Source organism: Flavobacterium sp. GW821-FHT11G01 (assembly GCF_058808175.1).
In genome coordinates this window covers 99194-156864 of record NZ_JBXARK010000012.1, presented here as the reverse complement: position 1 = coordinate 156864, position 57671 = coordinate 99194, and the positions used below count along the sequence as shown (strand labels likewise).

Sequence of the window (57671 nt, the reverse complement as noted above, 5' to 3'; positions counted from 1 at the left end):
GGAACTGGAGAAGATCCTGTTGTATCAATACAAATCCCTTTTACTAATGATGGATCAACTTTACTTTCTTTTATAACAGTTTGAATCGTAATTTCCAATCCTTCGATATGATCTAAAGGATGTTGACGAAACTGATTTATTGACGCGTCACAATATTGTTTGTTTTTCCATCTTTTGTAATGAGAAACATTCGATGCTAATTCCTGCCCATTTTCAGTATCTATCAGCACCGCTCGAACAGAATCTGTTCCGTAGTCCAATCCTATAACGTAATTTTTCATTCGAAATTCATTTTTTTAATGACGACAAATATAATTATAAATATTTTATAAGTGTATAAAAAACACTTAACAATAAATATGCTTTTTAATTTTTATAAATAATGCATTAAAACAAGCATTTAAGATCAAAACAAGAAATAAACGTTGGTTTTACATTTATTCTGTTGCGATTACTTCATCTTTATCTTTAAAACTGTAACCGAGTATGCCGGAAAATCATATTTAATTTTACTTCCATTCAACTTAAATTCGCTCTCTTTAGGACTAATTTTAGTTGGTGCTTCAAAAGAATTTTCATCATTTATTCCTTCACCTTTTAAGATTATTGCAGTTCCTTTTGCTGCTAATTTTGCTCCTTTTATATCAATTGAAACATTTTGAACTGCTGCAGCGGTGTTCACAATTTTCAAGATAACCTCTTTAGAATTCACATCTTTTACTGCCGATGCAAACAAATCATTTTGTCCTGTAACGGGTTTTTCATCATTTGTAATCGTGATTAAATCGGTTCCTTTATTGTTCGAAAATAATTTCTGAACATAATAATTTGGCGTTCCGTACGATTGTAAATTATTGAACCAAATCATATCCGGTGTCCATTGCCAGCCTTCTACGTGTGCCAACAAAGGCGCATAAGATGTCAAATGAACAACCTCAGCATTACGTTCCATTCCAGTCATAAAAGCGGCTTCCGAAAATGCACATTCCCAATTGTTTTTGTTTAACGGACTTGCGATCGCTACACTTTGAGCTGCATATTCTCCAGCAAAAATCTTTGGTCCTTTACGGTCATAATTGTCGTAACGCGTTACATTTTTTCTGAACCAGGCCGGATCTTTGTAATAATGTTCGTCTACGATTTCTGCATTTAGTTTTTTGAGTTCGGTCATGCCATAATCAAAGAAATCTCCATCAGGAAATGGTCCCGTTCCGGACACAATGGTAATATTTGGATATTTTGATTTGATGGCTTTTTGAAACACTTTGAAACGCTCGATATAATCTGGTCCCCATTGTTCATTTCCAACTCCTATGAATTTTAAATTGAAAGGTTTTGGATGTCCCATATCGGCTCTGACTTTTCCCCAAGCCGTATTTAAATCTCCGTTTGCGAATTCAATTAAATCCAAAGCATCCTGTACATAAGGATCGATTTGATCCATCGGAACTAATTCGCCTGTATTAAATTGGCACGCCATTCCACAGCTTAAAATAGGTAATGGAGAAGCTCCAATATCTTCTGAAAGTTGGAAATATTCATAGAATCCTAAACCAAAACTCTGGAAATAATCCGGAGCCAGTTTATGTGCAAATTCCGTGTTCCAACGGTTGATCATCGTTTCTCTGTCTTCTACATTTCCAATCGATTTTTTCCATTGGTAACGCAACGCCAATGTTTTTCCTTCAACAATACATCCTCCGGGAAAACGTAAAAATCCTGGCTTCAAATCATATAATAGTTGTACTAAATCACTACGAAGTCCGTTTTTTCTTCCTTTCCAGGTATTTTCCGGAAACAACGAAATAGCATCTAAATCAATTACTCCGCTACCTTCAAAAGTGATTCTGATTTTTGCTTTTGCCTCCGTTGTCGTTACGGTTAATTGTGCCGTATAATTTGACCAGTCTTTTGATGTTGGGATAATGGATGTTTCGCCCAAAACCTTTTTATCTTTATCTATAAACTGAATCTTGATTTTAGAAATATTTCCCGATTCTTGTAAAGCTTTTAAAGACAAATTATATTTGAGATCTTTTTTGATTCCCATTCCTCTGAAACCTTCATTAATCAATTCATAACCATTGGCATCATTTATTGAAATCCTGCAATAATTATGATTCGTTCCTTTTTGAGAATACTGAACGATTTTAGCAATTCCGGATTGTTCATTTAATTTGTGTCGGTTGCTATTTGGTTCGCTCCAGCCCATCATCGGCATTTCAAATTCAAACGATCTGTTTTTAATCATTTCAGCATACAAACCTCCATCAGCAGCAAAATTGATGTCTTCAAAAAATACTCCGTACATCGTTGGCTGAATTTTGGTTACTGTTTTGGCAGCATCAACCTGAAAATTATTTTTTTGTGCCGATACATAAAAACCGTTAAGCAATAAACCGCAAAGGGTAATTTTGGTAATTAAATTGGACTTCATTTTTATTTGTTTAATGTGTTTTATGGCACGCTGATAACGCGGATTAAAACGGATTTTATTTTTTTGTTTCTCGCAGATTTTACAGATCAAGCAGATTTATTTTTTAATCCTTTAATCTGTAACATTATCTTGCTTCTTTCTTCTTGACTCTATTTTCTATATTCTATGCTCTTAATTCTTATAATCCAGCCAAACTTTCATCTTTCCTATGCCTCGGTTAGACCATGAATAATAAGGAATTGCTTTAAATTTTGAATTTTCAATCACATTTACTCCATCCAACAAATTCGCTTCTTTTTTTACTTTGAAAGTATCTGAAGAGCTCACATTTATCTGATAAAAATTGTTTTTGTTGTCAATTTCTTCAACTGCATAAACGATTGGTCCGTATTCTAATGAAACTTTGTTTTTATTGGTATTAACTTTTGAATTAGTTTCCACTTCCTGAACTTCCATTGGAAAATTAAGATTGATTTTATCTCCTTTTTTCCAGTTTCTGGTAATAACGAAATAACCATCTTGAGGTTGAATTGCCAATGTTTCTCCGTTCAGATTAATTGTTGATTTTTGAGTTGAAGCTTTTTTATAAGAATATAAATCGCCCGGCAAAACTTCATTTCTTGCCCAACCCGGAACTCTAAGTTTGATTGTAAATTGACTTTCTTTTTTCGGGTTAACCGAAATGACTACTTTTCCATTCCAAGGATAATCTGTTTGCTGAGAAATTTGTAAATCGGTTTTACCAACCTTAAAAGAGGCATGGTTTGAAGCATATAAATTCACATACAAAACATCATTTGATTTGGAGTAAATCAATCCCGGAATTGATGGAATAAAGCGAATTAAATTTGTTGGACAACAAGAACAATCAAACCAGGCCTGACGTGTGCAAGAACCTCTGTTTGATTTAAAAACACCATCAGCTTCTAAGGCATTTGGGTAGAAAAACTCTTTTCCTGTCAATGAAATTCCGGAGATTAATCCGTTGTACATTGTTCTTTCAATGACATCAAAATACTCTGATTTTCCGTATAAATTATGGAGTCTGTGATTCCAATACACATCGCCAATTGCCGCGCAGGTTTCGTTATAAGCAGTTAAATTTGGTAATTCATAATTGGTTCCAAATGCTTCGCCGTCGTGTCTTGAACCAATTCCGCCTGTGATGTACATTTTTTTGTTTACCATATTATTCCATAAATTATTTACGGCATTTTCATATGATTTGTCTTTTGTCATGGCGGCAATATCTGTCATTCCTGCGTACATATAAACAGCTCTTACCGCATGACCAACTACTTCATTTTGTTGTACAACCGGCATATGATCTTGCGCATATTCGCCGTATAATTTATGATTGTTTGGATTTCCGCGATTGTCTAAAAAGTATTTCGCCAGTTTCAGATAATCTTCTTTTCCGGTAATTTGATACAATTTGATCAAACCCGTTTCTACAATCTGATGCCCGGGAACGCCTTTTACCTGACCCGGACCATCGCCAAAAGTTTTCACAAATAAATCGGCATTTTTGATGGCAATGTCCAGGAAATTTCTTTTTCCCGTGGCTTCATAATGTACCACAGCGGCTTCAATTAAATGTCCGGCGTTGTAACATTCATGACTGATTTGTAAAGATTCCCAACGTTTTCCTTCAATAACCGGAACCCAGGTACATGGCGGTTTTGCAGGATTAATTGTTCTCCAGGTTGTTAAGTAACCGTCTTTTTCCTGACCAATTTTTACAATGGCAATTAAGGAATCTAAAACTCTTTCTAATTTCGGATTTGGAGCAGAAATTAATGTATTCGAAGCGCCTTCAATAATTTTATAAACATCAGTATCGTCAAAAGGCATTTGCCCTCTTACTTCTCCGGTTTTTTGTTTTCCTGCTATTAAGAAATTCTCAAAACGACCTTCTTCATTACATTTTTGAATCGCATAAGCAATGGTAACTTCCTGCACTCGTTTAATGATCGGCAGCCAAAAAGAATCTGTCAATTTCACATTTTGAATGTTGATTGGTTCAATTTCATAACCTGTTTTCAAAACCGAAGTTTTATTGGATTGCACTACATCATTTTTGGTTTCTTTGCAGGAAATCAAAATCAGAAGCGATAAAAAAACGGGTATTGAAAAAGTGTATTTTTTCATTTTTCTATCTTTTATTTTCCTTCTAAAACCACAACAGAATAAGGAGGAATCGTAATTTCAAGTTTTCCTTTTTTGTTTTCGAAACCTTTAAAAACAGTCGGTACAATTTTATTTGGAGTATCAAATGAATTGTAATCTTGCAATTTAGCTGATGTTAGAACCGTAGCTGTAAAATTTTTAACGCCCAGATCTTTAACATCAATTTCAATTTTGTTTTTATTTTTTGCATCAACATTCACTAATGAAATATGGACTGCACCATTTTTATCTTTTGAAGCTGACGCTGAAACGGCAGGAAGTGTTTCTCCGTTAAACGCATAATTTGGAGAAGTAAAATTTAACGGCAATAATTTAGCATCCTGATGCACGCTGTACATTTTCATTACATGATAGGTAGGAGTGAGAATCATTTTGGTTTTATCAGTAAGAATTACCGCTTGCAAAACGTTTACACATTGCGCCAAATTTGCCATTCGCACTCTGTCTGCATGATTATTGAAAATATTTAATGTCGCTCCTGCTAAAACTGCATCTCTAATAGTATTCTGCTGATACAAAAATCCTGGATTTGTATCTTTTTCAACATTGTACCATCCTCCCCATTCATCTACAACCATGGCAACCTTTTTTTCAGGATCGTATTTATCCATAACGGCGGTATGTTTTGTAACTAATTCTTCCATTTTTAAAGCCTGTTTCATGGTTTTAAAATATTCTTCTTCAGAAAAATTAACCGCGTCTCCTTTTTTCTTCCAGTCAATTACTGAATAATGATGCACGCCAATTCCTCCCAACATATTGAGTGGAATATTTTTCATTAAAACTTCGGTCCAATTGTAGTCACTACTATTTGCTCCTGATGCGATACGATTTATACCACCGGTATTATTCCAATCGGCCATAAATGTGGCAAATTTTCGATATTCACCTGCATAATATTCTGCCGTCATATTACCGCCGCAACCCCAGGCTTCATTTCCAATTCCCCAAAATTTTACTTTCCATGGCTCCGTTCTTCCATTTTTTTTTCGCAAATCGCTCATTGGACTTTTACCTCCAAAATTGGCATACTGAATCCAATCAGCAAATTCCTGAACAGTTCCGCTTCCAACATTTCCTGACAAATAGGGTTCTGCACCTAGTACTTCGCAAAGATTTAAAAAATCATGTGTACCAAAGCTGTTATCCTCTGTTACACCTCCCCACCATTGATTTACAATTGTTGGTCTTTGTTCTTTGGGCCCAATTCCGTCTTTCCAATGATAAGTGTCCGCAAAACATCCTCCAGGCCATCTTAAATTTGGAATTTTTAAATCTTTTAAGGCCGTAATAATATCATTTCTAACACCAGCTGTATTTGGGATTTTTGATGTGTCGCCAACAAAAAATCCGCCATAAATACACCTGCCTAAATGTTCTGCAAAATGACCATAGATATTCTTATTAATAACAGGCGATGCCTCATCATTTTTTATCGTTATGATGGTTAAATCTTTTTGTGCCTGTATTGTATGTATACAAAATATAGCAATGAATATTAAAAGTGTTTTTTTCATGTGGTTGTGGTTATTTGATAGTAGTTTATAAAACTTATTTATGGAGATTTTAGCTCATCATTAATAAGTGTTTTTTTAACATTTGTAAATTTAAGTAAAAAAAAATCTTAAAAACAAATTAATTTCATTAAAACAACTGGTTGCAAAAAACATATTCCATAATTTTTTAATAAAAGTTTGTGTTTAGAAGTTTTATATGTGTGAACTCTTTATTTTTAAGTTCTATAAAAAACCTGGAAACGTTGAAATCATTTTAACGGCTTTTTATTAATAGTATAACAAATCTATATAAGTGTAAATACTACATTAATAAATTATGAAACCTAGTAAGAAGTTTATATATTTACCAATAAAATATTTAATATGCTAAACAGTTATAGCTCTGCTGATAAAGTCCTATTAGCAGTAGATTGTATCATTTTTGGATTCGACCATGAGGGGTTGAAAATACTATTAATTAAAAGGGATTTTGAACCTGAAAAAGGAAAATGGTCTTTAATTGGAGGATTTTTAAAGCGAGATGAAGTACTCGACAACGCTGCTATAAGAATATTGCATACCTATACCGGGTTACACGATATTTATATGGAGCAGTTATATGCCTATAGCGAAATTGACCGTGACCCTGTCGAAAGAACCATTTCGGTGTCCTACTATGCCCTGATTAATATTGAAAATCACAATACAGAACTTATTCAAAATTATCATGCACAATGGTTTAGTATAACTGATGCTCCAAACTTAATTTTTGACCACAACGAAATGGTAGATTATGCCATTAGAAGGTTACGTTACAGAACTTCAATAAAACCAATTGGGTTTGAATTATTGCCTGAAAAATTCACCATGCGTCAATTATTAGAATTATATGAGGCTATTTTGAGCAAAGAATTAGACAAACGAAACTTTATCAGCAAAATTAATTCATTAGAAATTTTGAATAAATTAGATGAAAAAGACATGCAGTCATCCCGAAAAGGTTCTTATTTGTATACTTTCAACAAAGAAAAATATGAAGAGAAACTACTAAATGACTTTGTGCTGAATTTATAAGTTAAAATTTCATGCAGATTTTATAGATTAAACTTGTATTTTTCTGCATTTCATAAAAAACAAAAAACCCTGAAAACTACAAACTTTCAGGGTTTTTACTTCAATAAAAACTACTATTAAAAAACTAAACAAATTTTCTTTTAAGATTCGATTCGTCCGCGGGTTTTACGGATTAAACGAGATAGCACAGATTTTTTTTATTTTGAAATGTTATAATTATTCTGCTCTAAATATTTCATAATTTCTTCGCAGGCATTTTTACTTGTAAACCCGAATTTCTGATCCAAAACAGAAGCCGGAGCTGAATATCCAAAATGATCCAATCCGAAAACTTTTCCTTTGCTTCCCACTAAATTTTCCAGATTAACCGGAAGTCCGGCTGTTAGTCCGAAAACCAGTTGATTATGCGGAATAACACTTTCCTGATACGCTTTAGGCTGTGATCTGAAAAGTCCTTCTGAAATTATCGAAGCAACATTTATTTTTATTTTGATGATGTGTTCCAACTCTTCTGCAGCGTCAATAAGCGTCGCAACTTCTGATCCATTAGCAACTAAAGTAATGGCAGGATCTTCACTTGATTTAACTAAATAACCTCCTTTTTTTGCTTTTAAAGCATCTTCAAATCTTGAATTTCCAGTTGCTGGAATAGCTGCAATTTCTTGTCTGGAAAGAATTAATCCAGTTGGTGTTTTCTTGTTTTCCAATGCCATTTGCCAGGCTACAGAAGTTTCAATAGCATCAGCCGGGCGAAGCGCCAACAAACTTTGATCACCCGAGTGATTTTTGATTTTTTCCAATAATCGAATTTGTGCTTCCTGTTCAATTGGCTGGTGCGTAGGCCCATCTTCACCAACGCGGAAAGAATCGTGCGTCCAGACATATTTTACCGGTAATTCCTGAATTGCTGCCAAACGAATCGCAGGTTTCATATAATCAGAAAAAACAAAAAAGGTCGCTACAACCGGAATTACACCACCGTGAAGCGCGATTCCGTTCGCGATCGCAACCATCGTTAATTCAGCAACACCAGCTTGTAAAAAGGCCCCACTGAAATCATTTTTCTTTAATACTGATGATTTTTTAAGGAAGCCATCTGTTTTATCACTGTTGGATAAATCTGCCGAAGAAACAATCATGTTTTCTAAATTTTCAGCCAAATATCCTAAAACAGCTGCCGAAGCATCTCTTGTTGCTGCATTTTCTTTTTGAGCGATTGAACTGAAATCTAAAGCTGGCAAATCTCCATTAAAAAACTGTTTTATCTTTTGAGCCGCTTCAGGATTCTGGCCTTCCCAAGTCAAAATTTTTGCTTTTTTCTCAGCCGATTCTGTCTTTTTTTGATTTAAAATAGTCGCATAATATTCTGCTACTTCTTTATAAATTGCAAATGAATCTTCAGGATTTGCACCTAAATTCAATACTGTTTTTTCAAAATTGGCTTTAGTTGCTCCAATTGGTTTTCCGTGAAGTTCAACTTGTCCTTCATAAGGTGTACCATCTGCGGTAACCGCACCTCTTCCCATTATGGTTTTTCCGATAATCAAAGTTGGTTTTTCTGATTCGTTATTGGCGTCTCTCAATGCTTTACGAATCTGATCGTGATCGTGTCCGTCAATTGTCACCACTTTCCAACCCCATGATTCGTATTTCATAGCGGTGTTTTCGTTAGTAACCTCATCGGTCATAGACGAAAGCTGCACATCATTTGAATCGTAAAACAAGATAAAATTGTTTAGTCCCAAATGTCCGGCAATACGTCCGGCACCTTGTGAAATTTCTTCCTGTACACCTCCGTCTGTAATATATCCGTATATTTTATGATCGAATAAATTCTCAAATCTTGCCGAAAGGAATTTGGCCGCAATTGCCGCGCCAACTCCCATCGTATGTCCTTGACCTAATGGTCCGGAAGTATTTTCTATTCCTCTTTTTACATCAACTTCAGGATGTCCGGGTGTTACAGAACCCCATTGCCTGAAATTTTGAAGGTCTGTTTTTTCGAAATTTCCCAACAAATAATATTGGGAATACATTAGTGCCGAAAGGTGACCGGCATCCATAAAAAAACGATCTCTAAAAATCCAATGCATATCGTCCGGATCGTATTTTAAATATTCTGAATATAAAATGTGAAGGTAATCTGCACCGCCCATAGCTCCTCCGGGATGGCCTGAATTCGCTTTTTCGACCATCGAAATGGCTAAAGCGCGAATGTTATTTGCGGCTAATTGGTCAATTTTGTGGTTCATTTTTAAGTAATCTAAGTGGTTTGTGGTTTAATAGCGGTTTTAAAATTTCTTTCGCAGCATTTATAAAAAGGAAATATATTCTCTTTATAAAAATCAAAACAAATAATAAGTGTAAAATTTACATTTGCAAATGTAAATAAAAAAGCTTGACGAAAACAAAAAATAGTATCCTTATTTTTTTTACAAATAATTTACATATTTAATAAACAAAAATAAGTTTAATTGTGATATAATGATCGTTTACTTTAGAAACAAAATGAAAAACTACAAAGAATTTCGTATAATAAGAGCCGATTTATTTTCGATTTGTACATTATTTCCTTTAATGACCATCTCGGCCAAAATTTTTCCCATCATTTCAAAATGAGTCGAAATGGTACTAATACCGTTGGCTACCACTTTTTTCAAAGGTGTTTCGTTATACGATATAATTCCAAAATCAGATCCTAATTTCAAGTTCTGATTTCTGGCATTTTCAATTACACGAACCAAATCCCGATCATTCGGAATTATATATAAATCTCCTGAAGTAATTTCGCGATCTGTAAATTCAGTTATAATTTCAGAGGCAAAATGATATTGGGTACAAAAAGCTTCAAACCCTAATTTCATTCCTAAAGGCTCTCTGAATCCGGGAAAAATCAAAATCAATTTCTTGTATTTGCTTAACCTCGTTTTTCCTTTTACCAATCCTTCAAAAATGTCTTTTTCATGATTTTGATAAATCGCCGGATACGATTCTAAATCAGGATTGGTCTGGTCCAAAATAATTACATCATTTACTGGTAGGGTTTTTATCAAACTGACTATATCGTTCAAATTAGTCGGCATGATAATGTATTTCGTATAATTTCCATTGCTGTCATTTATCAATTTTTGAAATACCTGCGCATTAAAATGATGAAAGAAAATATCCACCTGAACATTTTTTCCAATGTTTTTTAAAAACGAATTATAGATGTCTTCCTTAAAAATATTTAATTCGTCAAAAAGTAAAAATACCTTCTGTTTTATAGCAATTTCAACGCTTTTCACGTAATATCCTTTACCTGGAATGGCATAAATTATTCCTCGTTTTTTCAATTCATCATACCCCAACAAAACCGTATCTCTCGATAAAGAAAAAGCCAAACAAACTTTATTAACCGATGGAAGCCGGTCTCCTTTTACCAATTTCTCTTCTTCGATTGCCTTTTCAATTGAAAGAATAATCTGTTTATATTTTGGCAAGCCAAGGTTATTTTGAATTGAGATGATATTCATGAAAATTGATTTTTTTACGAATATACAAAAAACTGGTAGGTACTGGTATGCAAACATTCAGAATGTTTCTATTTTTGGATTTCACATTTGGTAAAAATAATATGAAAATAAAACACATATCTCATTTTCAAGATCAGTCTTCTAGTAAATTGTTTGGTTTAATGCCTGATAACGAAGAAATTCATTCTTTTGAATTGATCAATAAAAACGGGATGAAAGTTCAGCTTATTAATTATGGTGCAACGGTTACATCCTTGAAAGTTCCTGCATCAAACGGAAAACTGGTAGATGTTGTTTTAGGTTTTGATACTTTAGAATCTTATTTATCATCTTATAATTTACCAAGTGCTCCTTATTTCGGAACCACAATTGGGCGATATGCAGGAAGGATCAGTAAAGGAAATTTCACAATAAATAATGAAACATTTCAGCTTGTTGGTAATAACAACGGGAATACTTTACACGGCGGAAATTTTGGTTTTGGAAGAAGAGCCTGGAATGTAACTGATATTATTTCCGGAGAAAATCCATCGATAACTTTTGGACTTCTGAGTGAAGATTCAGATGAAAATTTCCCTGGGGAAATGCACGTTTATCTTACTTATACTTTGACAGAGGAAAACGAATTTAAACTGGAATACAAAGCCACAACTACAAAAGATACCGTTATAAACTTAACCCATCATAGTTATTTTAACCTTGACGGTCACGATACTTCAGTAATAAATCAGCAAATGTATATCGATGCTTCTAAAATGTTAGAAACGGATGCTGAAGGTATTCCAACAGGAAAATTCACCACTCTTTCTAATCATAATTTCGATTTCAGAACACCAAGAAATTGTCCTTCCTCTATCGATAATTCTTTTGTAATTGAATCTAAAGATAAAGTTGTTGCTCAATTGTTCAGTGAGAAAAACAACCTGAAAATGGACGTATACACAGATCAGCCAAGTGTACATATATATGTGGGTGGAAATTGTTTTGACATTCTTCAAGGAAAAGAAAACATAAAATATCATACAACAAGCGGGATTTGTTTTGAAACACAAAATTTTCCTGATGCACCAAATCAGGAACATTTCCCTAATTCAGTTTTGAATAAAGGCGAAGAATACCGTCAGACAACAGTTTACAAATTTGATCGTATCAATTAATTATTCTTAAAGCTTTTTCTCAATTTAAATGGAAGTCATTTCTAAAAAAATATTTTTCCTATTCTTATTAACTCTGATTTTTTCAGCTGAAAAAACTCAGGCACAATCGCGTATAAAAGTAAATTTTGGTGCTGATTGGGAATTCAAAAGAGAAGAAACTCCTGCAACTGATTGGGAAAAAATTACCATTCCGCATACTGCCAGACTTGAAAATTTAGTAGTAATAAAACAGTTTCAGGGCAATTCCTGGTATCAGAAAAAATTCAAAGTAAATACTTCAAAAGATCAAAAAACTTTCCTCTATTTTGAAGGCGTAATGCAGGAAGCTGATGTTTGGATCAACGACAAAAAAGTAACCAATCATAAAGGTGGTTATTTGCCTTTTACGGTGGATGTTACTACATATTTGAATTTAAATAATGAAAACACGATTAAAGTAAAAGTCAACAATGAAGACAATCCGGATTTTTTACCCGGAAAACCTTTGAAGGATTTAGACTTTAATTATTACGGAGGAATTTATAGAAATGTGTATTTAATTACCACTTCAAAATTACATATAACTGATGCTGTAAATGCGAATAAGGTGGCAAGCGGCGGAATTTATGTAAACTTCAAAAATAGTAATAAAACAGAAGCTTCAGGAACGGTTCAGGTACATTTAAAAAATGAATTTGAAAGTGACAAAACTGCTTCTTTGAAATTTATTCTGACGGATAATAAAGGCAAAAAAACCGAATTCAAATCGGAGAATTTTACGGTCAAGCCGAATTCAGATTTTACTTTAATGCAGAACATCTCTGTGAAGAACCCAAAGTTATGGTCAATTCATAATCCGAATTTATATCAACTGGAAGTTCAAATTGTATCGGATAAAAAGATTGTTGATTCTTATTCAGAAAAAATCGGAATCAGAAAATCAGAATTAAAAGCCGACGGTTATTATTTGAATGACGAAAAAATTTACATCACCGGAACAAATGAACATCAGGAATATCCTTATTTAGGTTATGCCATTTCAGATGAAGCGCAATATCGTGATGCTGTAAAAATTAAAAATGCTGGTTTTGATTTTGTTCGTTTATCTCATTATCCGCATGCCGAAGCTTTTTTAAATGCCTGCGACGAATTAGGGATTTTGGTCATGAACAGCTTAACGGGCTGGCAGTTTTTTGGTGGAGAAACATTCCAGAAAAATGCTTATCAGGATATTCGGGATATGGCCAGAAGAGATAGAAATCATCCGAGTATTATTTTTTGGGAACCTTCATTAAATGAAACCAATATGTCGGCTGCATTTATGGCAGCAGCAACAAAAACCTTAAAAGAAGAATTGCCTTTTGAAGATAATTACAGTGCCAGCTGGATTGATAACGAAAATTACGATTTATTTATCCCGGCGCGTCAGCATGCGAAAGCTCCGGATTACTGGACAAAATACAACAAAGGAAATCGTAAAATTTTTATTGCCGAATATGGTGATTGGGAATATTATGCTCAAAATGCAGGTTTCAATCAAACTGAATTTGCAAACTTAAAAGAAGAAGAAAGAACATCACGTCAATTAAGAAGCGCTGGCGAAAAAAGACTTTTACAGCAGGCTTACAATTTTCAGGAAGCATCCAATTCTAACCGAAAAGGCGCATCTACAATTGGAGAAGCCAACTGGGTTATGTTCGATTACAATCGTGGTTACAGCCCGGATTTAGAGAGCTCAGGAATCAGCGATATTTTCAGAATTCCGAAATTCGCTTATTATTTTTACCAAAGTCAGCGCAATGCCAATGTGGTTTTGGATAAAAAATTATTTTCCGGACCAATGGTAAATATTGCCAATTTCTGGACCGCAGAATCTCCTTTAAATGTTACCGTTTACAGCAATTGCGAAGAAGTGGCTTTGTACTTAAATGATGTTTTGGTTTCAAAAGAAAAACCAACAATCAATAGTAATAGCGACAAACTGGAACATGCTCCTTTTATTTTTAAGTTGCCAATATTCAAAGCCGGAACTTTGCGTGCTGAAGGATTTATTAATGGAAAAAAAGTCGCTTCCAACAGTGTGAAAACACCTGAAGGAGCTTCAAAAATTGAGTTGAGTTATGATCTTTCATCTAAAAAAATCAATCCTGATCTTCCGGATATGGTTTTTGTATATGCAAAAATCACAGATGCTAACGGAACCGTTATTCCAACAGCAACAGACGAAATAACTTTTGCTTTAAGCGAACGAAATGCTGAAATTATCGGTCAGAATCCAGTAAAAGCTGAAGCCGGAATTGCCACCATTATTCTTAAAACTCAAAATCTAAAAAAGAAAATAACAATAAAAGCTACATCCCAAAAATTAAAAGACAACACTATTACAATTACAAAATAATGAATGACATTTTAATACAAAACACCACAGCATTTTTTGAGAAATCGTTCGGATCTGTTCCTCAAAAAATTGTACTTTCTCCGGGAAGAATCAATATTATTGGAGAACATATCGATTATAACGACGGTTACGTTTTACCGGCAGCAATTGACAAAGTAATTTGTTTTGCTTTTGAAAAAAACAATACCAAAAAATCTAAAATAATCGCCATTGATTTAAATGAAGAATTCGAACTTGATTTAACAGAATCAATTCAATTAAGCGATGTCGTTTGGACTAATTATATTCGTGGCGTTGTCAAGCAACTTCAGGACAACGGATTTTCGTTTGAAGGTTTCAACTGTGTTTTTAGCAGTAATATTCCGGTTGGTTCCGGTTTGTCTTCGTCTGCAGCTCTGGAGTGCGGAATGCTTTTCGGAATCGCAGCACTTTTCGGTTTAAAAATTGAAAAAGTTGATATCGCTTTAATGGGCCAAAAAGCCGAACATTGGGTAGGAATTAATTGTGGAATTATGGATCAGTTTTCGAGTGTACACGGACTTGAAAACAAAGTAATAAAATTGGATTGCAACACATTAGAGTTTGAATATCACGATGCTGATTTTAAAGATTATTCGGTTATTTTATTTGATAGTAATGTAAAACATTCTCTTTTTACCTCTGAATACAATACAAGAAGATTAGAATGTGAAGAAGGATTAGCAATCATTAAAAAACATTTTCCGGAAGTAAAGAGTTTCAGAGATTGTTCTGAAGAGCAACTTTTGAGTATTCAGGATCAATTTACTCCCGTTGTTTTTAAGAGAATTCATTTTGTTGTAAAAGAAATTAACCGTGTTATAAAAGCGTGTGAGGCGCTGGACAAAGGAAATATAAAACTTTTAGGACAATTGCTGTTTGAAACACATTATGGTTTATCGCAGGAATATGAAGTAAGTTGTGAAGAGTTGGATATGCTTGTAGATACCGCAAAAGCTGACGATTCGATTATTGGAGCACGTGTAATGGGTGGCGGATTTGGAGGTTGTACCATAAATTTAGTCGAAAAAGGACATGAAAATGAGGTTAAACGTAAATTTTCAAAACTTTATTTAGATACATTTGGAATTGAATTAAAATTTTATGATGTAAAAATATCTAACGGAACAACACTACTTTAATACCACAAAAGAATACAATGAAAAATTTTGACATTAACGAAGATCCTCACAGAAGATTCAATCCTTTACTTAACGAATGGGTATTAGTTTCACCGCATCGTGCAAAACGTCCCTGGCAAGGACAAAATGAAACCATTGCTACAGAAGCTTTACCAAAATACGATTCAACTTGTTATTTATGTCCCGGAAATGTTCGTGCCAATGGCGTAAACAATCCAAAATACGACAGCAGTTTTGTTTTTGAAAATGATTTTGCTGCCATGAAACAGGAAGAAATTATTTTTGAAGAAGATATTAAACATACCTTTTTTAAAGCAAAACCAGAACAGGGAATTTCGAGAGTCGTTTGTTTTTCACCAAGACACGATCTCACTTTACCGGAAATGAACCTTGACGGAATTGAGAATATCATCAGAACATGGCAAAAAGAATATACAGATTTAGGAAGCATCAAATATATCAATCACGTTCAGATTTTTGAAAATAAAGGAAGTGTTATGGGATGCAGCAACCCGCACCCACACGGACAAATTTGGGCACAATCATCATTGCCAACTCAGGTTGAGAAAACACATCATAGCCTAAAAACCTATTTTGACAAAAACAAAAGAACACTTCTTCAGGATTATCTACAGGCCGAATTAAAATCAGGAAGTCGTATCGTAATCGAAAACGATGATTTCGTGGCATTAGTTCCCTTCTGGGCAATCTGGCCTTACGAAACCATGATTTTAAGTAAAAGAGCCATCTCAAAAATCACTGATTTTACAGCCGATGAAGTAAGTTCTTATGCTAAAATTTTAAAGCAATTAACAACTAAGTACGATAATTTATTCAGCACTTCTTTTCCTTATTCTTCAGGAATTCATCAGGCACCAACAGATGGTTTAGAACATCCTGAATGGCATTTCCATATGCACTTTTATCCGCCTTTGCTTCGATCTGCAACGGTTAAAAAATTCATGGTTGGTTACGAAATGTTAGGTGAATCGCAACGTGATATCACACCTGAAAAAAGTGCCGAGATTTTAAGACAACAATCAGACCTGCATTACAAAACCAAAGTAGCAGTTGGCGAAAAAGTTGGAGCAAAATAAAATATCTATTTAAAATTTAACATAATAATCTACCTATAAATGTAAAAAACACATTTGTAGGTAGTGTAAATATAGATTTTTATTATACTTTTGGCTTTCGTTCTTATTTTGACAAAAAAATAACAAAAATAAAACACATATCATATATTTAGTCAGAGAAAACCACAAAAAAGCTGATTTTTTAAAATTTTAAACAAACAATCACCTATACTAATTTTTAAAATACTACTAACAATGAACCAGAACCTTGCTTTCGCAGATTATGCGGTTTTTATTATTTATTTCATCGTAGTTTCCGTCTACGGTTACACAGTTTACAGTAAGCGTAAAAAAGACGAACACGATGCAAAAGCTTACTTTTTGGCTGAAGGAAACTTAACGTGGTGGGCTATTGGAGCTTCGTTAATTGCTTCAAACATTTCAGCTGAACAATTTATCGGAATGAGCGGTGAAGGTTTCTTTTTAGGAATTGCCGTTGCAGCTTACGAATGGCTTGCAGCTGTTGCACTTATTATTGTAGCGGTTTGGTTTATTCCTGTATATCTTAAAAATAAGATTTACACCATGCCTCAATTCTTAAAAACACGTTATAACGAATCTACTGCTTTGATTATGGCAGTTTTCTGGTTGTTTTTATATGTTTTTGTAAACTTAACTTCGATCCTATATTTAGGAGCTGTAGCTATTAACGGTCTTGCTGGTGGAGAATATCTTCACGTCATCATGATCGGATTGGCTTTATTTGCTTTAATCATTTCTCTTGGAGGAATGAAAGTTGTGGCTTATACAGACGTAATTCAGGTTGCGGTTTTAATTATTGGTGGACTTGTTACTTCTTATATTGCTTTGACAACTGTTGGACAGTATTTTGGAGTTGGAGAAAATGCAATTGCAGGTTTCAAAGTTTTATTGAGAGAAGCTCCTGAGCATTTCAAAATGATTATTCCAAGACCAACTGCTACTTCATCTCAACTTGAAATTGACAAATACTTAACTTTCCCGGGCTTGATGTCTTACCTTGCCGGTATCTGGATTATCAACTTAAACTATTGGGGATGTAACCAATATATCACTCAAAGAGCATTAGGTGCCGACTTGCAAACTGCTCGTACAGGTATTTTATTTGCTGGTATGTTAAAATTATTAATGCCTTTAATCGTAATGTTGCCAGGTATCGCGGCTTACGTTTTATACCAAAACGGACATTTACCACAATTAGTTGGAGGAAAAGATGGAGCTTATTCTGCTGTATTGACATTCTTGCCAACAGGTTTAAAAGGACTTTCTGTAGCGGCTTTAACTGCTGCAATTGTAGCTTCATTAGCTGGAAAAGTAAACAGTATCTCGACTATTTATACTTTAGATATTCATAAAAAATACATTCAAAAAGAAGCAGGTGAAAAACAACAGGTAAACATTGGTAGAATTGCCGTTTTTGCTGCGATGCTTTTAGCTGTTTTATTTACATGGAATGATATTTTAGGAATTGGTGGCGTTGGTGGATTCACTTACATTCAAAAATATACTGGTTTCATTAGCCCTGGTGTATTTGCTATGTTCTTCCTTGGTATGTTCTGGAAAAGAACTACAGGAACTGCAGCAATTGTGGGTGTAATTTTAGGATTCTTATTATCTGTATTGTTCAACGAATATGCACCAATGTTATTCGGAAACGAAACTTTACTATATACCGCATGGCCTACTGGAAAAGTTATAGGCGGTGTTCCTGTATACGAAATTCCTTTCCACATTTGTATGGGATTATCATTCTTCTTTACCATGTTAGCGATGATCGGAATCAGTTTCGCTGGTCCTAAAGTAAATCCAAAAGCGTTTGAAATAGACTCTGAAATGTTTAAAGTAAAACCACAAACTACAGTTTTAATCGTAATTACATTATTGATTATTGTGGCTTTGTACGTTAAATTCTGGTAGTATAATTTTTTACTATATTATTTTTTGAAGACAAAAAGAGGATGCCATTTGGTATCCTCTTTTTATTTGTAAGAAGAATTTTTATAGCTCGAAAACCCTGAAAATTTATTTTGCAAAACCGAATTTTAAATTAATTTTAAGCAAAAAAAATAACTAACAAACCATTAAAAAATGAAAAAATTATTACTTGCTTTCTTCCTGATTTCCGGAGCAGCATTCTCTCAGGACATGAATGTTATAAATGGAAATTTTGATTTCCTAAAAGATCAAACAGAAATAAACACTGAATTTGATTATAGCAGCTTCACCATGATGAAAGAGAAAAAACCAGAATCTCAATATGTTGAAGAACATAAAGTCGATTTAGACCAAAAAGCAAAAGGAAACGGAAATCTTTGGTACAAAAGATGGGTTGTTGCAAAAGAACAAATCTGGACGCCAAAATTCTTAGAAATTGGAAATATTGTATTATCCAAAGCTGGTAAAAACGTAAATTTTCAGGAAGGATTAAATACTCCTTACACTTTAATTGTAAAAACAGTATGGATTTACCCAGGTTGGGATGCTGGAATTATGAAACAACCTGCAAAAGTTACTACACTTTTGACTTTTGTAGAAACAGCTAACAGATCTAATGTTTTATTAGAAATTTCAAGTATGGAAGCTCCAGGAGATCAATGGGGAAATAACTTTAACAATGAAACCAGAATTGGAGAAGGATTCGCCAAAACAGCCAAATCATTATCTAAACTTTTATTGAAAAAAGCATTCAAATAAAACAAAAAAAAGCCCTGATTATTCAGGGCTTTGTTCTTTTTGCATATTCAGTAAATACGCCATATTTGCTATTACGTGATCGTGTTTTTTTACAAATGGGTTTTCTTCGTTCCAAACATATCCTGCTAATACAGAGCAAATTTTTTCTTTAACATCCAGGTTTTCAGGCTGATGAAAAAACAAAGTCTGAAGATTTCCGGTGTACCATTCTTTCACGTAAGTGGTAAAAACAGCAATGCCTCGTTTCATATATTCGGTAAATTCAACTTCCCAATCAACTTCAATTCCCTGCGATTCTTTAATATATAATTTCGCTGCCAGCATTCCGGATTCGGTAGCAAAAGCAACTCCTGATGAAAAAACAGGATCTAGAAATTCTGAGCTGTTTCCGGTTAACGCAAAACCGTCGCCGTACATTCTTTTTACAGCTCTTGAATAGTTTTCCAGTTTCACCGGTTCAAATAAAAACTCGGTTCCTTTAAATCTTTTTATATAATAATCTGATTTCTGAATCGCATTTCGTAAAGCCTCAGCATTATCTTTATTTTCAGAAAGTGAATTGATAAAATCCGTCGGACCCACAACGCCTAAACTGGTGTTGCCATTCGAAAATGGAATCACCCATAACCAAACCTGAGTTTCTAAAATATCAAACGAAATCTGAGTTCCTTCCTCGCCTTCTTCTCTATTAATATCTTTTACATGTGTGAAAATCGAAGAATGCGGATCTAATTTGGATGGCGTATCCAAATCTAATAGTCTTGGCAAAACTCTGCCGTATCCGCTTGAATCAATAATAAATTTAGCGTGAATTTCTTTTAAATTTCCGTCTTTGTCTTTTACAATGGTTTTCGAATTTTTTCCTTCAAAAGAAACTTCCAAAACCTCTGATTCAAATTCTAAATCAATTCCTTTTCGAATTACTTCCTCCGCCATTGTATTGTCAAAATCCGCGCGAGGCACTTGCCAGGTCCAATCCCAGCCTTCTCCAAATTTCTGACTGAAATCGAAAACACAAATTTCTTCTCCTCTAATAAAACGAGCTCCTAATTTTTTTTCAAAATTCATTGCATCGAGACTTTCGAAAAGTTCGGCTTCGGCAAAATGATCCATCACTCGCGGAATAAGGCTTTCACCGACCACAAGTCTTGGAAATTTTGCTTTCTCCACCACTTTTATCTTAATATTATTTTTATGAAGATAAGATGCCGAAACGCATCCAGAAGGTCCTGCCCCAATCACTAAAACATCAACAAACTCCTTTGTCATAATAAAAATGTTACCGATTATTAACTTACATTTGCCTTCATCAAAATAACTACATTTATTTTGATAAATAAAATTAAATTAGCACAATCAAAAACGATTTAATGAACACAATTAATGAATATTTAAGTTTAGGAGAATTCGAATCCATTATTTTTGGTAATAACAAAGTTGCAATCAGTGATGTAGTTTTAAATCGGGTAAACGAAAGCTTTAATTTTCTGAAAGAATTTTCAGGAAATAAAATAATATATGGTGTAAATACTGGTTTTGGACCAATGGCTCAATATAGAATTAAAGAGTCAGACCAAATTCAGCTGCAATATAATTTAATTAGAAGCCACTCTTCAGGAACCGGAAAACCATTGAGTCCGGTTTGTGCAAAAGCGGCAATCTTAGCTCGTTTGAATACGCTATCATTAGGAAATTCCGGAGTTCATCCTTCAGTAATCCATCTGATGGCAGAATTAATTAACAGAGATATTACACCTCTTATTTTTGAACACGGCGGTGTTGGCGCGAGCGGCGATTTAGTACAATTATCACACCTGGCTTTGGTCTTAATTGGTGAAGGCGAAGTTTTTTATAAAGGAGAAAGAAGACCAACTCCTGAAGTTTTTGAAATTGAAGGCTTAAAACCAATTCAGGTAGAAATCAGAGAAGGTTTAGCATTGATTAACGGAACTTCGGTTATGACCGGAATTGGTGTTGTAAATGTGCATCATGCCAACAAATTATTAGACTGGTCTTTAAAATGTTCATGTGCCATCAACGAATTGGTTCAGGCGTATGATGATCATTTTTCGGCAGAATTAAATCAAACTAAACGTCATAAAGGACAACAGGAAGTGGCAGAAAGAATGAGAAAAAATCTTTCTGACAGTACTTTGATTCGCAAGAGAGAAGATCATTTATATTCTGGAGAAAATACAGAAGAAATCTTCAAAGAAAAAGTTCAGGAATATTATTCATTGCGTTGTGTGCCTCAAATTTTAGGTCCGGTTTTAGAAACGATCAATAATGTTGCTTCGATTTTAGAAGACGAATTTAACTCGGCAAACGACAACCCGATTATCGATGTAAAAAACAAACACGTTTATCACGGAGGGAATTTTCATGGCGATTATATTTCGCTTGAAATGGACAAACTAAAAATCGTTATTACCAAATTAACAATGTTGGCAGAACGTCAATTGAATTATTTACTGAATTCAAAAATCAACGAAATTCTTCCTCCATTTGTCAATTTAGGAACATTAGGATTTAATTTCGGAATGCAGGGCGTTCAGTTTACTGCAACCTCAACAACTGCCGAAAGCCAAATGTTATCAAATCCAATGTACGTTCACAGTATCCCGAACAACAATGACAATCAGGATATTGTAAGTATGGGAACAAATGCGGCAGTAATTACATCAAAGGTAATCGAAAACGCATTTGAGGTTTTGGCAATCGAAATGATCACAATCGTTCAGGCAATTGATTATTTAAATCAGAAAAATAAAATTTCATCGGTTACCAAAAAATGGTACGATGATGTTCGTAATATAATTCCGGAGTTTAAGGAAGATCAGGTAATGTATCCGTTTGTACAAAAAGTAAAAGATTACCTGATAAACAGTTAAATTTTAATTTCACATTATTAATATTGAACCTTTAATCATGAAAAAAACACTTCTTTTTTTATTTGCATGCTGTATTCAATTTGTTAATAGTCAGGAACTGGCTTTAGTTAAAAAAAACTCTAAAATTGGATATATTTCTAAAAACGGAGATTTTAAAATTGAGCCAAAATACAAATCGGCAAAAAGCTTTTCTGAAGGTTTGGCCGCAGCAGAAGAAAATGGGAAATGGGGATTCATAGATACAAAAGGAACCTGGGTAATTCCAGCAGATTTTAAGGATGCCAAAGATTTTAACAGCGGAATAGCCGTTGTTCAAAAAGAGAAAGATTGGGTTTACATCAATACAAAAGGTGAAATTCAAAAAGCACCTGCTTCTGATAAATTATTTGATTTTAAAAACGGTGTTGCTTTTTTCAGACAAAATAATAAAGTTGGATTGATCAATTCAAAAATGACAGTTGTTCTGGAACCAAAATACGATCAAATTAAACCTTTTGAAAATGGTTTTGCCAGAGTTGAAAGCAATAAAAAATGGGGAATAATAAACACTTCCGGTAAGGAACTTATTGAACCTGGTTATGATGAAATAGGTAATTATTTTAAAAATACAAGCTGGGCAAGAAAAGATAAAACTTTCGGAATTGTAAGCGATGGGAAATTTATTCCGGTTGACGGAGCAGAAAAAATCTGGGATTTTGAAACTCAGGATTTAACTTTTGCCAAAAAGAACGGAAAAATTGGATACATTGACTTAAAAGGAAATTGGGTAATTACTCCTATATATGATAAAGCAAAAGCTTTCTCGAAAAATTTAGCTCCGGTTTGTGTGGGATCTAAATGGGGATACATTAATCCGAAAGCAGAATTCGTAATTGAACCAACTTATAGTGATGCAGAAGTTTTCAGCTCAAACGGACTAGCTCCTGTAAAAGAAAAAAACTGGGGATTTATCAACGAAACAGGAAAATTAATCATCCCTACACAATACGGAATTACAGCAAATGGAATTATCGCGCTGTTTGTACAACAGGATAAAGGATTTATTGATGGTGTTGCAAGAGTAAAAAATGAAGGGAAATGGGGTTTTCTTAAACCAGACGGAACTGTAGTAAGTAACCAATGGTTTGAAAACGCTGAACTATTTTCCCAAACAGAAAAAAAAGAAGCAACTGAAATTGCAGCCGAAAAGCCAAAACAAGAAATAAAACAAGCAAAGCCAGCAGCCAAACCTGCAGCTAAAAAGAAAAAATAACATTTATCTTCAATAAAAAAGTCAATAATGAAATGTGTATTAGTAACAGGCGGTTCAAGAGGAATTGGAAGTGCTATTTGTAAAAAACTAGCCGTCGAAGCCAATTACCATATTCTGATTAATTATCATTCGAATAAAACGGCTGCCGAAGCAACACTTCAGGAAATACAAAAATTAGGAGCAACCGGAGAAATCTTAGGTTTTGATGTTTCTAATTTTGAAGACGTACAAAATACTTTAACAAAATGGCAGGAAGCCAATCCTGAAGCAATTGTTGAAGCGATTGTAAACAACGCCGGAATTACAAAAGACGGTCTTTTTATGTGGATGACTCCCGAGGATTGGAACGGAGTTGTAAACACAAGTTTAAACGGATTTTTTAATGTGACGCAGTTTTTCATTCAAAAAATGCTTCGCAACAAATATGGCAGAATTGTAAATATGGTTTCGGTTTCGGGCGTAAAAGGAACTGCCGGACAAACCAATTATTCAGCTGCGAAAGGCGCAATTGTTGCGGCTACAAAAGCATTAGCACAAGAAGTTGCCAAACGTAATATTACGGTAAATGCTGTTGCTCCGGGTTTTATCAGAACAGATATGACAAGTCAGCTGGACGAAAAAGAATTATTAAAGCTAATTCCGGTCAATCGTTTTGGCGAAGCCGAAGAAGTAGCAGATTTGGTAAGCTTTTTGATTTCTAAAAAAGCAAGTTATATTACAGGAGAAATTATCAATATAAACGGAGGAATTTATTCTTAAAAAATTACTTTGAAAGACGATGAATAAGAGAGTTGTAATTACTGGAATGGGAATTTATTCTTGTATCGGAACTTCTTTAGATGAAGTAAAGGAATCTTTATATAATGGAAAATCTGGTATTCAGTTTGATGCTGATCGAAAAGAATTTGGTTTCCAATCGGCTTTGACCGGAATGGTTCCAAAAGCAGATTTAAAAAATTTATTGACCCGAAGACAACGCATGAGCATTGGTGAAGAAACCGAATATGCTTATATGGCTACAATAGAGGCATTGAAAAATGCTAATATAGACGATGCCTTTTTTGACGAACGCGAAGTGGGAATCATGTATGGAAATGACAGTGTTTCTAAAGCCATTATTGATGCTACAGATATTGTTCGTGAGAAAAAAGATACAGCGCTTATTGGTTCCGGCGCAATTTTTAAATCGATGAATTCGACGGTAACGATGAATCTTTCGACAATTTTCAAACTTCGAGGTATCAATTTAACGGTAAGTGCGGCCTGCGCGAGCGGCTCACATTCTATAGGTCTGGCTTATTTCTTAATAAAAAGTGGTTTTCAGGATATTATTATTACAGGTGGTGCACAGGAAATCAACAAATATGCAATGAGCAGTTTTGATGGTTTGGGCGTTTTTTCAAACAGAGAAAACGAACCTGAAAAAGCTTCAAGACCATTTGATGCAGACCGCGATGGATTAATTCCATCAGGCGGAGGAGCTACTTTAATTCTTGAAAGTTACGAATCAGCAGTTGCAAGAGGTGCCAATATTATTGCAGAAGTAGTAGGTTACGGATTCTCATCAAACGGGGGTCACATTTCAACGCCAAATGTTGAAGGCCCGTCTATAGCCATGCAACGAGCGCTTGATGATGCAAAATTGAAAGCAACAGACATTGAATATATTAATGCGCATGCCACTTCAACTCCAGTTGGAGACGGAAATGAAGCCAAAGCGATCTTTGAAGTTTTTGGTGAGAAAAATCCTTACGTAAGTTCCACAAAATCAATGACTGGCCATGAATGTTGGATGGCGGGAGCCAGCGAAGTTATCTATTCTATTTTAATGATGCAGCACGATTTCATTGCTCCGAACATCAATTTAGACAACCCGGATGAAGACGCTGCTAAATTAAATTTGGTCAAAACCACTTTAAACAAAAAATTTGACATATTTTTGTCCAATTCCTTCGGGTTCGGAGGAACCAACTCTGCGTTGGTGGTTAAAAAGTTTAAATTGAACAATGAATAAAGAAGATATTATATCGAGAATTAATGGTTTTTTGGTTGATGAGTTTGAAGTAGATAATGATGAAATTGAACCAGATGCTAATTTAAAAGATACACTTGGGTTAGACAGCTTAGATTATGTTGATTTAGTAGTTTCTATTGAAGCTAACTTTGGTGTAAAACTAGTTGAAGCTGATTTCGTTGGAATCGCTACTTTTCAGAACTTCTACGACTTAATTGAAACCAAACTAAAAGCTAAAGCTGTTTAATGAGTCAATGGGATGGCAAATCCAAAGGAACAGTTTTAGGCTATAGAATATTCGTTTTTTTAATACAAAAAGCGGGTGTCAAGTCTGCTTATGTCCTGCTTTATTTGGTTGCTTCTTATTACTTTTTGTTTCTAAAAAAGAGCAATCGCGCTATTTTTTATTATTTTAAAGAACGACTCAACTATTCCAATTTCCAGTCAAAAAAAATGGTTTTCAAAAGTTATTACACTTTTGGACAGACTATTATTGATAAAATTTCGATTTCGGCAGGAATGCGAAACAAATTCACCTATGAATTTGATGGAATAGAAATTCTGAAACAGCTTTTAGCAGAGAAAAAAGGTGGTGTTTTAATTAGCGCGCATGTTGGAAATTTTGAAATTGCCGAACACTTTTTTGGCGATATTGATCTTGAATTTCAAATCAATTTGGTTACAACCGATTTAGAACATTCGGCCATTAAAAATTATCTGGAAAGCGTTACACAAAAATCTGCTGTAAAATTTATCATCATCAAAGACGATTTATCTCATATTTTTGAGATCAATGCGGCATTGGCAAACAATGAATTAGTTTGTTTTACCGGAGATCGTTATTTTGAAGGAACCAAATCACTTTCAACAGAAATTTTGGGTAAAGAAGCCAACTTTCCGGCAGGACCTTTTTTAATTGCTTCAAGATTAAAAGTGCCTGTTGTTTTTGTGTATGTAATGAAAGAACCCAATCTTCATTATCATCTATACGCGAGAGAAGCAACCGTAAAACATCGCGATGAAAAAGGATTATTGCAAGAATATGTAAAAAGCGTTGAAAGCATTTTACAAAAATATCCGTTGCAATGGTTCAACTATTTTGATTTTTGGAATCAATTAAAAATAAAATAAGATCTTACAATTAAAAATCGTTCTTTTATACTTTACAATTCTTAAAGTAAGGTATGCAGGAGTTTGACACGATTATCATTGGTTCAGGAGTTGGCGGTTTAGCAACAGCAATTTGTCTTGCAAGAGAAGGTCAAAAAGTTTTGGTTCTCGAACAACATTATGTTCCCGGCGGATGGAGTCATAGTTTTACTTTAAACAAACAACGTTTTAGTCCCGGTGTACATTATGTTGGGCTTTTAGAAGAAGGACAATCTACCAATGAATTGTATCGCGGCTTAGGAATAGCCAACGATATGGTTTTTTTTCGAATGAATAAAAATGCCTACGAGCATTGCTTAATTGGAAAGGAGCGTTTTGATTTGCCTGCTGGAATAGACAATCTCAAAAAAATACTTTCATCTCATTTTCCTCACGAAGAAAAAAACATTCACGAATATCTTTCACTGGTTCAAAAAGTGAGTTATGAATTGCAGTTAATTCCTAAGCTAAAAGGTTTCTGGCAAAACATTACAGTGCCTTTTCGAACCAAACACTTTGGAAAATTTGCGCTCTTTCCGTTAAAAAAAGTAATTGGCTGGCATGTTAAAGATCCAATGCTTAAAGCAGTGTTAAACATTCAATGTGGCGATCATGGGCTTGCTCCGGCCAGAGCCTGTTTTCCAGTTCATTGTTCGGTTATGAACCATTATTTTGATGGAGGTTTTTATCCAATGGGCGGCGGCGGCGGTATTGTAAAAGCAATGACGAACGGCATAAAAAGACATGGCGGCGAAATACGTGTAAAACAAAATGTAAGCAAAATCATTGTCGAAAATAAAAAAGCAATTGGCATTCAGCTTGAAAACGGCGAAAAAATATTCGCAAAAAATATCGTTTCAAATGCAGATCCTTCTATTACATATTTAAATTTAATCGACAAGGAACATCTAAGTAAATCGCTTCTCAAAAAACTCGACAAAACTAAATATTCGGTAACTTCTTTAATTTTATTCCTGACGCTCGACATTGATGTTACTTTATATAATATTGATTCCGGTAATATCTGGATGATGAAAGATGAAAATGACGATGCTAATTTTGAGCATTTAATGAGTGACACTATTGACTCTGGAGATTCGTTTCCGTCTATTTTTATTAGTTGTACAACGCTTAAAGATCCGGCAAGTTTTAATGGTCGTTATCATAATTTCGAAATTGTAACGTATGTCAATTATGATCATTTAAAAGATTATAATGGTTTAGAAGATTATCACAATGAAGCGTATAAAATTTTCAAAGAAAAGATCATCAATAAACTGATGAACAATGTCGAAAAGATAATTCCGAATGCCAAACAGCATATAATTCAGGCAGAATTAGGAACACCAAAAACCAATGAATTCTATATTAATTCGACTAAAGGAAATGTTTACGGAACAGAGAAAACATTAAATCAGGTTGGTCCTTTTTCTTATAAAAATAAAACAGAAATTCAAAACCTCTTTCTGTGTGGAGCCTGTACATTATCTCATGGCGTTGCAGGCGCGACATATTCTGGTGTTGCAGCTGCTGCGGCAATTTTAGGTTGCACATCTGATGACTTATTAATTGAAGACGAAAACCAAAAAGTCCGAATTTATGATGCCGAAGATTCTTCAACATGGCCGGAATGGATACATACAAAAAGAGCAGATAAAACAAGAAAATTCGTTTAAATAAATTTACTTATTTTTGTTTCAACCAAAGCCTTTAAATCAAATGAAAAATGTTCTCGTTATTTTTTATTCTCAATCTGGGCAACTAGAATCGATTGCGCGAAATATTGCAAAACCCTTTTTAAATTCAGATGAAATAAAAGTAACTTTTCACGAAATACAATTAGAAAAACCATTTCCGTTTCCATGGAATAAAGATTCTTTTTTTGAAGCTTTTCCGGAATCTTTTTTACAAATTCCGACAGCGTTAAAACCTGTTTCTGAAGAAATTCTGAATACAAAATACGATCTTGTTCTTTTACATTATCAGGTTTGGTTTTTATCGCCATCTATTCCGATAAACTCATTTCTAAAAAGTGCTGAAGCTAAAATCCTTCTGAACAATACTCCGGTTATTACTATAAACGGTTCCCGAAATATGTGGATTATGGCGCAGGAAAAAATCAAAGTTTTATTGCGTGACGCCAATGCAAAATTGGTTGGAAATGTAGCTTTGGTTGATCGAGTTGGAAATTTAATCAGCGTGATTACAATTGTACACTGGATGTTTTCTGGAGTTAAAGAAAAATATTTAGGGTTTTTTCCACTGCCTGGAGTTTCAGACAAGGATATTCAGGAATCGGATAAATTTGGAGAAGTTATACTTTCTCAGTTCAATCAAAACAAATTAGAAGATTTACAGCCAAAATTAGCCGAAATTGGGGCTGTAAAAATCAGTTCTTATTTAGTTACAGTAGATAAAACAGCGAATAAAATATTTAATAAATGGTCTAATATCATTCATAAAAATCAAAAAAACAGAAAAACGCTGCTTAAAATATTTTATGTTTATTTATTCTTGGCTATATGGCTAATCTCGCCAATAGTCTATATATTGCATCTTATTACCTATCCATTTAAGTTCAAAAAAATAAAAAAGGAAACTCAATATTATCAGGGAGTTTAGAAGAGGAAATTAAATTATGTTTGACGTATATATTACCAAAGCCGCAAAATATTTACCAAATGAAGCTGTTTCAAATGATGAAATGGAAAACTATTTGGGACTTATAAATGATACCGCCTCAAAAGCAAGACGTATTATTTTGCGTAATAATAAAATTACAAGCCGATATTACGCTGTAGACAAAGAAGGCAAAAGTACACACAGCAATGCCGAATTGACTCGCAATGCTGTTGTACAATTATTTGATGAAAAATTCTCAGATCAGGATCTCGAAGTACTTTCCTGCGGAACCTCATCGCCAGATGTTTTGGCACCTTCACATGCCGCAATGGTTCATGGTTTATTGAAAAATAAATCGGTTGAATTGAATTCATCCATGGGAATTTGCTGTTCCGGAATGAATGCATTGAAATATGGTTTTCTGTCAATTCGATCTGGAAATTCTAAAAATGCCATTTGCACGGGATCTGAAAAAGTTTCAACCTGGCTTTCGTCTCCAAAATACAATCACGAAATCATCAACTTAAAAAATTTGGAAGCACAGCCTATTATTGCTTTCAAAAAAGATTTTTTACGTTGGATGTTATCTGACGGAGCCGGTGCTTTTTTATTACAAAATAAACCAAGCGGAGACATTTCTTTAAAAATCGAATGGATGGAATCGTATTCATATGCATTCGAACTCGAAGCTTGTATGTATGCCGGCGGAGATAAATTAGAAAACGGAGAAATCAAACCATGGAGCGATTTCAAACCAGATGAATGGCTAAACGAATCTGTATTTGCTGTAAAACAAGACGTAAAATTATTAGATGAATTCATCTTGCCAAAAGGTGTCGAAAGTATGAGCGATGCTATGGCGAAACATAATGTTACTGGCGAAGAAGTTGATTATTTTTTACCACACGTTTCGTCGCACTTTTTTGTTGAAGGATTGAAAAATGGCTTAAACGAAAAAGGAATTGTAATTACCGATGAAAAATGGTTTATGAACCTTTTAAGAGTTGGAAATGTGGGATCGGCATCAATTTATATTGCTGTTGAAGAATTAATGAATTCCGGGAAATTAAAAAAAGGAGATCGCATTTTATTGTCTGTTCCGGAAAGCGGAAGATTCTCATTTGCATATGCTTATTTAACCGTTTGCTAATGGAAACTACAATACTTTTAGAAAAAGAAGCTGTTGGGAATTTATTACCACAGAAATTTCCTTTTGTAATGGTAGATCGTATGTTTTCTTATTCTGAAACTTCATTAGTTGCGGGTTTGAAAATTCAGAATGACAATATTTTTTTAGAAGAAAATACTTTTCTCGAAGCAGGTTTAATCGAACATATGGCACAGTCTGTGGCTTTGCATACCGGTTATCAGTTTTTTTTGAAAAACGAAATTGCACCAACAGGATATATCGGTTCTATTAAAGACATCGAAATTAAAAAGCTGCCACAAATTAACGATACGATTCAGTCAAGCATTACGATTTTACAGGAATTTGGCGGAATCACTTTGGTTGACATTGTGACTTTTTTGAATAATGAGGAAATTGCAAGCGGGCAAATGAAAACCGTTTTGGCAAAATAATATGACGTATGAAAGCTGGAATTGACATACAAAATTATTTACCGCATCGCGCGCCAATGCTGATGGTCGATTTGATTTTAGATATCGATGCCAACTTTGTAGAAACCATATTTTTGATCAAAGAAGACAATATTTTTGTCGATAAAAACATTTTTACAGAAGCCGGTTTAATCGAAAATACAGCCCAGACTTGTTCGTCAATTGTCGGTAAAAAGTATTTTTTTGATGAAGATGGCACAGAAAATGAGAATGTTAGCGTTATAGGTTTTATCAGCGCCTTAAAAAATGTAAAAATACATTCGCTTCCACAAGTTGGCGATAGCATCACAACCAAAGCGACTTTGGTTTCCAAATTTGTTGGCGACGATTATACTTTATGCACTATGAGTTGTCAAAGCTTACTTGAAGACCAACTACTTTTAGAATGCGAAATTAATTTGTTTATTCAAAAGACGATTTCGGCGACAACCTAATTCTAATCGAAAATAAAAACCCGTCATGGAAAAAGAAAATGTACCTCAGCACGATGGAAATTTAAGCAAAAAGAACCTCAAAGAATTGGTTTATGCTACCGATGAAAACGGCAATTATACAACCGCTTTAAGTACAGGCTGGGAACCAAAAGCCATTGCACTTTCGAACGCAATCGACGATATAAAAGAACGTGCCGAAGAAGCAAAAATGAAAGTTCAGATCGGAGAATTGAGCCCGATTTGCTATTATATGGAACTCAACAAAATGGATCTTACGATTCTTGCCGGTTATGTTGATATGTGGAAATGGCGTGTAAAAAGACATTTTAAACCAACCGTTTTCGCTAAATTGAGTGACAAAATTTTACAAAAATATGCCGACGCTTTTGAGATTTCAATAGCCGAATTAAAAAACTTTAAAACAGATTAATGCAAGTTACTTTTACACACCATCAATCTGCTCATTGTGAAAACGGAGTAGCTTCAAACCTCTTAAAAAACAGCGGACTGAACATCAGCGAACCGATGGTTTTCGGAATTGGTTCCGGACTTTTATTTGTGTATTTGCCTTTTATAAAAGTAAATCATGCACCGGCGATTAGCTATAGAACTTTGCCTGGACAAATTTTTAATAAAGTCGCAAGCCGTTTAAATCTTAAAATAAAAAGACAAAAATTTTCTTCTGTTTCAAATGCCACCCAGGCTTTAGACGAAAATTTAAAAAATAATATTCCAACCGGATTGCAAGTTGGTGTTTACAATTTGAGTTATTTCCCGGATGAATACCGCTTTCATTTCAACGCACATAATTTAGTCGTTTACGGAAAAACCGAAACCGATTATTTGATCAGCGATCCTGTTATGGAAACCGTTACAACTTTAACGCACGATGAATTAGACAAAGTACGTTTTGCCAAAGGAGCTTTTGCACCAAAAGGACAAATGTATTATCCAATTCAGATTCCGAATGAAGTTGATTTCAAAAGCGCGATCATTAAAGGAATCAAAGATACGTGTCGCACTATGCTGGCGCCAATGCCAATTGTAGGCGTGCGCGGCATTAGATTTGTTTCCCGCCGAATCAGAAAATGGCCTGCAAAACATGGCGTGAGAAAAGCCAATCATTACCTCGCACAAATGGTACGCATGCAGGAAGAAATTGGAACCGGAGGCGGAGGTTTCCGTTTTATTTATGCGGCATTTTTACAAGAAGCTTCGGTTATTTTAGGCAATGAGGAATTAAAAAGTCTTTCGAAAGAAATGACACAAATTGGCGATTCCTGGAGGGATTTTGCTGTAGAAGCTTCCCGAATTTACAAAAACAGAAGCGCCAAAGAAGACGCTTATAATGCCATTGCGGATGAACTTTTGGACATTGCGAATCGCGAAGAAATCTTTTTCAAAAAACTAAAAAAAGCAATCAGCTAACTATATTTTGAATCCCATTATAAAAATAGAATCCCTTTCGAAAAAGTACAAAGACGCAGAAATGTTTTCTTTGAACGACGTTTCGCTGGAGATAAACGAAGGCCAGATTTTTGGATTATTAGGTCCGAATGGTGCCGGAAAAACCACTTTAATTTCGATGCTTTGCGGATTGATCAAACCAACTTCTGGACATTTCACTATTAATGATCTGGATTATTCGCATCATTCCTCCAAAATCAAAAAAATTATTGGCGTTGTTCCTCAGGAATATGCATTGTATCCGACTTTGACAGCGCGTGAAAATCTGCATTATTTTGGAAGTATGTACGGTTTGAAAGGTTCAGACTTAAAAGATAAAGTAATCGAAACTCTAGATCTTTTAGGACTTTTAAAATTCGCTGATAAACGCATTGAAACCTTTTCAGGCGGAATGAAACGAAGAGTCAATTTGATTGCCGGAATTCTGCACAATCCTAAAGTTTTGTTTTTGGATGAACCAACCGTTGGTGTTGATGTTCAATCTAAAAATGCCATTTTAGATTATTTAAAAATATTGAATCAAAACGGAACTACGATTATTTATACCTCGCATCATTTGGCTGAAGCCGAAGATTTCTGCGACACAATTGCCATTTTAGACCGAGGCCGAATTTACGCGCAAGGCACGCCATCAACTTTGATTGCGTCTGTTGAAGAAGCCAGAAACCTCGAAGAAGTTTTTATTTCATTAACCGGTAAAGACTTTAGAGATGCTATATAAAATTTGGATGTCGATTGTAAAAGAATTTTTACTGTTGAAACGTGATTTAGGCGGTTTGATCATTTTGTTCATCATGCCTTTGATATTGGTAATCACCGTTACTATCATTCAGGATAGTACCTTTAAAACCGTAAGCGACAATAAAATTCAGATTTTATTGGTTGATAACGACAAAGGCTCAGTTTCAAAAACGGTTTTTGATAATCTGCAAAAGAATAATGCATTCGATGTTATAACACAAATTGACAATCAGCCTATTACGGAAGAAATTGCCAGAGAAAATGTTTACAAAGGAAAATTTAAATTGGCGATTGTAATCCCGAAAGATTTAAGTGTTGATTTGCAAGCCAAAGTGGATCAGAATGTACTGAACATTGTGAGCAAAATGGGATTTACAGATTCTGTTGCAAAACCGGAAAAAGCAAAAGTATTACAGCAAAAAGAAGTGAAGTTATATTTTGATCCGGCCGTTCAAATGAGTTTTAAAAACTCTGTCATGAATGCCATTGATAAAATGATTTCTCAAATTGAAACGAAATCCATTTATACGACTTTTCAAAATCAGTTGGGAGAAGAAAATACACAATTCGAACAAAAGAGTTTCATCACTTTCAAAGAGATTATTCCAAGAATAAACAACAAAGAAGTATTGCCAAATTCAGTTCAGCATAACGTTCCAGCCTGGACACTTTTTGCGATATTTTTCATTGTGATTCCGTTGTCCATCAATATTGTAAAAGAAAAATCGCAAGGAACATTCGTGCGTTTATTGACTAATCCAACTTCGAATTTAATTATCATCATCGGAAAAACTATTACGTATTTGCTGATCTGTATGATTCAGTTTTATATGATGGTTGCCGTGGCGATTTTCCTTTTTCCGCATATTGGTTTGCCATCCTTAAATGTAGAAGGGCATTTGTTTTTGATGAGTGTTGTCGCTTTATTTTCAGGTTTTGGCGCCATTGGTTTCGGAATTTTATTGGGCACAATTGCGAGTACACAGGAACAATCGGCTCCGTTTGGCGCAACAAGTGTAATTATTTTAGCCGCAATTGGTGGAATTTGGGTTCCAGTCTTTGCGATGCCAAAAATCATGCAAATCATTGCTAAGTCATCCCCGATGAATTGGGGATTAGAAGCCTTTTATGATGTTTTATTGCGCAACGTTTCTTTCGTCGAAATCATCCCAAAAATAAGTTTGCTATTTTTGTTCTTTATAATCACAACTTCCATTGCCTTATTTTATGACAAAAAGAAAAGAACAGTATAACGAAGCCTCAGACTTAACCGTTTCGTACGAAATCAGAATTCGCTTTAACGAAACTGATCCGCTTGGAATCGTTTGGCACGGCAATTATATTACCTATTTTGAAGATGGAAGAGAAGCCTTTGGACGCCAACACGGACTTACGTATTTAGATATTGCAAAAACGGGTTACACGACTCCAATCGTAAAATCAAAATGCGAGCATAAATTATCTCTGCGTTATGGCGATGTCGTAACGATTGAAACAACCGTTGTCGATACACCAGCCGCAAAAATGATTTATCGTTTTAAAATCATAGACGAAAAAGGCGAAATTGCCTGCACGGGCGAAACCGTTCAGGTCTTTTTAGATAAAGAAGGAAATTTAATGCTGACAAATCCTCCTTTTTATGAAGAATGGAAAAGGAAAGTAGGGTTGTTGAAGTAAGTTTCGTTCCTGCAAGGTTTCCAAAACCTTGTAGGTATAAAATAAATAATCTGTGTAAATCCGCTTAAATCTGCAAAATCTGCGTGAAACTTTTTTTCAGATAAAGCGTTAAAAAACATACCTACAAGGTTTTGAAAACCTTGCAGGAGAAAACGAGAATCAAAAAATGTCAAAAGAAATATACATCAACGAAACGAATTGTATCACGCCTTTAGGTTTTGATGTTGAAGCGAACATTGAAGCGATTTTGCGTGGCGATTCAGGAATTCAGCTTCATAATGATATTTCTTTAATGCCAAATTCATTTTATGCTTCCATCATTACTGATGAAAAAATAAACAGTGCTTTTGAAAAAATCAGCGCTCAAACAAAATATTCCCGTTTAGAGAAAATGATGATTTTGGCTTTAGAGCCGATTATCAAAAATTCTGGAGTTGAATTCAATTCGAAAACCGCTTTTATACTTTCGACAACAAAAGGAAATGTTACGGCTTTAAAAGAGAATTCTGAAGAAAGTTTTAATAATGCACATTTAGATGTTTTAGCTAAAAATGTTTCCGATTTTTTCGGCTTTACAACCCAGCCAATTGTAGTTTCAAATGCTTGTGTTTCCGGAATTTTAGCCGTTTCTGTTGCTAAAAGGATGATTCAGTCGGAGCTTTATGATAACATTTTTGTTGTAGCCGGCGACGAAGTTTCAGAATTTGTTTTATCTGGTTTTAATGCTTTTCAGGCGATGAGCGAATTGCCTTGTAAACCCTATTCTAAAAACAGAACCGGAGTAAGTTTGGGCGAAGCAACCGCAGCAGTTTTAGTTTCGGCGGAAGCCAAAAACGCGAAAATAAAAGTAATTGGAGATAGTTCTATAAACGATGCCAATCATATTTCCGGACCTTCAAGAACAGGCGAAGGTTTGTTTAGAAGTATTCAAAATGCATTGAAAGAAGCGCAAATCAATTCAGATCAAATCGATTATATTTCAGCTCACGGAACCGCAACTCCTTTCAACGACGAAATGGAAGCCATTGCTTTAAATCGTTTAGGTTTACAAAATGTTCCCATAAATAGTTTGAAAGGATTTTATGGTCATACATTAGGTGCTTCGGGATTATTAGAAACGGTAATCGCGATAGAATCAGCCAATCGAAATATGCTTTTTGAATCGAAAGGTTTTGATGAAATCGGCGTAAGCGAAAAGATTAATATTATTGAGAAAAATGACACGGCAACTATCGAGTATTTCTTGAAGACTGCTTCTGGGTTTGGAGGTTGTAATACGGCAGTTGTTTTTGAAAAAGTGAGATAATATGAAACTATCAAAATCCATATTTACAATTCTAATTCTTCTTTCTTTTTTTGGATGCAAAAAGAAAGAAGTATCTGAATCTGATTTTGGAAAAGATGTTTTAAATAGTGTTTTTCTAGAAATTGTAGATTCTATTTATATGGATCGAAGAATTATGTATCCGCCACCAATGCCAAGAATTGATTTCAAAACGAATAAAAAAGATACTCTTGGATATCATGATGAATTAAAAAAATACGAAATTGAACAAGACAGTATTAAAAATGATAAACATAGAATTTTAATTGGAGTTCATGATTTTGTAGTAAGCAATGGAATTAATGACAGCAAATTTGATTTAACTCCATTTAAAAACAATAAAAAATTTGACTTTCAATATGCCTCAAAATATCCCGAAGAAATATATTGGGACTTAAACGACAAAAAAAGCAAAATGCCTGTTGGAACTATTACCGTTCATAAAATTCATTTCAATAAAACAAAAACATCAGGAACTTTAGAAGCAAGTGCTTCATGTGGTGGAGGAAGATGTGGACAAGGATTTGAAATTACAATTGAAAACAAATCTGGAAAATGGCATATTACCAAAATTGTTGATACTTGGATTTCGTAATAGAATTTTATAATAAATGACTCAAAACAAAACCTACATACAATCCTACATCACCATTCAAAACAACGAAATTGTTTTGAACGGAACTTCTGTATTCAAAATCGAACCAACCGATTTTGCTGATTTTTCCAAACAAGCATATCGCAATTTTGAAATACAATATCCAAAGTTTTTCAAAATGGATGCTTTGAGCAAATTGGCTTTTTTAGGATCGGAGTTGCTTTTGAGTCCGATAATTTCTTCGGAACAAGAAAATAATATTGCTTTGGTTTTAGCCAATAATTCATCGAGTTTAGATACGGATGTAAAATATCAGGAATCTATTTCAGACAAAGAAAACTATTATCCGAGTCCCGCGGTTTTTGTTTATACGCTGCCAAATATTTGTTTGGGCGAAATAAGTATTCGTCATCAGTTGAAAAGCGAGAATTCTTTCTTTATATTTGATGTTTTCAACGCCGAATTTCTGTCTAATTATTCAGATATTCTATTAATTACTAATAAAGCAGATTCAGTTCTTTGCGGTTGGGTCGAATATTTTAACGACAATTATAAAGCTTTTCTGTGCATAATAAGCAAAGAAGAAAACGAGAAATTTACACAAGAAAATATCAATACATTATATAATAAATAATCATGGAAGCATTAAAAGAAGAATTAAAAAATAAAATCATCACAACTTTAAACTTAGAAGATATCGCAATCGAAGACATTGCTGATAACGATCCTTTGTTTGGAGACGGTTTAGGTTTAGACTCGATTGATGCACTTGAATTAATCGTGATTCTTGATAAAGATTACGGAATTAAACTGGTTGACCCGAAAGAAGGAAAATCAATTTTCCAGTCAATCGAAACTATGGCAACTTACATCAACGCGAATAGAACAAAGTAGTTACAAACTTTGGCAAAGAGTTGCTAACTTAAAGTAATGCTTATAAAACTTGGCGACTCTGCGACTTTGCGAGATTAAATCATAAGCTTTTTTCTTAACTGCGAGAAATTTGCTCGCAAAGACGCAAAAGCGCAAAGTTTAATTTGATCATAAATCTAAAATCTAAAATGACAAAGGGCGTTGCAATAACGGGAATGGGAATTATCTCTTCGATTGGAAATTCAGTCGAAGAAAATTATATTTCGTTAATCGAAAATAAAATTGGCATTTCCCGAATCCAAAATATTCCGACGGTTCATGCCGATGTGATTAAAGTTGGCGAAATCAAAAAAACCAATGAAGAATTGGTTGCCGAATTACAGCTTTTAGAAAACAACAACTTTTCGAGAACAGCGATGATCGGAACTTTGGCGGCTAAACAAGCGGTTGAAAATGCTGGAATTACATCTATCAACGAATTCAGAACCGGACTTATTTCGGCGACAAGCGTTGGCGGAATGGACATGACCGAAAAATATTATTACGATTATTTCGAAAAGCCGGAACTTGTAAAATACATTTCCTGTCACGACGGCGGAGATGTGGCTGAAAAAATTGCGCAGGAATTGGGTTTAAAAGGAATGGTTACGACAATTAGTACAGCCTGTTCTTCTGCAGCAAACTCAATTATGTTGGGCGCTCGTTTGATTAAAACCGGGAAATTAGATCGTGTTATTGTTGGCGGAACAGATGCTTTGGCAAAATTCACTATCAACGGATTTAAGACTTTGATGATTTTATCAGACGATTATAACAAACCTTTTGACAATAACAGAAAAGGATTAAACTTAGGCGAAGCGGCTGCTTTTTTAGTTTTAGAATCAGATGAAATGGTTGAGAAATATGACAAAAAAGTCTTGGCCAGAGTTTCCGGTTACGGAAATGCAAATGATGCTTTTCATCAAACTGCTTCTTCAGAAAATGGAGACGGTGCTTATTTGGCGATGAAAAAAGCTTTTGAAGTTTCAGGTTTAAATCCTTGTGAAATTGATTACATCAACGTTCACGGAACCGCAACTCCAAACAACGATTTATCTGAAGGAAGAGCTTTACTGCGAATCTACGAAGACGGAAAAGTGCCTGATTTTAGTTCTACAAAACCTTTTACAGGTCATACTTTAGCGGCAGCGGCGGCGATTGAAGCCGTTTACAGTGTTTTGGCTATTCAAAACAGTGTAGTTTATCCAAATTTGAATTTCGAAATTCCGATGGAAGAATTTCAATTGAAACCTCAGACTTCTTTAAAAATGAAGAATATCGAACACGTTTTATCTAACTCTTTCGGTTTTGGAGGAAATTGTTCAACCCTTATATTTTCTGCTAATAAATGAAAAAAACATATATAAATGGAGTAGGCTGTATTTCGACTCAAAAAACATTTGATACTGTTTTTTTAGAAGAAGCTGTCATTAACACAAACGAAACTGTTCTTTCTATTGTTCCTCCGGTTTACAAAGATTATATTTCTCCTGCAGCGATTCGTAGAATGGCAAAAGGAGTAAAAAACGGAATCGTAGCTTCGGCCTTGGCCATGAAAGATGCTAATGTCGAAAATGTAGACGCCATCATTACCGGAACTGGTTTAGGATGCATTGAAGATTCTGAAAAATTCCTGAAAAACATTCTGGACAATAATGAAGAGTTTTTAACTCCAACTTCTTTTATACAATCGACGCATAATACGGTTGGGGCTCAAATTGCTCTTTCTTTACAATGTAAAGGGTATAATTTTACGTATGTAAACGGAGCGGTTTCTTTTGAATCGGCGCTTTTGGATGCTAAAATGCAAATTGAAGAAGAGGAAGCCAATTCGATTTTAGTTGGCGGTGTTGATGAAACTGGCGATTATACTATGTCGCTTTTTAAATTGGCCGGAAGAATCAAAAAAGAAAATGACCTTCCATCCAATATTTTAAATACCAATTCAGCAGGAGTTGTTTATGGCGAAGGTGCGAGTTTTTTTGTTTTAGAAAATGAAAGAAAAGATTCTACTTACGCTGAAATTCTTGATATTGAAATCGTAAATACTTTAGAAGAAAACGAAATTGAAACTGCTTTAATTTCTTTTCTAAAATCAAATAATTTACAGATTTCAGATATTGATGCTCTGATTTTGGGTTTTGATGGTAACTTGAATTTCGATTCTTATTATAAAAATTTAAGTAAAAATGCTTTCGCAGAAACGCCTCAATTGTATTACAAACATTTAAGCGGAGAATACGATACGGCTTCAGCATTTGCTTTGTGGATGGCATCAAAAATTATAAAAACACAGGAAATTCCGGAAATCGTAAAAGTGAATTCGGTTACAAAACCAGTTTACAATACCATTTTATTGTACAATCAGGTAAATGGAAAAAATCATAGTTTTACGTTACTTTCAAAATGATAACGCATAAAAACATATCTGTTTTTTTTATTTTTTTATTGCTCTCATTATTTCTTTTGAATTTTTATATAGCAATAAATACTTGGTTTTTTATGGCAATTATTTTAATCTGGCTCGGAATAAATGCGTTTGGTTCTGCCCAAATTTCTTCCAATTATCATGTAAAAGCTTTCTGCAATAATCCATCAGAAACAGAAAAAAAAATTGCCTTAACTTTTGATGATGGACCGAGTGAATTTACTTTGGAAGTTTTAGAACTTCTGAAAAAATACAATGCCAAAGCGACTTTCTTCTGCATCGGAAAAAATATTGAAACGCATCCAGAAATCATAAAACAAATTATTTCAGAAGGTCATTTGGTTGGAAATCATTCTTACTCGCATTCCAAATTTTTTGATTTTTATAATGCAAAAAAAATAACCGAAGAAATTCAAAAAACGGATCAGCTTCTTGAAAAATTCACTTCAAAAAAAATAAACTTCTTTCGTCCGCCTTACGGAGTTACAACACCTTCGATTAGAAGAGCATTAAAAATTACCGGACATAAAACAATTGGCTGGAATATTCGTTCGCTTGACGGAGGAATAAAAGACCAAAATTTAATTTTCAATCGCATAATAAAACGCATTTCTCCCGGCGGAATTGTACTTTTGCACGACACTGCTCCGCACTCTGTTTTAGTATTGGAACAGTTTTTGCAATTTTTACAGCAAAACAATTATAAAGTGATTTCTTTGGAAGAACTTTTGAATCTTAAAGCTTATGAAAACTAGACTATATATATTTCTTTTTACTCTAACATTTTGTGCTTCGTCACTTTTCGCACAAGAGCAAAAAATGACGGATGCCGAAATTGCAACTTTCAAACAAGACGTAAATGTGGTTTCTAAAAAAATCAAAACCTTGAGTACTGATTTTATTCAATACAAACATATGGACTTTCTATCCAAGGATATTGAAACATCAGGAAAAATGTTTTTTAAAGAACCTGCATTATTATCATGGCAATATAAAAAACCATACAATTACAGCATTGTTTTTAAAAATGGAAAAATCCTGATTAACGACGAAGGAAAGAAAAGCGCGGTTGATATTGGCAACAGTAAAATCTTTGGCCGCATTAATAAATTAATTGTTGGAAGTGTAAGCGGAAATATGTTTGACGATAAAGAATTTACGATTTCCTATTTTAAATTAAAAGGTCAAAATCTGGCGAAATTTGTTCCGAAAGATGCGACGCTGAAAAAATACATCAAACAAATCGAACTGACTTTCGACAAAGAAGAAGCAACAGTAGTTCAGGTAAAATTATTAGAATCATCTGAAGATTATACCAGAATTGTACTTAAAAATAAAGTGATCAATGCAAAAATCGACGATTCAGTTTTTACTAATTAATTGTTTTCTGGCAATTGTTTTAGTTTCCTGTGGCTCGGTCACAAAAAATTATACGCCTAAAAAATTAGAAAAAACGGCTGTAGAAGTTCCTTATTTTTCTGAAGCAAAAACCGATTATGTTTACAAAACCAACATTACGGTTTATGGTCATGAATTGTCTGGCATTTTTATTGCCAAGAAAATAAATGACACAACGCATCGAGTAGTTTTTACAACTGAATTTGGTAACAAATTGTTAGATTTTGAGATTTCTGAAACAAGTTTTAAAGTCAATTCGATTGTATCAGAATTAGATAAAAAAATCCTGGTCAATACATTGAGAGATGATTTTAGACTGCTTCTTAAAAAAGATTATTTGATTCAGGAGCAATTTGAAAACGAATCGGATAACATTTATAAATCGGCAGACGGGAATCGTGATAACTATCTTTTCTTCTCGAAAAAAGATCAAAAATTAGAAAAAGTAGTTCATTCTTCTAAAACAAAAGAAAAAATAACAATTACTTTTACTTTAGAAAACGATATTTTTGCTAAAAAAGTTGTCATTTTACATCAGAATATCAAATTGAGAATTGAGCTAAATTATTTTAAATCAGAGTAAAATTCACATTAACCTAAACTAAACCAAATGAAAAAAATAACCTTAATTACATTCGTTTTATTTATCGGCCTTGCAACTTCACAAGCACAAGTTAGAGTTAGCCCAGGACTTAGAGGCGGTTTGAATATATCAACATTAACCAATATTGATGATAATAGTTCTAAAACTGATTTCTACATTGGTGGATTGGTAAATATTAAATTCAATAAATTTTTCTCGGTTCAACCAGAGATAAATTATTCAAGACAAGGTGATGAAGGAAGATATTTTGAAGATGGCCGTTATTATTCTGAAAAATACGAATTGAATTATGTAACACTGGGGGCAGTTGCAAAATTTAACTTTGGAGGTGGAGGTTTTCATCTATTGGCAGGCCCTTCTTTAGATTTAAAAGTTAGTGATAATTATATAAATACAAACCCTGAAGATTTTGATCTTTCATTTGTTGGAGGTGTTGGTTATACTTTGCCAAATGGTTTAACTTTTGAAGCTCGAATTAAACAAGGATTAATTGATATTTATGGTTATAATGGAATTGATTATGATGACTATTATTATGATCAGGTTATTTTAAATCAGGTATTCCAAATTGGAATCAGCTATACTTTTAAAGTAAAATAATATTTTGAAGTATAGCACTTTATTAATTGTTGTAATAACTTTTTTGGGATTTCAACAAGCTTGGTCACAAACTTCTTTTAAACCAGGTTTAAGAGGAGGTTTTGCATTTTCGACTATTTCAGAAACAAAATCCAGCTATAAAACTGATTTTTATATTGGTGCTTTTGGAGAAATAAATATTACAAAAAAATATGCGCTTCAACCTGAAATAACATATAGCAGACAGGGATCAGACAATGTTGGATATTATTTTGACAATGCTGAGCCAAAAAATGTAAAATTTCGTGATTTGCAATTGGGTTATTTATCCTTTACGCTTCTAAATAAATTTACATTTGGGCCTGGAATTCAAATACAATTTGGCCCCGCAGTAGATGTTCTTGTAAATGATAATTTAGACAAAATAGAAACGTATAATGATTTAGCACTTATTAGTGGTATTGCCTATCGTTTGCCTTCAGGTCTTACTTTTGAAGCCAGACTAAAAAAAGGCATACTGGATGTATTTGACAGTTCTTATTATAATGATAGAAATGATTATTATTTATTTGGAAGTTATAATACGAATGTCAATTTTCAATTAGGACTTTCTTACGCCTTTGAAGGAAAAAAATAAAAAAATGGTTTTAAAAGATTTTTACAAAGTTCTTTCGGAAGAAAAAACAACCGATTCTAAATATAGTATTACGATTTTGGTTAATGAAAAACACGAAGTTTTCAAAGGCCATTTTCCGGGAAACCCGATTATGCCGGGAGTTTGCATGATTCAGATTATTAAGGAACTTACAGAGAAAATTACGAAGCAGACTTTAATGATTCAGACGTTGGCAAACGTAAAATTCATGGCGCTTATTAATCCGGAAAATAATCCTGAATTGCGTTTAGAACTTGACATTACAATGACGGATGATAATTTGGTGAAAGTAAAAAACACCACTTATTTTAATGAGACTGTTGCTTTGAAACTGAGTAATGTCTATAAAAAACTAGAGATATGAAACTGCTATTAACATTACTTTTATGGGTTAATTTTGCTGGTACGCCAGACTTGGCTGCTATCAGAAAAATGTATACTGGCGTTACAAAATCAGAAAGCAACGCTAAAGAATTTTCAGAAAAACTGGCTGAAGTTTCTAACAGTGATGATAAAACTTTAGTGGCTTACAAAGCGGCTTCAATTTTATTAGATTCAAAGTTTCAGAAAAAATTACAGCAAAAAATTGATCGTTTCAAAGAAGGTGCAAAATTACTTGAATCTACTATAAAAAGCGAGCCTAATAATATTGAAATCAGATTGATCCGATTAAGCATTCAGGAAAATGTTCCTGGAATTACGGGCTACAAAAAGAATATTAAAGAAGACAAAAAATATCTTACTGATCATTATGCTGAGCAAAACGGCGCTTTGAAAGATTACTTAAAAGACTTTATTTTACAATCGAAAAGTTTCTCTGAAAAAGAAAAACAATTCGTGAAGTAAGCGAAAGCAAAACTCCAAAATGAAACCTACTTTGTCACAGCAAGATCTTATAAATTCCACTTCCTTTTGTGTTATTGTTCCAACATACAATAATCATAAAACGCTACGAAAAGTATTGGATTCTGTTTTAGATTTCACTTCAAATGTCATTATCGTTAACGACGGATCGACAGATGAAACTTTCGAAATTTTACAGCAATATTCACAACTTACACAAATTCATCATCCTAAAAATTTAGGAAAAGGACGTGCGCTTAGAAATGGTTTTCGCAAAGCAATCGAAATGAAGTTTGAATATGCAATTACCATCGATTCTGATGGACAGCATTTTGCATCTGACATTCCAGGTTTTATTGCCGAAATTCAAAACGAGCCGAATTCTTTATTGATTGGAAGCCGTAATATGACACAGGAAAATGTGCCGAAGAAAAGCAGTTTTGGAAATAAATTTTCGAACTTTTGGTTCAAATTTGAAACCGGAATAAAATTGGAAGACACTCAATCTGGTTTTCGATTGTATCCTTTGAATTTAATTCCGAAGAAATTTTATACCAATAAATTTGAGTTTGAAATAGAAGTAATTGTACGTTCCGCATGGAAAGGAATTACGGTAAAAAACATTCCGATTCAGGTTTTATATGATCCGGCAGAACGTGTTTCGCATTTTCGTCCTTTCCGGGATTTTACCCGAATCAGTATTTTAAATACGGTTTTGGTAACCAATGCCCTTTTATATATTAAGCCCAGGGATTTTTTTCGAAGAGCAAAAAAAAAAGGTTTTAAAAAATTCTTTCTTGAAGATATTTTAGAAAGCAAAGATTCTAATTTTAAAAAATCCGCAGCCATTGCTTTGGGCATTTTTATTGGACTTTCTCCGTTTTGGGGTTTTCAGACTATTTTGCTTTTTACTTTTGCTGCCGTATTCAGGCTTAACAAAGTGATTGCGTATTTGACTTCAAATGTGAGTTTTCCGCCCTTTATTCCGTTTATTATCTATGCGTCACTTCAGGTTGGAAGTATATTTGTGTCGAGTGATACCCCATTAATTTTAGATAGTTCGGTTACACTTGATGATATTCAAAAAAATGCTACACAATATATCGTCGGAAGTCTTATTTTAGCATCCGTTTCGGCGCTGTTTTTTGGTCTGTTGAGTTATTTGCTTTTAACGGCTTTTACTAAAAAAACATTCTGAAAAATCTTTGTAGTTTTGCCACAGATTAAAAGATTACAATGATTTTTTTTCGCCACGAATTCACGAATTATTACAAGCTAATTTGTGAATTCGTGGCGAACTGACACAGTTTTAAATCGATTTAATCCTTTAATCTGTGTCAATAAATAATAACAATAAATAATATTCATGCATCAATACTTTTACGCCATTCATTTATTTGTCAACCGAAGAAAATCTTTGTCGGTTGTATTGGCTGTTTTGATGCTTTTTATATTTGGATTTTTTGCTTCTAAAATTAAATTTGAAGAAGATATTACCAAATTGATTCCGACAAATGATAAGGCCGATGTTACGGCTAAAGTCCTAAAACAATTAAATTTTGCTGACAAAATAACCGTTATTTTCAAACTCGAAAAAAATGGTTCTGATGAAGATTTGAAAGAAATGGCAACCGCTTTTTCAGACAGCGTTTCTATTTCCTGCAAACCTTACATTACGGGAATTCAGGGAAAAATTGACGAAGAAAATATTCAGGAAACTATTGATTTTGTTTACGGAAATTTGCCTCTTTTTCTGGAAAATAAAGATTACAAATCGATTCAGAATAAACTACAAAAAGACAGTATTGCGGCAACTGTTCAGGGAAACTACAAATCGATTATTTCGCCATCCGGATTTATTACCAAAGATTTTATTCTGCAAGATCCGTTAGGAATTTCGTTTATCGCCTTAAAAAAATTGCAGCAATTAAATATTGGTGACGATTTTACGCTTGACAATGGTTTCGTCATGACGAAAGACAAAAAGAAATTATTGCTTTTTATAACTTCAAATCTTCCGTCGAGCGAAACGGAGAAAAACACCATTTTTGCGGCTAAATTAAAATCGATTCAGGAAAATTTAAATCAGAAATTTCAAGGCAAAACCTCGATCCGTTATTTTGGTTCGGCTTTGATTGCGGTTGCAAATGCCAATCAAATTAAGAGTGATATTGTTTTAACAACAACAATCGCCATGATTACGCTGATGCTGATTTTGATTTTATTCTATAGAAAAATATTAATTCCGTTAATCATTTTTCTTCCAACGGTTTTTGGCGCTTTGTTTGCCGTCGCGTTTTTATATTTTGTAAAAGAACAAATCTCAGCCATTTCACTCGGAATTGGTTCTATTTTATTAGGAATCACAATCGATTATTCCATACATATTCTCACGCATTACAAACACAACAGCGACGTAAAAACTTTGTATAAAGACATTACAATGCCTGTAATTATGAGCAGCTCTACTACCGCTGTTGCCTTTTTATGTCTGCTTTTTGTAAAATCGGATGCTTTGAACGACTTGGGAATTTTCGCCGCCGTTATTGTTATGGCTTCGGCATTTTTTTCACTTTTGATTGTACCGCATTTATACAAACCGAAAGAAAACAATTTTGAACACAAGAAAAATGTGATTGATAAATTGGCCCATTTTTCTTTTCATAACAATAAAATCTTAATAGGTTTTTGTGTTTTAATTACAATTGTCTGCTTCTTCACTTATAACAATGTTGGTTTCAATAACGATTTATCACAATTGAATTTTGTTCCGAAGGAAATTAAAGTAGCCGAAAAAGAACTGGAAGAAAGCACGAGCTTAACTTCAAAAACAATTTATGTTGCTTCGTACGGAAAAAGTATGGAAGAAGTTTTGCAAAACAACAGTCAGCTTTTCTCCGATTTATCTAAAGAAAAAGAACAAAATAAAATATTAAATTTTAGTTCTGTTGGCGGAATTATGTTTTCGCAGAAGGAACAGCAGCAGAAAATTGACCAATGGAATTCGTTTTGGGATGCCAATAAAAAACAGCTTTTAAAATCAGAATTAATTGCCGAGGGTTCAAAACTCGGCTTTAAGCCAACCACTTATTCTAACTTTTACGATCATTTAGATTTTAATTTTAAACCGATTTCTGCTCAGGAATATTTAAAAATTCAGGCTTTACAATTAAAAGAATTTGTAACCGAAAAAAATGGTTTTTATACGATTTCGACTTTAGTAAAAGTCACGCCAAAACAGCGGGATGCTTTTGTAAAATCGGCTTCAGCCAAAAATAATCTGATTGCGATTGACCGCCAGCAAATGAACGAAACATTTTTCAGCACTTTAAAAACCGATTTTAATTCGCTTGTTAATTATTCGTTTGTTGCTGTAATTCTGATTTTGTTTTTCTTTTTCAGAAGAATCGAATTGGTCATTGTAAGTTGTATTCCGATTGCTTTAACCGGAATTGTAACGGCAGGAATTATGGGCATTTTTGGTATTCAGATGAATATTTTCAGCATGATTGTCTGTACATTGATTTTTGGACACGGTGTCGATTTTAGTATTTTCATGACGAGTGCGCTTCAAAAAGAATACACAACTGGTAAAAACGAAATTGCCATTTACAGAACTTCGATTATTCTCGCCGTTATCACAACAATTTTAGGAATTGGCGCCATGATTTTTGCACAACATCCTGCATTGAGATCTATTTCGTCCGTTTCATTAATCGGAGTTTTTGCTGCCTTAATTATCACGTTTATCTTCTACCCGATTCTTTTTAAATTATTTATATCAAATCGCTCGAAAAAAGGAAATCCACCTTTTGTATTACGCACCTTTATTCACGGTATTATTTCATTTACTTATTACGGACTTGGCGGTATTTTGATGTCACTTTTCAGCATTACTATCATGCCGATTCTTCCGATAAAGGAGAAAACTAAAATGAAAGGCTTCCGATATGTGATTTCAAAATTTATGAAATCAGTTTTATATTCGAGCCCTTATCTTCGTAAAAAAGTCATTAATAAATTCGGTGAAAATTTCGAAAAACCAGCTATTATTATCGCCAATCATTCGTCGTTTATCGATATTCTGGCTATGGGAATGCTGAGTCCGAAAATTATTTTTTTAGTAAACGACTGGGTTTACAACTCTCCTATTTTTGGAGGAACAGTTAGAAAAGCTGGTTTTTATCCAGTTTCAGAAGGAATTGAAGGTGGCGTTGAACATTTGCGTCAAAAAGTAAATGAAGGCTATTCGTTAATGATTTTTCCTGAAGGAACCCGTTCTGAAAGCAATCAGATCAAGCGTTTTCATAAGGGTGCTTTTTATCTTGCCGAAGAATTCAATTTAGACATCCTTCCCGTTTTAATTCATGGTGCTTCAGAAGCCATTCCGAAAGGCGATTTTGTAATTCATGACAGTTCTCTTACCGTTTCTATTTTGGAGAGAATTTCACCAGACAATCTTTCTTTTGGGAAAAATTACGCAGAAAGAACGAAACAATTAAGTTCGTATTTTAAAACCGAATTTGCTAAAATTCGTCAGGAATTCGAAGGTCCGGAATATTTCAAAAAAATGCTTATTCATAGTTATGATTATAAAGAAATTGAAATCATCAACAGCGTTAAAAGCAATTTAAAAACACATTTAGAAATCTATTATCGCTTAAACAGGCATCTTTCGGCGAAAGCCAAAATATTGCATTTAGCGAATGATTATGGGCAATTAGATGTTCTATTGACCTTGCAGGAACCACAGCGAAAAATACATTCCTACATTGCTGATGAAGAAAAATCGTTAGTAGCAAAAACCAATTATTTCCTCAAAAAGAGAAAAATCACTTATTTGGAAAATCCTGAATTAGCTTTAGAAAATCAATATGATATTATTTTGATTTCTGATGAAAATTGTACTGCTGCTATTGAAAAAATCGCTGCTGTAACTTCCTGCATTATTTTGATTGATAATTCTACTTTAAAAAGCACTTTGATTAACTTTGGTTTTGAAAATGTTTCAGAAGAAGATTCCATAATCGTATTAAAGAAAAATTAGAATGAAAGAGCAATACGATGTCGTAATTGTAGGCAGCGGACTCGGCGGTTTAGTCTCGGCAATTATTTTGGCGAAGGAAGGCTATAGCGTTTGTGTGCTCGAAAAAAACAATCAATACGGTGGAAATCTACAAACTTTTGTACGTGATAAAACCATTTTTGATACCGGAATTCATTATATCGGAGGTTTAGGTGAAGGCCAAAATCTCTATAAATATTTTAAATATTTGGGAATTATGGATCATTTAAATCTGAAAAAATTAGATGAAAATGGTTTTGATATGATTTCTTTTGAAGATGATCAAAATGAATATCCACATGCGCAAGGTTATGAAAATTTTGTAAAACAATTAGAACATTTTTTTCCTGAAGAAAGAGAAAACCTTGAGGAATATTGCACTAAACTACAAACGATTTGTGACTCATTTCCACTGTACAATTTAAAGTGGGAAGGCAAATATGACAATGCTATTTTAGAATTAAACGCAAAAGAAATAATCGCCAATAGTACGCAAAATGAAAAACTAAAAGCGGTTTTGGCGGGAAGCAATTTTCTATATGCAGGTATTCCGGATAAATCGCCTTTTTATGTTCATGCCCTTTCGGTAAACTCCTATATACAAAGTTCATGGCGTTGTATTAATGGCGGAAGCCAGATTACAAAACAACTCTTAAAACAGCTCAAAAAACACGGAGGTGAATTTTATAAATACAAAGAAGTTACTCGTTTTAATGTTGAAAACAACAAAGTAACGGGTGTAGAAATGAAAGACGGAACGCAAGTTTCCGGCACACAGTTTATCTCTAATATAGATCCTAAAATTACACTAAAACTTGTTGGCGAAGAACATTTCAGAAAAGCATTTTTTAGCAGAATTCAGAGTCTTGAAGGTGTTATTTCAGCTTTTAGTTTATATCTTGTTTTTAAGCCGGAAACTTTCAAATACATCAATCATAATCATTATCATTTTAAGAAAAGCAGTGAAGTCTGGAATGCTCACGATTATGATGAAAATTCATGGCCAAAAGCTTTTATGGCTTCCATGAACGCTTCAAAAAAACAAGAAGAATGGGCAGAAGGCATGACTTTCATCACTTATATGAAATATGATGATGTGGCTCCGTGGATGAATACTTTTAATACAACTGTAGAAGAAAATGATCGTGGCGAAAGTTATGAGGAATTTAAAACCAGAAAAACATCTAGGTTTCTTGATGAAATTGAACTGAAATTTCCAGGAATAAAAGATTGTATTCAGTCCATTCATACTTCGACACCGCTTTCCTATCGGGATTACATTGGCGGACACAATGGCAATATGTATGGTTATGTGAAAGATTCCAGCAATCCGATGAAAACCCTGATTCCTTCAAAAACTAAATTGGACAATCTTTATCTTACCGGACAAAGCATCAACATGCATGGTGTTTTGGGAGTAACTATTGGAGCTGTCGTAACCTGTTCTGAAATTCTTGGAAAAGAATATTTAGTAACCAAAATCAATCAGGCATCTGAATAAAAAATGTGTATATGAAAAGCCGAATTAATTTATTTTTATTCGTTAGTTTTTTATTGATGTTCGCATCTTGCGGAACATCAAAATCTATGCATCATGAGCCTGATATTTCAAACTATAATGCTGCAAAACCTGTTGTAACAAAACAATCTCCTACTGTTTTTGTATCAGGAAAAAATTCACTTTTAAAAAACAAACAAGGTCTTTGGGAATTGTATGTCGAAGGTAATCCTTTAGAAATTGGCGTTACAACCGGCGCTTTATCTGATTCTCTTTTAAAAAATCAGGAGAATATCTTTTTCTCAAAAATAGAAGATATCGTTCCGTCAAAATTTCAACAGAAATTGCTTCGCCAATTTCTAAAATGGTACAATCGGAAATTATATACCAACGTTCCTGAAGAATATCAAACTGAAATTTATGGTGTTTCGCAATACACTTCAAATAACTTTGATAATATCGCACCGCAATACCAACGCAATTTGTATTTGCATGCCGCACATGACATTGGCCACGCCTTACAAGATTTGGCTTTGGTTGGCTGTTCATCTTTTGCCGCCTGGGGCGAAAAATCTGAAGATGGGAATTTAATTCTTGGGCGCAATTTTGATTTTTATGTAAATGACGCTTTCGCGGAAAATAAAATTATCGCCTTTATAAAACCCACACAAGGTTATAATTTTATGATGGTCTCCTGGCCCGGCATGATTGGAGCAGTGTCCGGAATGAATCAGCAAGGTTTAACGGTTACGATTAATGCAGGAAAATCAGAAATTCCGCTGAGTGCCAAAACGCCTATTTCGATTTTGACCCGTGAAATTTTACAGCACGCTCAAAATATTGAAGAAGCAATTGCGATTGCCAAAAAAAGAAAAGTCTTTGTATCCGAATCTATTATGGTTGGAAGTGCCCAGGATAATAAAGCTGTTTTAATTGAAGTTTCTCCAAAAAAGATGGATGTTTATGATGTTGCAAACAGTAATCAATTAGTTTGTTCGAACCATTTTCAAAGTGAAGCTTTCAAAAATGATGAACGAAATCAGATACAAATTAAAGACAGTCATTCAAAATATCGCTTTGACAGAATGCAGGAACTTTTGGTCGAAAATCCAAAAATGAACCCAAAAATTGCTTCTGAAATTCTGCGAAATAAAGAAGGCTTAAAAGATATATCATTGGGTTTTGGAAATGAAAAAGCTTTAAATCAATTGCTCGCACATCACGGAATTATCTTTAAACCAAAAGAAAAATTGGTTTGGGTTTCGGCAAATCCTTTTCAACTGGGCGAATTTGTCTGTTATAATCTGGATTCCATTTTTAACAAAAAATCAAATTTGGCTATTTCATTCGAAGAAGAAAATTTAAATATTGCCGAAGATCCATTTATTAGAACTGAAGCTTTTCAAAACTATAAAAAATTTAAAGTTGAAAATCACCAATTCGATTTGTATCTGAAAAACAAGAAAACGGTTTCTTCTGACTTTATTCAGCATTATCAATCTTTAAACCCTGATTATTGGGTTGTATATTACAAAGCAGGGTTGTACTTTTATCAAAAAAAAGAATTCCAAGCTGCTCAGGCAAATTTTGAAAAAGCTTTGACCAAAGAAATTACGACGGCACCTGAAAAAGCAAAAATTGAAAAATATTTAAAAAAACTCAAAAGAAGATTACAATGATTCCAGCAATAGAAAAAGATTCTTTAGAAGACATTAAAATTTTTCAGGAACAAAAATTAGCCGAACTCTTAAAATATATAAGCGAGAATTCTCCTTTTTATAAACGTCTCTTTGCCGGAAGAAATATTGATCTTTCGACTGTAAAAACACTCGAAGATTTACAATATTTACCCGTTACCACAAAAGAAGATTTACAACAATACAATGATGATTTTTTATGCGTTCCGCAACATAAAATCATTGATTATGCCTCGACTTCCGGAACTTTAGGCGATCCGGTAACTTTTGGTTTAACCGATTCAGATTTGGATCGATTGGCTTATAATGAAGCGATTTCGTTTGCCTGCGCCGGAATTGCAGAAGGCGATGTTGTGCAATTAATGACGACAATTGACAGAAAATTTATGGCCGGACTGGCTTATTTTCTTGGTCTTCGAAAATTAAAAGTTGGTGTTATCAGAGTTGGTGCCGGAATTCCGGAATTGCAATGGGATTCGATTCTAAAATACAAACCTTCTTATTTAATTACGGTTCCTTCTTTTCTTTTGAAATTGATAGAATATGCCGAAATTCATGGAATTGATTATAATAATTCAAGCATAAAAGGTGCGATTTGCATTGGAGAATCTTTGCGAAATGAAGATTTTTCAATGAACACTTTATCCCAAAAAATCATCGATAAATGGAATATTAAGTTGTTTTCTACTTATGCTTCTACTGAAATGAGTACCGCTTTTACAGAATGTGAACACGGAATTGGAGGTCATCATCATCCTGAATTGATTATTGTTGAAGTTTTGGACGAAAATAATATGCCTGTAAAAAATGGCGAAGTTGGCGAATTAACTTTTACAACTTTAGGTATTGAAGCCATGCCGTTATTACGTTTTAAAACTGGCGACATTGTGCAACTTCACAATGAACCTTGTGCTTGCGGGAGAAATACTTTGCGCGTTGGTCCGGTTATTGGCCGTAAAAAACAAATGATAAAATACAAAGGAACAACACTTTATCCGCCAGCAATGAATGATGTTTTAAGTGGTTTTGATAATATCGAAAATCATATTATAGAGATTTCTACCAATGATTTAGGCACGGATGAAATCCTGATAAAAATTGCGGTAAAAAATCAAACACCAGAATTTCTTCAGGAAATCAAAGATCATTTCAGAGCCAAATTAAGAGTAACTCCAAAGATTGAATTCGCTTCAAAAGAAACTTTAAATCCGTTAGTTTTTAATCCGATGAGCCGAAAACCAATTCGGTTTTTTGATTATAGAACTTTATAAAAGGTTCAAAGTTACAAAGGTTCAAAGGGACAAAGGTTTATCTAATTGTCTGATAAAAAGCCTTTGAACCTTTGTAACTCTGAACCTTTGAACCTCAATTTGGTACAAATTAAACTAAATGTTGTAATTTTGCACAAAATATTGAAGATGGTCAAGATTGGCAACATAGAATTACCCGAATTTCCTTTATTATTAGCACCGATGGAAGACGTGAGCGATCCGCCGTTTCGCAGATTATGCAAAACGCACGGCGCTGACATGATGTATTCTGAATTTATTTCGTCAGAAGGATTAATTCGTGATGCTATCAAAAGTAGAATGAAGTTGGATATTTTTGATTACGAACGTCCGGTTGGAATTCAGATTTTTGGTGGAGATGAAGAAGCAATGGCGCTTTCGTCTAAAATTGTTTCTACCGTAAAACCAGATTTAGTGGATATCAATTTTGGATGTCCGGTAAAAAAAGTAGTTTGTAAAGGTGCCGGAGCAGGCGTTTTGAAAGATGTAGATTTGATGGTGCGTTTAACGAAAGCCGTTATTAGAAGTACTGATTTGCCTGTTACCGTAAAAACACGTTTAGGCTGGGACGAAAGCTCGATCAATATTGATGAAGTTGCTGAAAGACTTCAGGATATTGGTGTTCAGGCTTTGACCATTCATGCCAGAACCCGTGCTCAAATGTATAAAGGCCACGCCGACTGGTCGCATATTGCCCGTGTAAAAAACAATCCTAGAATTACAATGCCAATTTTTGGAAATGGCGATATCGACAGTCCTGAAAAAGCATTAAAATATAAAAATGAATACGGAATCGATGGTATCATGATTGGTCGTGCTGCGATTGGTTATCCGTGGATTTTTAACGAAATCAAACATTATTTTAAAACCGGTGAACACTTACCTGCTCCAACCGTTATCGATCGTGTTGAAGCTGCCAGAAATCATTTGCAATGGTCGATGGATTGGAAAGGCGAACGTTTAGGAATTGTTGAAATGCGTCGTCATTATACGAACTATTTTAAAGGAATTCATTCTTTTAAAGAATTTAAACAAAAGCTGGTTACAACTGATGCACCTGAAGATTTGTTCGCCATCATGAAAGAAATCGAACAGGTTTATGCAGGATATGAATTTGCTTAAAAAACATAAAAAAAGACCTTCAATTGAAGGTCTTTTTATTTTAATTATACTTGAATGCGTTTCCATTTTCCTCTTTTATAAAGGACAATACCTGCTAAAGTTATAGCCGTTTCTGCAACCGGAATTGCAATAAAAACGCCTGTTGGGCCCATATTAAAATGTTTTGCTAATAGATAAGCTAGTGGAATTTGGAACAACCAAAATCCAAAGAAATTGATTCCCGTTGGTGTCCAGGTATCTCCTGCTCCGTTGAACGTATTGATCAAAACCATTCCTATTCCGTAAAAAACAAATCCAACACTCATGATCTGTAATGCTTCAACGGCCACTACTCTTACCATTTCATCATTGGTAAAAAACGAAATAATGTATTTGCCAAAAACCAATGTAATAACCATAATTGTCGCCATAAAAATGACATTGTATCTTGCTGTTGTATATACTGACTTTTCGGCGCGTTCAATTTGTTTTGCACCTAAATTCTGACCGACTAAAGTTGCGGCTGCATTACTTAATCCCCAAGCCGGAAGTATAAAAAACATCATGATTCTAAGTGCTGTCTGATAACCTGCAGAGCCATGATCACCTCCTGTTGTAGCAACTAACTGAGCCAGAAAAATCCAGCTACAAGAAGCAATAACAAATTGTAAAATTCCCGGAGCTGCTATCTTTACTAAAGCTTTTATCTGTTTAAAATCAGGAATAAAGTAAGAGACATAAATTCTCAAAACACCATTACCAAAAAACAAATGATACACTTGGTATAATACTCCGATGCTTCTTCCTAAAGTTGTTGCCAAAGCAGCACCTACTAATCCAAAAGCTGGAATGGGACCTAACCCGTTAATCAAAATTGGACATAAAATAATATTGCAGATGTTCGCCAGCCACAAACTTTTCATTGCAATTGCTGCATTTCCGGCACCTCGAAATATTCCGTTAATTAAGAATAAAAGCATAATGCATAAACTGCTTCCAATCATAATTTGTGTAAACCTGAAACCGTATTCGGCAGCTTCAACGGATGCTCCCATCAAAATCAGTATATCTTTCGCATAAATAACGCCCAGAATGCTCATTATACTGTTTACTGCAAACGCAATAATAATGGCCTGCATTCCGGCCTTCGCAGCAGCGATTGGATCTTTTTCTCCAATGCGTCGCGCCACAACAGCTGTTGCCGCCATACTCATACCGATTGCTAAAGAATATATAATCGTCAGTACCGATTCGGTTAAACCAACGGTTTGAATAGCGAAACTACTGTGCTCTAAATGGCCAACGAAATATAAATCGACCAAAGCAAAAACGGATTCCATCATCATTTCTAAAACCATCGGAATGGCTAATAAAATAACGGCTTTTTTAATACTTCCGGCTGTGTAATCAAAAGATTCGTCGCCTTTAATGGCTTGTTTTAAAGTGGTAAAAATTTTAGAAAATAAACTTTTTTGTATTGTTGTTTCTGTCATGATATATTAGGATAAATGATAAAATTGGTCCAGATAAATTATCTTGAACACTAGAAAAAACGTAAGTATCCTAATTATTAAAAAATAAAATAGGATTAGGCAGAAACAATCATATGCTGTAGCTTTTTAAGACGATAAATATAGGTAATATTTTTTAAGAAGAAATATTAATCTAACAGCTTTTTACTCACTCTGCTACTGGCAATTAAAGATGCCACAAAACCAAGTGAAACAATTGTTGCCATCACAATAAGTACGTTTTCTAAAGTAAAAACGACAGGATATGCTAAAGTTGGTGTTAGCATAATCAGGTTATATTTTTGTTGCAAAACAACCATAATGATTCCAAGGGCAAGACCTATAATTCCTCCAAAAACACTTAATAAAGTTCCCTGAAGCATGAATATTTTTCGAAGACTTTTGATTTCTGTTCCGAGATTAAAAAGTGTTTTCAGATTTCCTTTTTTATCTAAAATCATCATGATTAAAGCCCCAACCAAATTAAAAAGTGCTACGATAATTACCAATGTAAAAATCAAATAAACCGCAATATTTTCGGTGTTGAGCATTTTGTATAGAGACTCATTAAGTTGTGCTCTGTTTTTGATCGTGATTTTATTTTTGAAAATACTTTCCAATTGAGATCTTATCGCATCTTCATTGACATTTTCTTTTAGTTTGAATTCTACACCCGAAATCTGATTCGGTTTGTACATCAATAATTCCTGCGCCAAACTTAAATCAGCAAACACGTATTTTGAATCTAAATCCTCACTAATAGAATAAATTCCGACAGGCAAAACGTCGGTTTTATTAAACGCTTCTTCAGGATTTTCAAAAGCTCCTTTTCCGGGTTTTGGTGCAAATATCTGCAATGGATTTTCAAAATCTAAAACGCCCATCGAAAAATCTCTGGCGATTCCGTAACCAACCACAACCTGATACGTATCCGGTTTAATCCATTGACCATTAAAAAACTTTTTCCTGATATCGTTTACAACTGGATAAAGACTATCAACTCCTTTTAAATAAGTAACTTGTTGTTTGTCTTTAAATAAAAATAAAACACGTTCTTCGATAATTTTGGTATACGAAGCAACGCCTTCTA

General features: G+C 34.0%; 51 protein-coding genes (2 of these 51 running past the window's edge). 42 read left to right on the top strand and 9 right to left on the bottom strand.

What is annotated here, in order from left to right; all coding sequences use genetic code 11:
- The 4 genes from AC1RRN_RS19390 to AC1RRN_RS19375 all read right to left on the bottom strand — a co-directional run.
- Positions 1–281 carry the 5' portion of a ribulokinase gene (locus AC1RRN_RS19390; protein ID WP_492968884.1) on the bottom strand. It extends 1411 nt beyond the left edge of the window, so 281 of the gene's 1692 nt are visible here — the first part of the coding sequence; its start codon is at positions 279–281; its stop codon lies off the left edge, out of view.
- A gap of 170 nt (positions 282–451) precedes the next feature.
- Complete coding sequence (locus tag AC1RRN_RS19385; protein WP_492968883.1) at positions 452–2437, bottom strand: alpha-L-arabinofuranosidase family protein; 1986 nt, start codon at positions 2435–2437, stop codon at positions 452–454.
- Positions 2438–2608: 171 nt separating this feature from the next.
- Positions 2609–4588 carry a glycoside hydrolase family 127 protein gene (locus AC1RRN_RS19380; protein WP_492968882.1) on the bottom strand — a complete coding sequence of 660 codons (1980 nt, stop codon included), beginning with the start codon at positions 4586–4588 and terminating at the stop codon, positions 2609–2611.
- An 11-nt stretch (positions 4589–4599) separates the two neighbouring features.
- Positions 4600–6144, bottom strand: coding sequence for an alpha-N-arabinofuranosidase (locus AC1RRN_RS19375; protein ID WP_492968881.1), 1545 nt, complete (start codon positions 6142–6144; stop codon positions 4600–4602).
- Between the two features lie 363 nt (positions 6145–6507).
- Here AC1RRN_RS19375 and AC1RRN_RS19370 point away from each other — a divergent pair, with 363 nt between their 5' ends.
- Complete coding sequence (locus AC1RRN_RS19370; RefSeq protein ID WP_492968880.1) at positions 6508–7197, top strand: NUDIX hydrolase; 690 nt, start codon at positions 6508–6510, stop codon at positions 7195–7197.
- Positions 7198–7394: 197 nt separating this feature from the next.
- Here the strand turns inward: AC1RRN_RS19370 and AC1RRN_RS19365 are convergent, their stop codons facing one another.
- Together AC1RRN_RS19365 and AC1RRN_RS19360 are read right to left on the bottom strand one after the other, a co-directional pair.
- The gene (locus AC1RRN_RS19365; protein ID WP_492968879.1) at positions 7395–9449 is read right to left on the bottom strand and encodes a transketolase family protein; all 2055 of its coding nucleotides are present in this window, start codon (positions 9447–9449) and stop codon (positions 7395–7397) included.
- A 264-nt stretch (positions 9450–9713) separates the two neighbouring features.
- Complete coding sequence (locus AC1RRN_RS19360; RefSeq protein WP_492968878.1) at positions 9714–10712, bottom strand: GntR family transcriptional regulator; 999 nt, start codon at positions 10710–10712, stop codon at positions 9714–9716.
- A 101-nt stretch (positions 10713–10813) separates the two neighbouring features.
- Between AC1RRN_RS19360 and AC1RRN_RS19355 the strand changes: the two genes are divergently transcribed.
- From AC1RRN_RS19355 to AC1RRN_RS19330, 6 genes are all read left to right on the top strand, one after another.
- On the top strand, positions 10814–11869 hold the full coding sequence (locus AC1RRN_RS19355; protein WP_492968877.1) for an aldose epimerase family protein: 1056 nt from the start codon (positions 10814–10816) through the stop codon (positions 11867–11869).
- A gap of 28 nt (positions 11870–11897) precedes the next feature.
- Complete coding sequence (locus AC1RRN_RS19350; protein ID WP_492968876.1) at positions 11898–14246, top strand: glycoside hydrolase family 2 protein; 2349 nt, start codon at positions 11898–11900, stop codon at positions 14244–14246.
- Positions 14246–15406 (top strand): galactokinase, encoded by a 1161-nt coding sequence (gene galK / locus AC1RRN_RS19345; RefSeq protein WP_492968875.1) that lies wholly within the window; start codon positions 14246–14248, stop codon positions 15404–15406. Before AC1RRN_RS19350 ends, galK begins: the two co-directional genes overlap by 1 nt.
- 17 nt (positions 15407–15423) lie before the next feature.
- On the top strand, positions 15424–16503 hold the full coding sequence (locus tag AC1RRN_RS19340; protein ID WP_492968874.1) for a UDP-glucose--hexose-1-phosphate uridylyltransferase: 1080 nt from the start codon (positions 15424–15426) through the stop codon (positions 16501–16503).
- 234 nt (positions 16504–16737) lie between these two features.
- On the top strand, positions 16738–18438 hold the full coding sequence (locus AC1RRN_RS19335; RefSeq protein ID WP_492968873.1) for a sodium/sugar symporter: 1701 nt from the start codon (positions 16738–16740) through the stop codon (positions 18436–18438).
- A 171-nt stretch (positions 18439–18609) separates the two neighbouring features.
- Positions 18610–19215, top strand: coding sequence for a hypothetical protein (locus AC1RRN_RS19330; RefSeq protein ID WP_492968872.1), 606 nt, complete (start codon positions 18610–18612; stop codon positions 19213–19215).
- A gap of 18 nt (positions 19216–19233) precedes the next feature.
- Here AC1RRN_RS19330 and AC1RRN_RS19325 read toward each other — a convergent pair whose 3' ends face one another.
- Positions 19234–20484 (bottom strand): NAD(P)/FAD-dependent oxidoreductase, encoded by a 1251-nt coding sequence (locus AC1RRN_RS19325; RefSeq protein WP_492968871.1) that lies wholly within the window; start codon positions 20482–20484, stop codon positions 19234–19236.
- Between the two features lie 101 nt (positions 20485–20585).
- On the opposite strand from AC1RRN_RS19325, the gene flxA reads away from it, so the two are divergent.
- From flxA to dusB, 35 genes are all read left to right on the top strand, one after another.
- On the top strand, positions 20586–22106 hold the full coding sequence (gene flxA / locus AC1RRN_RS19320) for a flexirubin biosynthesis tyrosine ammonia-lyase FlxA (protein ID WP_492968870.1): 1521 nt from the start codon (positions 20586–20588) through the stop codon (positions 22104–22106).
- A gap of 37 nt (positions 22107–22143) precedes the next feature.
- The gene (locus AC1RRN_RS19315) at positions 22144–23358 is read left to right on the top strand and encodes a WG repeat-containing protein (protein WP_492968869.1); all 1215 of its coding nucleotides are present in this window, start codon (positions 22144–22146) and stop codon (positions 23356–23358) included.
- 27 nt (positions 23359–23385) lie between these two features.
- Positions 23386–24117: a flexirubin biosynthesis SDR family reductase FlxB gene (flxB, locus tag AC1RRN_RS19310; protein WP_492968868.1), complete on the top strand. Its 732-nt coding sequence runs from the start codon at positions 23386–23388 to the stop codon at positions 24115–24117.
- Between the two features lie 19 nt (positions 24118–24136).
- Positions 24137–25372: a beta-ketoacyl-[acyl-carrier-protein] synthase family protein gene (locus AC1RRN_RS19305; protein ID WP_492968867.1), complete on the top strand. Its 1236-nt coding sequence runs from the start codon at positions 24137–24139 to the stop codon at positions 25370–25372.
- Positions 25365–25619 carry an acyl carrier protein gene (locus AC1RRN_RS19300; RefSeq protein WP_492968866.1) on the top strand — a complete coding sequence of 85 codons (255 nt, stop codon included), beginning with the start codon at positions 25365–25367 and terminating at the stop codon, positions 25617–25619. Before AC1RRN_RS19305 ends, AC1RRN_RS19300 begins: the two co-directional genes overlap by 8 nt.
- Positions 25619–26503, top strand: coding sequence for a lysophospholipid acyltransferase family protein (locus tag AC1RRN_RS19295; RefSeq protein ID WP_492968865.1), 885 nt, complete (start codon positions 25619–25621; stop codon positions 26501–26503). The genes AC1RRN_RS19300 and AC1RRN_RS19295 overlap by 1 nt, the downstream gene beginning before the upstream one ends.
- 53 nt (positions 26504–26556) lie before the next feature.
- Positions 26557–28197, top strand: coding sequence for a phytoene desaturase family protein (locus AC1RRN_RS19290; protein WP_492968864.1), 1641 nt, complete (start codon positions 26557–26559; stop codon positions 28195–28197).
- A 43-nt stretch (positions 28198–28240) separates the two neighbouring features.
- Complete coding sequence (locus AC1RRN_RS19285) at positions 28241–29143, top strand: NADPH-dependent FMN reductase family protein (RefSeq protein WP_492968863.1); 903 nt, start codon at positions 28241–28243, stop codon at positions 29141–29143.
- Positions 29144–29159: 16 nt separating this feature from the next.
- On the top strand, positions 29160–30293 hold the full coding sequence (gene darB, locus AC1RRN_RS19280) for a dialkylresorcinol biosynthesis protein DarB (RefSeq protein WP_492968862.1): 1134 nt from the start codon (positions 29160–29162) through the stop codon (positions 30291–30293).
- On the top strand, positions 30293–30724 hold the full coding sequence (locus AC1RRN_RS19275; RefSeq protein ID WP_492968861.1) for a hotdog family protein: 432 nt from the start codon (positions 30293–30295) through the stop codon (positions 30722–30724). Before darB ends, AC1RRN_RS19275 begins: the two co-directional genes overlap by 1 nt.
- 8 nt (positions 30725–30732) lie before the next feature.
- Positions 30733–31197 carry a hotdog family protein gene (locus AC1RRN_RS19270; RefSeq protein WP_492968860.1) on the top strand — a complete coding sequence of 155 codons (465 nt, stop codon included), beginning with the start codon at positions 30733–30735 and terminating at the stop codon, positions 31195–31197.
- Between the two features lie 25 nt (positions 31198–31222).
- Complete coding sequence (gene DarG, locus AC1RRN_RS19265) at positions 31223–31627, top strand: flexirubin biosynthesis protein DarG (protein WP_492968859.1); 405 nt, start codon at positions 31223–31225, stop codon at positions 31625–31627.
- Positions 31627–32625 carry a BtrH-related acyltransferase DarH gene (gene darH / locus AC1RRN_RS19260; RefSeq protein WP_492968858.1) on the top strand — a complete coding sequence of 333 codons (999 nt, stop codon included), beginning with the start codon at positions 31627–31629 and terminating at the stop codon, positions 32623–32625. Before DarG ends, darH begins: the two co-directional genes overlap by 1 nt.
- A 61-nt stretch (positions 32626–32686) precedes the next feature.
- Complete coding sequence (locus AC1RRN_RS19255) at positions 32687–33385, top strand: ABC transporter ATP-binding protein (RefSeq protein WP_492968857.1); 699 nt, start codon at positions 32687–32689, stop codon at positions 33383–33385.
- Positions 33375–34658 (top strand): ABC transporter permease, encoded by a 1284-nt coding sequence (locus AC1RRN_RS19250; protein ID WP_492968856.1) that lies wholly within the window; start codon positions 33375–33377, stop codon positions 34656–34658. Before AC1RRN_RS19255 ends, AC1RRN_RS19250 begins: the two co-directional genes overlap by 11 nt.
- The gene (locus AC1RRN_RS19245) at positions 34633–35082 is read left to right on the top strand and encodes an acyl-CoA thioesterase (RefSeq protein WP_492968855.1); all 450 of its coding nucleotides are present in this window, start codon (positions 34633–34635) and stop codon (positions 35080–35082) included. The genes AC1RRN_RS19250 and AC1RRN_RS19245 overlap by 26 nt, the downstream gene beginning before the upstream one ends.
- Before the next feature lie 166 nt (positions 35083–35248).
- Positions 35249–36388 carry a beta-ketoacyl-[acyl-carrier-protein] synthase family protein gene (locus tag AC1RRN_RS19240; RefSeq protein ID WP_492968854.1) on the top strand — a complete coding sequence of 380 codons (1140 nt, stop codon included), beginning with the start codon at positions 35249–35251 and terminating at the stop codon, positions 36386–36388.
- A gap of 1 nt (position 36389) precedes the next feature.
- Positions 36390–37001 (top strand): hypothetical protein, encoded by a 612-nt coding sequence (locus tag AC1RRN_RS19235; RefSeq protein WP_492968853.1) that lies wholly within the window; start codon positions 36390–36392, stop codon positions 36999–37001.
- A 16-nt stretch (positions 37002–37017) separates the two neighbouring features.
- Positions 37018–37635, top strand: coding sequence for a 3-oxoacyl-ACP synthase (locus tag AC1RRN_RS19230; RefSeq protein WP_492968852.1), 618 nt, complete (start codon positions 37018–37020; stop codon positions 37633–37635).
- A 2-nt stretch (positions 37636–37637) separates the two neighbouring features.
- Positions 37638–37895, top strand: a complete 258-nt coding sequence (locus AC1RRN_RS19225; protein ID WP_492968851.1) for a phosphopantetheine-binding protein — start codon at positions 37638–37640, stop codon at positions 37893–37895.
- Positions 37896–38062: 167 nt separating this feature from the next.
- Positions 38063–39265 carry a beta-ketoacyl-[acyl-carrier-protein] synthase family protein gene (locus tag AC1RRN_RS19220; protein ID WP_492968850.1) on the top strand — a complete coding sequence of 401 codons (1203 nt, stop codon included), beginning with the start codon at positions 38063–38065 and terminating at the stop codon, positions 39263–39265.
- On the top strand, positions 39262–40323 hold the full coding sequence (locus AC1RRN_RS19215; protein WP_492968849.1) for a beta-ketoacyl synthase N-terminal-like domain-containing protein: 1062 nt from the start codon (positions 39262–39264) through the stop codon (positions 40321–40323). The genes AC1RRN_RS19220 and AC1RRN_RS19215 overlap by 4 nt, the downstream gene beginning before the upstream one ends.
- Positions 40324–40415: 92 nt before the next feature.
- Positions 40416–41096: a polysaccharide deacetylase family protein gene (locus tag AC1RRN_RS19210; RefSeq protein ID WP_492968848.1), complete on the top strand. Its 681-nt coding sequence runs from the start codon at positions 40416–40418 to the stop codon at positions 41094–41096.
- Positions 41086–41721, top strand: coding sequence for a flexirubin biosynthesis/transport protein LolA2 (gene lolA2, locus AC1RRN_RS19205; RefSeq protein WP_492968847.1), 636 nt, complete (start codon positions 41086–41088; stop codon positions 41719–41721). The genes AC1RRN_RS19210 and lolA2 overlap by 11 nt, the downstream gene beginning before the upstream one ends.
- The gene (gene lolB2 / locus AC1RRN_RS19200) at positions 41687–42322 is read left to right on the top strand and encodes a flexirubin biosynthesis protein LolB2 (RefSeq protein ID WP_492968846.1); all 636 of its coding nucleotides are present in this window, start codon (positions 41687–41689) and stop codon (positions 42320–42322) included. The genes lolA2 and lolB2 overlap by 35 nt, the downstream gene beginning before the upstream one ends.
- Positions 42323–42349: 27 nt before the next feature.
- Positions 42350–42943, top strand: a complete 594-nt coding sequence (locus tag AC1RRN_RS19195; RefSeq protein WP_492968845.1) for a porin family protein — start codon at positions 42350–42352, stop codon at positions 42941–42943.
- A 4-nt stretch (positions 42944–42947) separates the two neighbouring features.
- Positions 42948–43559, top strand: coding sequence for an outer membrane beta-barrel protein (locus AC1RRN_RS19190; protein ID WP_492968844.1), 612 nt, complete (start codon positions 42948–42950; stop codon positions 43557–43559).
- A 4-nt stretch (positions 43560–43563) separates the two neighbouring features.
- Positions 43564–43941: an ApeI family dehydratase gene (locus AC1RRN_RS19185; protein ID WP_492968843.1), complete on the top strand. Its 378-nt coding sequence runs from the start codon at positions 43564–43566 to the stop codon at positions 43939–43941.
- Entirely contained in the window at positions 43938–44423 is a 486-nt protein-coding gene (locus tag AC1RRN_RS19180) for a hypothetical protein (RefSeq protein ID WP_492968842.1), read from the top strand. The genes AC1RRN_RS19185 and AC1RRN_RS19180 overlap by 4 nt, the downstream gene beginning before the upstream one ends.
- Positions 44424–44442: 19 nt before the next feature.
- Entirely contained in the window at positions 44443–45618 is a 1176-nt protein-coding gene (locus AC1RRN_RS19175) for a DUF2062 domain-containing protein (RefSeq protein ID WP_492968841.1), read from the top strand.
- Between the two features lie 168 nt (positions 45619–45786).
- Positions 45787–49467, top strand: a complete 3681-nt coding sequence (locus AC1RRN_RS19170) for a 1-acyl-sn-glycerol-3-phosphate acyltransferase (protein ID WP_492968840.1) — start codon at positions 45787–45789, stop codon at positions 49465–49467.
- Between the two features lies 1 nt (position 49468).
- A complete protein-coding gene (locus AC1RRN_RS19165) occupies positions 49469–50986 on the top strand; it encodes a phytoene desaturase family protein (RefSeq protein WP_492968839.1) in 1518 nt (505 codons plus the stop codon).
- Positions 50987–50997: 11 nt separating this feature from the next.
- Entirely contained in the window at positions 50998–52662 is a 1665-nt protein-coding gene (locus AC1RRN_RS19160) for a C45 family autoproteolytic acyltransferase/hydrolase (protein ID WP_492968838.1), read from the top strand.
- Complete coding sequence (flxY, locus tag AC1RRN_RS19155) at positions 52659–53951, top strand: flexirubin biosynthesis putative acyl-CoA ligase FlxY (protein WP_492968837.1); 1293 nt, start codon at positions 52659–52661, stop codon at positions 53949–53951. Before AC1RRN_RS19160 ends, flxY begins: the two co-directional genes overlap by 4 nt.
- A 147-nt stretch (positions 53952–54098) precedes the next feature.
- Positions 54099–55091 carry a tRNA dihydrouridine synthase DusB gene (gene dusB / locus AC1RRN_RS19150; protein WP_492968836.1) on the top strand — a complete coding sequence of 331 codons (993 nt, stop codon included), beginning with the start codon at positions 54099–54101 and terminating at the stop codon, positions 55089–55091.
- Between the two features lie 44 nt (positions 55092–55135).
- Here dusB and AC1RRN_RS19145 read toward each other — a convergent pair whose 3' ends face one another.
- Both AC1RRN_RS19145 and AC1RRN_RS19140 read right to left on the bottom strand, forming a co-directional pair.
- On the bottom strand, positions 55136–56563 hold the full coding sequence (locus tag AC1RRN_RS19145; RefSeq protein WP_492968835.1) for an MATE family efflux transporter: 1428 nt from the start codon (positions 56561–56563) through the stop codon (positions 55136–55138).
- A gap of 167 nt (positions 56564–56730) precedes the next feature.
- Positions 56731–57671 carry the 3' portion of an ABC transporter permease gene (locus AC1RRN_RS19140; RefSeq protein WP_492968834.1) on the bottom strand. Its footprint extends 259 nt past the window's final position, so 941 of the gene's 1200 nt are visible here — the last part of the coding sequence; its start codon lies beyond the right edge, outside the window — the gene reads right to left on this strand; the stop codon is at positions 56731–56733.

Bases quoted from the DNA above. Each gene is read 5' to 3' on its own strand.
- AC1RRN_RS19355 (WP_492968877.1), top strand. From the start codon at position 10,814: ATGAAAATAAAACACATATCTCATTTTCAAGATCAGTCTTCTAGTAAA.
- AC1RRN_RS19270 (WP_492968860.1), top strand. From the start codon at position 30,733: ATGAAAGCTGGAATTGACATACAAAATTATTTACCGCATCGCGCGCCA.
- AC1RRN_RS19380 (WP_492968882.1), bottom strand. From the start codon at position 4,588: ATGAAAAAATACACTTTTTCAATACCCGTTTTTTTATCGCTTCTGATT.
- AC1RRN_RS19225 (WP_492968851.1), top strand. From the start codon at position 37,638: ATGGAAGCATTAAAAGAAGAATTAAAAAATAAAATCATCACAACTTTA.
- AC1RRN_RS19160 (WP_492968838.1), top strand. From the start codon at position 50,998: ATGAAAAGCCGAATTAATTTATTTTTATTCGTTAGTTTTTTATTGATG.
- AC1RRN_RS19335 (WP_492968873.1), top strand. From the start codon at position 16,738: ATGAACCAGAACCTTGCTTTCGCAGATTATGCGGTTTTTATTATTTAT.
- dusB (WP_492968836.1), top strand. From the start codon at position 54,099: ATGGTCAAGATTGGCAACATAGAATTACCCGAATTTCCTTTATTATTA.
- AC1RRN_RS19305 (WP_492968867.1), top strand. From the start codon at position 24,137: ATGAATAAGAGAGTTGTAATTACTGGAATGGGAATTTATTCTTGTATC.
- AC1RRN_RS19375 (WP_492968881.1), bottom strand. From the start codon at position 6,144: ATGAAAAAAACACTTTTAATATTCATTGCTATATTTTGTATACATACA.
- AC1RRN_RS19185 (WP_492968843.1), top strand. From the start codon at position 43,564: ATGGTTTTAAAAGATTTTTACAAAGTTCTTTCGGAAGAAAAAACAACC.
- AC1RRN_RS19285 (WP_492968863.1), top strand. From the start codon at position 28,241: ATGAAAAATGTTCTCGTTATTTTTTATTCTCAATCTGGGCAACTAGAA.
- AC1RRN_RS19290 (WP_492968864.1), top strand. From the start codon at position 26,557: ATGCAGGAGTTTGACACGATTATCATTGGTTCAGGAGTTGGCGGTTTA.
- AC1RRN_RS19295 (WP_492968865.1), top strand. From the start codon at position 25,619: ATGAGTCAATGGGATGGCAAATCCAAAGGAACAGTTTTAGGCTATAGA.
- darH (WP_492968858.1), top strand. From the start codon at position 31,627: ATGCAAGTTACTTTTACACACCATCAATCTGCTCATTGTGAAAACGGA.
- darB (WP_492968862.1), top strand. From the start codon at position 29,160: ATGTTTGACGTATATATTACCAAAGCCGCAAAATATTTACCAAATGAA.
- DarG (WP_492968859.1), top strand. From the start codon at position 31,223: ATGGAAAAAGAAAATGTACCTCAGCACGATGGAAATTTAAGCAAAAAG.
- flxA (WP_492968870.1), top strand. From the start codon at position 20,586: ATGAACACAATTAATGAATATTTAAGTTTAGGAGAATTCGAATCCATT.
- AC1RRN_RS19315 (WP_492968869.1), top strand. From the start codon at position 22,144: ATGAAAAAAACACTTCTTTTTTTATTTGCATGCTGTATTCAATTTGTT.
- flxY (WP_492968837.1), top strand. From the start codon at position 52,659: ATGATTCCAGCAATAGAAAAAGATTCTTTAGAAGACATTAAAATTTTT.
- AC1RRN_RS19250 (WP_492968856.1), top strand. From the start codon at position 33,375: ATGCTATATAAAATTTGGATGTCGATTGTAAAAGAATTTTTACTGTTG.
- AC1RRN_RS19145 (WP_492968835.1), bottom strand. From the start codon at position 56,563: ATGACAGAAACAACAATACAAAAAAGTTTATTTTCTAAAATTTTTACC.
- AC1RRN_RS19340 (WP_492968874.1), top strand. From the start codon at position 15,424: ATGAAAAATTTTGACATTAACGAAGATCCTCACAGAAGATTCAATCCT.
- AC1RRN_RS19330 (WP_492968872.1), top strand. From the start codon at position 18,610: ATGAAAAAATTATTACTTGCTTTCTTCCTGATTTCCGGAGCAGCATTC.
- AC1RRN_RS19365 (WP_492968879.1), bottom strand. From the start codon at position 9,449: ATGAACCACAAAATTGACCAATTAGCCGCAAATAACATTCGCGCTTTA.
- AC1RRN_RS19215 (WP_492968849.1), top strand. From the start codon at position 39,262: ATGAAAAAAACATATATAAATGGAGTAGGCTGTATTTCGACTCAAAAA.
- AC1RRN_RS19385 (WP_492968883.1), bottom strand. From the start codon at position 2,437: ATGAAGTCCAATTTAATTACCAAAATTACCCTTTGCGGTTTATTGCTT.
- AC1RRN_RS19170 (WP_492968840.1), top strand. From the start codon at position 45,787: ATGCATCAATACTTTTACGCCATTCATTTATTTGTCAACCGAAGAAAA.
- AC1RRN_RS19175 (WP_492968841.1), top strand. From the start codon at position 44,443: ATGAAACCTACTTTGTCACAGCAAGATCTTATAAATTCCACTTCCTTT.
- AC1RRN_RS19235 (WP_492968853.1), top strand. From the start codon at position 36,390: ATGAAACTATCAAAATCCATATTTACAATTCTAATTCTTCTTTCTTTT.
- galK (WP_492968875.1), top strand. From the start codon at position 14,246: ATGAATGACATTTTAATACAAAACACCACAGCATTTTTTGAGAAATCG.
- AC1RRN_RS19165 (WP_492968839.1), top strand. From the start codon at position 49,469: ATGAAAGAGCAATACGATGTCGTAATTGTAGGCAGCGGACTCGGCGGT.
- lolB2 (WP_492968846.1), top strand. From the start codon at position 41,687: ATGCAAAAATCGACGATTCAGTTTTTACTAATTAATTGTTTTCTGGCA.
- AC1RRN_RS19220 (WP_492968850.1), top strand. From the start codon at position 38,063: ATGACAAAGGGCGTTGCAATAACGGGAATGGGAATTATCTCTTCGATT.
- AC1RRN_RS19300 (WP_492968866.1), top strand. From the start codon at position 25,365: ATGAATAAAGAAGATATTATATCGAGAATTAATGGTTTTTTGGTTGAT.
- AC1RRN_RS19240 (WP_492968854.1), top strand. From the start codon at position 35,249: ATGTCAAAAGAAATATACATCAACGAAACGAATTGTATCACGCCTTTA.
- AC1RRN_RS19230 (WP_492968852.1), top strand. From the start codon at position 37,018: ATGACTCAAAACAAAACCTACATACAATCCTACATCACCATTCAAAAC.
- AC1RRN_RS19210 (WP_492968848.1), top strand. From the start codon at position 40,416: ATGGCAATTATTTTAATCTGGCTCGGAATAAATGCGTTTGGTTCTGCC.
- AC1RRN_RS19325 (WP_492968871.1), bottom strand. From the start codon at position 20,484: ATGACAAAGGAGTTTGTTGATGTTTTAGTGATTGGGGCAGGACCTTCT.
- lolA2 (WP_492968847.1), top strand. From the start codon at position 41,086: ATGAAAACTAGACTATATATATTTCTTTTTACTCTAACATTTTGTGCT.
- AC1RRN_RS19360 (WP_492968878.1), bottom strand. From the start codon at position 10,712: ATGAATATCATCTCAATTCAAAATAACCTTGGCTTGCCAAAATATAAA.
- AC1RRN_RS19195 (WP_492968845.1), top strand. From the start codon at position 42,350: ATGAAAAAAATAACCTTAATTACATTCGTTTTATTTATCGGCCTTGCA.
- AC1RRN_RS19180 (WP_492968842.1), top strand. From the start codon at position 43,938: ATGAAACTGCTATTAACATTACTTTTATGGGTTAATTTTGCTGGTACG.
- AC1RRN_RS19245 (WP_492968855.1), top strand. From the start codon at position 34,633: ATGACAAAAAGAAAAGAACAGTATAACGAAGCCTCAGACTTAACCGTT.
- AC1RRN_RS19255 (WP_492968857.1), top strand. From the start codon at position 32,687: ATGTTTTCTTTGAACGACGTTTCGCTGGAGATAAACGAAGGCCAGATT.
- AC1RRN_RS19370 (WP_492968880.1), top strand. From the start codon at position 6,508: ATGCTAAACAGTTATAGCTCTGCTGATAAAGTCCTATTAGCAGTAGAT.
- flxB (WP_492968868.1), top strand. From the start codon at position 23,386: ATGAAATGTGTATTAGTAACAGGCGGTTCAAGAGGAATTGGAAGTGCT.
- AC1RRN_RS19350 (WP_492968876.1), top strand. From the start codon at position 11,898: ATGGAAGTCATTTCTAAAAAAATATTTTTCCTATTCTTATTAACTCTG.
- AC1RRN_RS19275 (WP_492968861.1), top strand. From the start codon at position 30,293: ATGGAAACTACAATACTTTTAGAAAAAGAAGCTGTTGGGAATTTATTA.